At 61.4% G+C, this 57671-nt stretch carries 40 protein-coding genes and 1 tRNA gene (2 of these 41 cut by a window edge); 30 read left to right on the forward strand and 11 right to left on the reverse strand.

Translation table 11 applies throughout. The features are described from left to right. Window positions 1–626 carry the end of a PLP-dependent aminotransferase family protein gene (locus tag K3819_RS14785; RefSeq protein ID WP_221397314.1) on the forward strand. It extends 805 nt beyond the left edge of the window, so the window shows 626 of its 1431 coding nt (coding positions 806–1431); its start codon lies off the left edge, out of view; its stop codon occupies window positions 624–626. Between the two features lie 76 nt (window positions 627–702). Continuing rightward, the gene (gene pgm / locus K3819_RS14790; RefSeq protein ID WP_085610259.1) at window positions 703–2349 is read left to right on the forward strand and encodes a phosphoglucomutase (alpha-D-glucose-1,6-bisphosphate-dependent); all 1647 of its coding nucleotides are present in this window, start codon (window positions 703–705) and stop codon (window positions 2347–2349) included. 61 nt (window positions 2350–2410) lie between these two features. Here the strand turns inward: pgm and K3819_RS14795 are convergent, their stop codons facing one another. After that, a complete protein-coding gene (locus K3819_RS14795) occupies window positions 2411–3106 on the reverse strand; it encodes a pirin family protein (RefSeq protein ID WP_085610260.1) in 696 nt (231 codons plus the stop codon). Between the two features lie 278 nt (window positions 3107–3384). On the opposite strand from K3819_RS14795, the gene K3819_RS14800 reads away from it, so the two are divergent. Further along, window positions 3385–5859: a UvrD-helicase domain-containing protein gene (locus K3819_RS14800; RefSeq protein WP_221397315.1), complete on the forward strand. Its 2475-nt coding sequence runs from the start codon at window positions 3385–3387 to the stop codon at window positions 5857–5859. Window positions 5860–5917: 58 nt separating this feature from the next. Here the strand turns inward: K3819_RS14800 and K3819_RS14805 are convergent, their stop codons facing one another. Then, window positions 5918–6190, reverse strand: a complete 273-nt coding sequence (locus tag K3819_RS14805) for a DUF1652 domain-containing protein (protein WP_085610669.1) — start codon at window positions 6188–6190, stop codon at window positions 5918–5920. A 263-nt stretch (window positions 6191–6453) separates the two neighbouring features. Between K3819_RS14805 and K3819_RS14810 the strand changes: the two genes are divergently transcribed. The 14 genes from K3819_RS14810 to K3819_RS14875 all read left to right on the forward strand — a co-directional run bounded on the left by K3819_RS14810 (window position 6454) and on the right by K3819_RS14875 (window position 27779). Continuing rightward, window positions 6454–7269: an AraC family transcriptional regulator gene (locus K3819_RS14810; RefSeq protein WP_221397316.1), complete on the forward strand. Its 816-nt coding sequence runs from the start codon at window positions 6454–6456 to the stop codon at window positions 7267–7269. A 51-nt stretch (window positions 7270–7320) separates the two neighbouring features. Continuing rightward, a complete protein-coding gene (locus tag K3819_RS14815) occupies window positions 7321–8727 on the forward strand; it encodes an FAD-binding oxidoreductase (RefSeq protein WP_221397317.1) in 1407 nt (468 codons plus the stop codon). Between the two features lie 29 nt (window positions 8728–8756). Continuing rightward, entirely contained in the window at window positions 8757–9101 is a 345-nt protein-coding gene (locus K3819_RS14820; RefSeq protein WP_221397318.1) for a cupin domain-containing protein, read from the forward strand. 56 nt (window positions 9102–9157) lie between these two features. Then, the gene (locus tag K3819_RS14825; protein ID WP_221397319.1) at window positions 9158–10243 is read left to right on the forward strand and encodes a polyamine ABC transporter substrate-binding protein; all 1086 of its coding nucleotides are present in this window, start codon (window positions 9158–9160) and stop codon (window positions 10241–10243) included. Between the two features lie 388 nt (window positions 10244–10631). Next, window positions 10632–12098 (forward strand): serralysin family metalloprotease, encoded by a 1467-nt coding sequence (locus tag K3819_RS14830; protein WP_221397320.1) that lies wholly within the window; start codon window positions 10632–10634, stop codon window positions 12096–12098. 93 nt (window positions 12099–12191) lie between these two features. After that, window positions 12192–12620, forward strand: coding sequence for an AprI/Inh family metalloprotease inhibitor (locus K3819_RS14835; RefSeq protein ID WP_158090081.1), 429 nt, complete (start codon window positions 12192–12194; stop codon window positions 12618–12620). Between the two features lie 205 nt (window positions 12621–12825). Further along, window positions 12826–14613, forward strand: a complete 1788-nt coding sequence (locus K3819_RS14840; RefSeq protein ID WP_064596529.1) for a type I secretion system permease/ATPase — start codon at window positions 12826–12828, stop codon at window positions 14611–14613. Then, window positions 14610–15959: an HlyD family type I secretion periplasmic adaptor subunit gene (locus K3819_RS14845; protein ID WP_221397321.1), complete on the forward strand. Its 1350-nt coding sequence runs from the start codon at window positions 14610–14612 to the stop codon at window positions 15957–15959. Before K3819_RS14840 ends, K3819_RS14845 begins: the two co-directional genes overlap by 4 nt. Window positions 15960–15961: 2 nt before the next feature. Further along, the gene (locus tag K3819_RS14850; RefSeq protein ID WP_221397322.1) at window positions 15962–17329 is read left to right on the forward strand and encodes a TolC family outer membrane protein; all 1368 of its coding nucleotides are present in this window, start codon (window positions 15962–15964) and stop codon (window positions 17327–17329) included. A gap of 57 nt (window positions 17330–17386) precedes the next feature. Beyond that, window positions 17387–20362: an autotransporter serine protease gene (locus tag K3819_RS14855; RefSeq protein ID WP_221397323.1), complete on the forward strand. Its 2976-nt coding sequence runs from the start codon at window positions 17387–17389 to the stop codon at window positions 20360–20362. A 96-nt stretch (window positions 20363–20458) separates the two neighbouring features. Then, the gene (locus tag K3819_RS14860; protein WP_221397324.1) at window positions 20459–23545 is read left to right on the forward strand and encodes an autotransporter serine protease; all 3087 of its coding nucleotides are present in this window, start codon (window positions 20459–20461) and stop codon (window positions 23543–23545) included. 57 nt (window positions 23546–23602) lie between these two features. Then, window positions 23603–25291, forward strand: coding sequence for a polyurethanase (locus tag K3819_RS14865; RefSeq protein WP_221397325.1), 1689 nt, complete (start codon window positions 23603–23605; stop codon window positions 25289–25291). 100 nt (window positions 25292–25391) lie between these two features. Beyond that, the gene (locus K3819_RS14870) at window positions 25392–27245 is read left to right on the forward strand and encodes a polyurethanase (protein WP_221397326.1); all 1854 of its coding nucleotides are present in this window, start codon (window positions 25392–25394) and stop codon (window positions 27243–27245) included. Window positions 27246–27404: 159 nt separating this feature from the next. After that, a complete protein-coding gene (locus K3819_RS14875; protein WP_064596542.1) occupies window positions 27405–27779 on the forward strand; it encodes a hypothetical protein in 375 nt (124 codons plus the stop codon). A 59-nt stretch (window positions 27780–27838) separates the two neighbouring features. Here K3819_RS14875 and K3819_RS14880 read toward each other — a convergent pair whose 3' ends face one another. Beyond that, window positions 27839–28063, reverse strand: coding sequence for a YgdI/YgdR family lipoprotein (locus K3819_RS14880; RefSeq protein ID WP_011334101.1), 225 nt, complete (start codon window positions 28061–28063; stop codon window positions 27839–27841). 197 nt (window positions 28064–28260) lie between these two features. On the opposite strand from K3819_RS14880, the gene K3819_RS14885 reads away from it, so the two are divergent. From K3819_RS14885 to K3819_RS14900, 4 genes are read left to right on the forward strand one after another with little or no spacing between them, the layout of a single operon-like run. After that, window positions 28261–29913 carry a VRR-NUC domain-containing protein gene (locus K3819_RS14885; RefSeq protein ID WP_221397327.1) on the forward strand — a complete coding sequence of 551 codons (1653 nt, stop codon included), beginning with the start codon at window positions 28261–28263 and terminating at the stop codon, window positions 29911–29913. Then, window positions 29910–32228 carry an ATP-dependent DNA helicase gene (locus K3819_RS14890; protein ID WP_221397328.1) on the forward strand — a complete coding sequence of 773 codons (2319 nt, stop codon included), beginning with the start codon at window positions 29910–29912 and terminating at the stop codon, window positions 32226–32228. Before K3819_RS14885 ends, K3819_RS14890 begins: the two co-directional genes overlap by 4 nt. Before the next feature lie 10 nt (window positions 32229–32238). Continuing rightward, on the forward strand, window positions 32239–34179 hold the full coding sequence (locus K3819_RS14895) for a PAS domain-containing sensor histidine kinase (protein WP_221397329.1): 1941 nt from the start codon (window positions 32239–32241) through the stop codon (window positions 34177–34179). A 54-nt stretch (window positions 34180–34233) separates the two neighbouring features. Continuing rightward, complete coding sequence (locus K3819_RS14900) at window positions 34234–34770, forward strand: hypothetical protein (protein WP_221397330.1); 537 nt, start codon at window positions 34234–34236, stop codon at window positions 34768–34770. Window positions 34771–34781: 11 nt separating this feature from the next. Here the strand turns inward: K3819_RS14900 and K3819_RS14905 are convergent, their stop codons facing one another. The 4 genes from K3819_RS14905 to K3819_RS14920 form a co-directional block, all read right to left on the reverse strand. After that, window positions 34782–36158: a sodium:proton antiporter gene (locus K3819_RS14905; RefSeq protein ID WP_221397331.1), complete on the reverse strand. Its 1377-nt coding sequence runs from the start codon at window positions 36156–36158 to the stop codon at window positions 34782–34784. A 48-nt stretch (window positions 36159–36206) separates the two neighbouring features. After that, window positions 36207–36818: a Yip1 family protein gene (locus K3819_RS14910; RefSeq protein ID WP_085610274.1), complete on the reverse strand. Its 612-nt coding sequence runs from the start codon at window positions 36816–36818 to the stop codon at window positions 36207–36209. A gap of 90 nt (window positions 36819–36908) precedes the next feature. After that, on the reverse strand, window positions 36909–37766 hold the full coding sequence (locus tag K3819_RS14915) for an SDR family oxidoreductase (RefSeq protein WP_221397332.1): 858 nt from the start codon (window positions 37764–37766) through the stop codon (window positions 36909–36911). Between the two features lie 95 nt (window positions 37767–37861). Next, complete coding sequence (locus K3819_RS14920; protein ID WP_221397333.1) at window positions 37862–39010, reverse strand: MalY/PatB family protein; 1149 nt, start codon at window positions 39008–39010, stop codon at window positions 37862–37864. 322 nt (window positions 39011–39332) lie between these two features. On the opposite strand from K3819_RS14920, the gene fdnG reads away from it, so the two are divergent. The 7 genes from fdnG (at window position 39333) to K3819_RS14955 (ending at window position 48394) form a co-directional block, all read left to right on the forward strand. Beyond that, the gene (fdnG, locus tag K3819_RS14925; RefSeq protein ID WP_221397334.1) at window positions 39333–42398 is read left to right on the forward strand and encodes a formate dehydrogenase-N subunit alpha; all 3066 of its coding nucleotides are present in this window, start codon (window positions 39333–39335) and stop codon (window positions 42396–42398) included. Between the two features lie 14 nt (window positions 42399–42412). Further along, entirely contained in the window at window positions 42413–43348 is a 936-nt protein-coding gene (gene fdxH / locus K3819_RS14930; protein ID WP_221397335.1) for a formate dehydrogenase subunit beta, read from the forward strand. After that, window positions 43345–43998: a formate dehydrogenase subunit gamma gene (locus K3819_RS14935; protein WP_085654089.1), complete on the forward strand. Its 654-nt coding sequence runs from the start codon at window positions 43345–43347 to the stop codon at window positions 43996–43998. The genes fdxH and K3819_RS14935 overlap by 4 nt, the downstream gene beginning before the upstream one ends. Before the next feature lie 3 nt (window positions 43999–44001). Then, the gene (gene fdhE / locus K3819_RS14940) at window positions 44002–44928 is read left to right on the forward strand and encodes a formate dehydrogenase accessory protein FdhE (RefSeq protein WP_221397336.1); all 927 of its coding nucleotides are present in this window, start codon (window positions 44002–44004) and stop codon (window positions 44926–44928) included. A gap of 47 nt (window positions 44929–44975) precedes the next feature. Continuing rightward, complete coding sequence (gene selA / locus K3819_RS14945; protein ID WP_221397337.1) at window positions 44976–46385, forward strand: L-seryl-tRNA(Sec) selenium transferase; 1410 nt, start codon at window positions 44976–44978, stop codon at window positions 46383–46385. Then, entirely contained in the window at window positions 46382–48292 is a 1911-nt protein-coding gene (gene selB, locus K3819_RS14950) for a selenocysteine-specific translation elongation factor (RefSeq protein ID WP_221399699.1), read from the forward strand. The genes selA and selB overlap by 4 nt, the downstream gene beginning before the upstream one ends. A 6-nt stretch (window positions 48293–48298) precedes the next feature. Further along, window positions 48299–48394, forward strand: a tRNA-Sec gene (locus tag K3819_RS14955). Window positions 48395–48400: 6 nt separating this feature from the next. Here K3819_RS14955 and K3819_RS14960 read toward each other — a convergent pair. Beyond that, window positions 48401–49696, reverse strand: coding sequence for an OprD family porin (locus tag K3819_RS14960; RefSeq protein ID WP_409348298.1), 1296 nt, complete (start codon window positions 49694–49696; stop codon window positions 48401–48403). A 207-nt stretch (window positions 49697–49903) separates the two neighbouring features. Between K3819_RS14960 and K3819_RS14965 the strand changes: the two genes are divergently transcribed. Next, window positions 49904–52099: an OsmC domain/YcaO domain-containing protein gene (locus K3819_RS14965; RefSeq protein ID WP_221397338.1), complete on the forward strand. Its 2196-nt coding sequence runs from the start codon at window positions 49904–49906 to the stop codon at window positions 52097–52099. Between the two features lie 67 nt (window positions 52100–52166). On the opposite strand, the gene K3819_RS14970 is transcribed toward K3819_RS14965, so the two are convergent. Together K3819_RS14970 and K3819_RS14975 are read right to left on the reverse strand one after the other, a co-directional pair. After that, a complete protein-coding gene (locus K3819_RS14970) occupies window positions 52167–53465 on the reverse strand; it encodes a carbohydrate porin (protein WP_221397339.1) in 1299 nt (432 codons plus the stop codon). Window positions 53466–53549: 84 nt separating this feature from the next. Beyond that, a complete protein-coding gene (locus tag K3819_RS14975; RefSeq protein WP_221397340.1) occupies window positions 53550–55955 on the reverse strand; it encodes a glucose/quinate/shikimate family membrane-bound PQQ-dependent dehydrogenase in 2406 nt (801 codons plus the stop codon). A 284-nt stretch (window positions 55956–56239) separates the two neighbouring features. On the opposite strand from K3819_RS14975, the gene K3819_RS14980 reads away from it, so the two are divergent. Beyond that, window positions 56240–57211, forward strand: coding sequence for a LysR family transcriptional regulator (locus K3819_RS14980; RefSeq protein WP_221397341.1), 972 nt, complete (start codon window positions 56240–56242; stop codon window positions 57209–57211). Window positions 57212–57283: 72 nt separating this feature from the next. On the opposite strand, the gene K3819_RS14985 is transcribed toward K3819_RS14980, so the two are convergent. Beyond that, window positions 57284–57671 carry the final stretch of a major royal jelly family protein gene (locus K3819_RS14985; protein WP_260328921.1) on the reverse strand. The gene runs 764 nt beyond the window's last position, so only the last 388 of its 1152 coding nucleotides appear in the window; the start codon falls outside the window, past its right edge; it ends in the stop codon at window positions 57284–57286.

Consider the following 57671-nt stretch of genomic DNA (forward strand, 5'->3'; position numbering starts at 1 on the left):
ATGGCACCTGGGTTCTGGAGAACGACTGTCATGGCGAGTTGCTGGACGACGATGACGGTGAGCCACTGCGCGAGCTGGTGGATCCCGACCGGCTGTTGATCTTTTCCATGTTCGAAAAAATCATCGGGGTTGAAGCCCCCTATGGGTTTGTCCTGTCGCGACAATGGCGCGCCGATTTACAGCGTCACTTCCTGTTGCGTTCGTTTCGCCTTTCACCGATCCGGCAAAAGGCCATCGCCCGACTCTATGGAAGCGGGCGGGTCGACCAGCACTTGCCGGTGCTCAAGCGCATACTCAGGGAGCGTCGGACGCGATGGATCGAGCTGATACATGAACGCCTCGGCGACATTGTGCAGATCATCGAACCCCGGGGCGGTGCAACGATCTGGCTGCATTCTGCGCGCCCGATCACCATGGATGCCGTGTTTCAGCGGCTACTTAAACAACACGTGCTGATTGCACCCGGAGAGCTGTTCAGCCTCCAGGGGCTGCACGCGCAGAACCTGCGTCTGAGTGTGACCGGCAGCGCCGAACTCGAGTTGTTAAGACTTGTCGGATTGCTTGGGGATGCGTTACGACTGGCTCCGCGGGCGGATGTTCGAAAACACCCGGTCTGTGTGCAATAGACCCCATCGCACTCCGGACAAACTGCCAGTAAACTCCCTTGTAATTTCTTGAACCACTCTATTTCAGAGGTTTTGCATGACACTCAGTCCTTTTGCGGGCAAACCGGCACCGGCAGAATTGTTGGTCGACATCCCGCGACTGGTTACGGCGTATTACACCGGTCAACCCGACGCCTCGGTTTCCACCCAGCGCGTGGCGTTCGGCACCTCCGGGCACCGGGGCAGTTCCTTTGATTTGAGTTTCAACGAGTGGCACGTTCTGGCCATCAGCCAGGCGATCTGCCTGTATCGCGAAGCCCAGGGCATCACCGGGCCGCTGTTCGTCGGCATCGATACCCACGCGCTGTCGACTCCGGCAGGGGCCAGCGCCCTGGAAGTACTGGCCGCCAACGGTGTGACCGTGATGATCGCCGAAGGTGATGAATACACGCCGACCCCGGCGGTTTCTCACGCCATTCTTTGCTACAACCGTGGTCGCACCACGGGTCTTGCCGACGGCATCGTCATCACCCCGTCGCACAACCCGCCTCAAAGCGGTGGCTACAAGTACAACCCAACCAACGGTGGCCCGGCCGACACCCACATCACCAAGTGGATCGAAGCCAAGGCCAACGAACTGCTGGCCAATAAACTGGCCGGCGTCAAACGCATCAGCTACGAGCAGGCGCTCAAAGCCAGCACCACCCATCGCCACGACTACGTGAACACCTACGTGGCCGATCTGATCAACGTCATCGACTTTGATGCCATTCGCGGCGCCAAACTGCGCTTGGGCGTCGATCCGCTGGGCGGAGCAGGGGTGCGCTACTGGTCGGCGATTGCCGAGCACTATCGTCTGGACCTGGACGTGGTGAACAAGGAAGTCGATTCGACGTTCCGTTTCATGACCGTCGACTGGGACGGGCAGATTCGCATGGACCCATCGTCCAGCCATGCCATGCAAGGTCTGATCGGTCTGAAAGAGCGCTTTGACGTGGCCTTCGCCTGTGATCCGGATCATGACCGCCATGGCATCGTCACACCGTCCGGCGGTTTGCTGGCACCGAACAACTACCTGGCCGTGTCGATCGACTACCTGTTCCAGAACCGTCCACAATGGCGCGCCGATGCAGCCGTGGGTAAAACCGTGGTCAGCAGCGGTCTGATCGATCGCGTGGCCAAGCGACTGGGCCGTCGTCTCTACGAAGTGCCGGTCGGTTTCAAATGGTTCGCTGACGGTCTGTTCGACGGTTCGCTGGGGTTTGGCGGCGAAGAAAGCGCTGGCGCCTCGTTCCTGCGCAAGGACGGCGGTGTCTGGAGCACCGACAAAGACGGCCTGATTCCAGCCCTGCTGGCCGCTGAAATGACTGCCCGCACCGGCCGCGACCCAAGCCAGGCCTACCGTGCACTGACCGAGGAGCTGGGCGAGCCGTTCTCGGTGCGAGTCGATGCCAAGGCCAACCCGGAGCAGAAGGCCCTGCTGAGCAAGCTGTCGCCGGAGCAGGTCACCTCGACCGAACTGGCGGGTGAGAAGATCCAGAGCATTCTCAGCAAGGCTCCGGGTAACGATCAGGCCATTGGCGGTCTGAAAGTGATGACCGAAAACGGCTGGTTCGCTGCGCGTCCGTCGGGTACTGAAGACATCTACAAGATCTACGCCGAAAGCTTCATCGGCGACGACCACCTCAAGCAACTGGTGGCCGAAGCGCAAACCCTGGTAGACGGTGCGATCAGCACCCAGTAAATCCAGACAACGGAAAAGGGCGACCCTGAGGTCGCCCTTTTTTTGCCCCGCGATTCGCCTATCAGGCCAGATCCACCAACACGATCTCGCTGTCTTCCAGCGCCGTGACGGTCAGCACTTGTTCATCAGCCACCGCCACACCGTCTCGAGCTTGTGCGCGCAAGCCGTTGACTTCAATGACGCCCGTCGCCGGAACCAGATACGCGCGACGTCCTGCATCGAGGCGATATTCAGCGGTTTCCCCGGCCTTGATATTGGCCGCCACCAGGCGTGCGTCGGCGCGGATGCGCAGGCTCTGATCGTCGCCAGTCTTGCCGCTGGCGAGGGTTACGAAACCTTCGCGGTCGCCTTTCGGGAACGGTTTGGCGCCCCATGACGGTGGTGCGCCGGTTTCGGTCGGCAGAATCCAGATCTGGAAAATCTTGGTGTCCGTGGCTTCCAGGTTGTATTCGCTGTGGGCGATCCCGGTGCCGGCGCTCATCACTTGCACGTCGCCAGCCTCGGTGCGGCCCTTGTTGCCCAGGTTGTCCTGGTGGCTGATCGCACCTTCACGCACATAAGTGATGATTTCCATGTCGCGGTGCGGGTGGGTAGGGAAGCCCGTGCCGGCGGCAATGATGTCGTCATTCCATACACGCAGGTTGCCCCAGCTCATGCGTTGCGGATCGTAGTACTCGGCGAACGAAAAATGGTGATGGGCATCCAACCAGCCGTGATGGGCGCCGCCCAGCGAGCTGAAAGGTCTGAGTTCAAGCATGATCGTCTCCTCAAAAGGTTCGTCATGGGGCGTGATGCCTGAGCCACGAAGCGAGACCGGTGATTGATGGCAGCCATCATCTATCAGTCAACCATCGAGAAAAAGCGTAAAAACTGCGGCATTCCAATCGAATCAATTGATATTTAAAAAGCTCGAAACCGTCTCATCTCACCTTCAATTCATCGCCTAAACCAATGACCTGTAAGCATTTCACTAGAACAAAAAAGCAAATGCAGACACCATAGCCCTCAACAGCCTCACATCCGGAGTCCGTCAGCGTGGCGCAACACACCCCCGATCTTCCTCCCGAACTTCGTCCCTTGGCCGAGATGCCCTGGTTCAAACGCCTGGCGGCGCGTTTCCTTGGCCACGGTCTGACGCAACTACGCGCCCAACACCGTGCCTCGTGGCTGCACGGTCAGGCTGACGGCTTTCGCAGCGGACATACCGCCGGCGTGGATTACGGGTACAAGGAAGGCAAGGCTGACGGGCTGGAAGAGGGGCGCCAGGTCTTGTTGATCCGCGACAGCCGCAATACCGAGCATCGCCCGCCGGGCATCGACAATCACCTGTTCGACGACTGGCGCCTGCCGCTCAGCGCAGAACTGAAGAAGCGCATGAAAGCCGACGTCGCGCGTCTGCTGCCTGCGCACGCCCAGCCGAGCGCGGCGCAATGGAAGATGATTTTCAGCGATACGCCGTCAACATCAGTGATTGCCGGGGCCGGAGCCGGCAAGTCGACCACGCTGGTGTTGCGGATCCTGCTGCTGACTCACTACCTGGGCTTCGAGCTCGATTCGATGACCGTGGTGACCTTCACCCGCGAGTCGCGCAAGGATTTCATCAGCAAACTGATCGAACTGTTTGCGTTATGGGACCGGGTACTCAGTCAGAAAGCTGCGAAGGATCTGGTGCGCACTTTCCACTCGCGGATCTTGCCGATGGTTCGCAGTCTGCCCGGATTCGAGCGCTTGCAGGCATTCGAAAACCTCAGCCACCGCGCGCCGGGTGCAGATGAAGACGTCGACAGCAATCCGTTCGATCTGCGTATCAACGACGCGCAGCGTCAGCAGCTCAACGCCTGTTACCACCGTCTCTACAAAGAAGATCCGCGCTTTGCGCAACTGATCCAGCCGCTGTCCCGGCACGCCTTGCAGCTTAAAGAGCTGGAACGCGATCACCCGGACGTGCAAAAACGCGTCGCTGTGACAGAACTGGCGGCCCGTCGCGATGAAGAGCTGTGCGACATGATCGAAGACATGTGGCTGCGTGCGGGCGCCTGGCCGATCAAGGGCATCGAACCGAGCCGCCAGACATTCGAAATCAACGGCGCATCGTTCCATTGCCATGGTTACATTCCGAGCCTGGATGCCTGGGTCGTGTTGGGTTTCGATCCTCGGGAAAACTCGCAGGTTTGCCGTCCCAACGCCAAGCTGACGGTTCGTGCAGAGTGGGCAGTCAAGCGCACCCTGTTTCAAGCTTTCTGCCGTAAGCCGTTGATATGGCTTGATAGTTACGAATCATCCAGACGTGTATTGGCCACGCTGGCGGGCGATGCCAGCGCCGGCCCGGGCTTCGATTACAAGGTCAAAGGCGAGCTGGCATCCGCGCCGTTGCTCGATTGTTTTGTCGCTGCCGCAGGCTTCATCGAGAACCTGGGCCTGGATGTTCCGGACGCCGTTGGCCGCATGAATTTCGCCAAGGACGATCCGGACCGGTTTTTCTTCGAAGCTTTAAGCCTGTTCTGGCGAGCGCTGGAAGATCACTTGCTGGATCAGAAGCCGCCGGTCATGACCTACAACCGGATGTTTGCCCTGTTCAGCGAGCACTCACCGGAAAACTTCAAATTGCTCAGCGATGAACTGCTGCGGCCAATGTCGCACCTGATGATCGATGAGTTTCAGGATGTCTCACCGCAAATCGTCTCGTGGATTCGTGCCAGCCTCTCGGAAATCCGCAGTCGTGGCCCGGCCATGCACGTCGGACGAGGTGCGCAGCGATCGTCGCTGCTTTGCGTGGGCGATGACTGGCAATCGATCTATGGCTGGCGCGGCAGTTCGCCGAGCTATTTCATGGAGTTCAACAAGGAATTCCCGTCGCCGAGCACGACGCGGGTGATGCTCAGCGACAACTATCGCAGCCATCAGCACATCATCGACGCGGCAGAACACATCGTCCGGGCAGCGCCGGCGATCCCGGGCAAGAAGGCCAAGGCCAGCGGCGAGGAGAGGCCGTTGCAGCCAGTCAACGTGCTGGAACGCGACGATCAGGCACTCGGCCAGCGCCTGGCGGAACACTACCGAAAGGGCGATTCAATCCTGATGCTCTATCGAAAAAGCAGCGATAAGTTACTGATAGAACAGCATATTCAGTCAGTAGTTAATGTTGATTCGAGCTTGCCGTACGAGTCCCGTCGCCTGAAACAACTGACGTATCACAGCGCAAAAGGTCTGCAGGCCGACGCGGTTTTCCTGCTGGGTGACTGCCAGCATCTGACCAGCTCACCGTACAAGAATCAGGTGTACCGCATGGCCGGACTGGGCAAGGCCGGCGACAGCGAACCGTACGACAGCGCGCAAAAAGACGAAATCCTGCGCCTGGCTTACGTCGGCATCACTCGCGCGGTCAGCCATTGCTACTGGTATGTCGAGCCTCAAGACACTCAGGCGGTCAACATGCCTCGGGCTTCGGACCGGATTGCCAAAGGCAAACCGTTCTTCGTCGATCATCGTCCGGAAAAGAAAATGGCCTGAATCCAATGCCCATGAAAAAGCCCGCACAAGGCGGGCTTTTTTATTCTAAATCAGCCAGTTACGCGTAACTCTTGAGAGATTCCGGAGGAATGAAAGCCTCCAGTTCGTCCTCGACGGCTTCGATTATTCGCTCCACATCCGCCGCGTTCATCACCGTGGCACAGGGGATGCCGGCGATGGCAATCAAGGTTTCGCCGCTGGCCCGATCGAACAGGCGAGCGACCAGACTGCCAGGCGCATCCATGGTCGCCTCGAAACCCATGGGATGAAAATGCCAGCGCATCAGCTGGCAGGCATTGGGGAACGTGACTTTGCTTGACCCTTTGATCATGTGTTGCCCGCCTTCTTCATCGAGCGCTTCCGTTTGCTCATGGTAGGTGGGAAGAGCCTTCATTGGCTCAACCGGTGACTGCCTTTAAAAGTAGCATCTGAATGTGAAATTCCTGTGAGAATTTTCAGTTCATTTAGCGATCGCGAGGATTCTTTTGATGTAAGTCACGATCCACCCCAATCGTCGCCAAAATGCCATCACCACCGGTTGTTGAAGCAGCGCCGGAAGTTGGGCAAGCTCGGTTCTTTTTCCAAGAGTCTCTTATGCACTCCGATGATGACGGCCCGGATCAGAGCCAGGCTACGGCCGAGACGGTCATGCGCTATCACCTGTGCTGGAAACACCGGGACCTGGATGGCGTGATGGCGCTGTACCACCCGGACATCCAGTACAACGATTTTTTCCAGAACCGCGTGCTCGGCCTCGACGAGTTGCGCGAGTACGTTCGGGTCAGCATGCCCCGCGAGTCCGACGAAGCGCTGGAGCATTGCGACCGCATCCGTATCGACGGCAGCACCGCCTTCATTCAATACGAAGTGACGTTACGCGGCGGTAACGGACTGGTGTCGTTTCGTTCCAGTGAAGCGATCACGGTCAAGGACGGGCGGATCTGGCGGGTCAACGAATATGCATCGTTGGTGCGTGAGCAGGCTGAAAGTCCGACGACAACCCGCCAGCGTCCGGCGGTGAGTCGCCTGGGCCTGTCGCCGCGCCAGTTGAGCTTCATGGCCGATGACCTGCAGCAGTATTTTCAGCGTCAGCAGCCTTATCTCGACCCCGAACTCGACCTGCAACGGGTGGCGAAGGAGTGCGGGTACAGCCGCAACCAGATTTCGTACCTGTTGAATCAGGTGCTGGGGCAGAGCTTCTACCGTTACGTCAATCAGGCGCGTCTGCAACATCTATTGCAGTCGCTGGACAACGCTACGCCGCCACTGCGCATCGACGAACTGGCGTTTGCCGCCGGGTTCAATTCACTGTCGGCTTTCTATAGCTGCTTTCGCCAGCACACAGGGCAGTCGCCAAAAGCTTATGCGAAGCAAATTTCTTTGCGGACACGCGCGCAAGACAATCTCTGAGTCCAGCCACTAGGATCGACGCCATCGAAACCTGGATTGGCGGAGTCTTGCATGCCGGCGTGGCGCACTATCAGTTTGTGGATGGACCAACTCGACGAGCCGCTGACCGCGCGCCCGTCGCTTGCGCAGGACCTGGATGTCGACGTGGCGATCATCGGCGCCGGTTACACCGGACTGTGGACTGCGTACTACCTGAAACAACAGGCGCCGAGCCTGAACATTGCCATCATCGAAGCGCAAACCGCCGGGTTCGGCGCGTCCGGTCGCAACGGCGGCTGGTTGATGGGCAATCTGCTGGGCGAGGATCGTTTGCTGGCGGGCCTGTCACCACAACAACGCCGCGCTTCGTTCGACCTGTTGCACAGCATTCCCGATGAAGTAGAAATCGTCCTGGAACGCGAAGGCATCGACTGCGACTACCGTAAGGGCGGAGTGCTGTATTGCGCCGCGCGCTATCCCGAGCAGGAAGCCAGTCTTCGCGACTACCTGAAAAAGCTCCACGCCCAAGGCCTGACCGACGACGATTACCGTTGGCTCAGCCCGGAGCAACTGGCGCAGCAGCTGCGCATTGCCAAACCCTACGGCGCCATCTTCGCCCCGCATGTGGCGACCATTCACCCGGCGAAACTGGTGCGCGGTCTGGCGCGAGCCGTCGAAGGCCTGGGGGTGAAGATTTACGAAAACAGCCCGGTGACCCATTGGCAGGCCGGCAGCCTGCGGACCGACAACGCCAGTGTGCGCAGTCGCTGGATCGTTCCGGCCATCGAAGGCTATTCCGTCACGCTGCCACCGCTGGGTCGTTATCAATTGCCGGTGCAAAGCCTGATCGTCGCCACCGAGCCGTTGCCCGCTGCGACCTGGGATGCAATCGGCCTCAGTCGGGGCCAGGCTTTCAGCGAGTTCAGCCGTCAGGTCACTTACGGCCAGCGTAGCGCCGACAACCGCCTGATCTTCGGCGCCCGTGGCGGTTATCAATTCGCCGGCCAACTGCGGCATAACTTCGACCTGACCCGCGATGAAGTCGAACTGCGGCGCTACCTGTTCGGCGAACTGTTCCCACAACTGAAAAACGTACAGATCACCCACGCCTGGGGCGGCAACCTCGGCATGTCCCGGCATTTCAAACCGCACATGCTCTGCGATCGGGCCAACGGCATCGCGCTGTCCGGCGGCTATGGCGGGGAGGGTGTCGGCGCTTCCAATCTGGGCGGGCGGACGCTTGCGGATCTGATTCTCGAGCGCGACACCGAGCTGACGCATCAACCATGGGTGCTGCCCGATGGCGGGATCCACGCATTGCGCGCCTGGGAGCCGGAACCGTGCCGCTGGCTCGGCTACAACGCGATCATCAAAAGCTTCGTCCACGAAGACCAGACCCTGGCCAACCCGGCGACTGCGCCCTGGCGGCGCAAGCTTGCCCGCCAGGTGGCCGGGTTCATGGAAGGTTTCATGCACTGAACGTTGTTTACTACCAGACAGGTAACGCCATGAGCATCACCCAATTCAAGAACACCGCCACGTTGCAACTGGAAGATTCAAACCCCGTGGCCGTGCCGCTCGGCACGCCGGTAGCGATTGCCTCGACCACCAGCGTCGAGCGCGACGACGGCGTCGAAACCGGCGTCTGGGAATGCACCCCAGGTCGCTGGCGCCGGCAGATCACTGCTCAAGAGTTCTGCCATTTCATTTCCGGTCGCTGCACGTTCACCCCGGACGACGGCGGCGAAACCCTGCACATACAAGGTGGCGACGCACTGATGTTGCCGGCCAATACGCTCGGGATCTGGGACATCGAGGAAACCGTACGCAAGACCTATGTCCTGATTTTCTGACGTTTTGATCCTTTTGATTGCCTGCCAACAACAATAGCCAATACAGGAATCGATCCATGATCCGAAAGACCCTCGCGCTCGCACCTTTGATGCTCGCCGTTTCCCTTGCTCAGGCCGCGGATACGGTCAAGGTTTACAACTGGTCCGACTACATCGCGCCGGACACCGCCAAGAACTTCGAAAAGGCCAGCGGCATCGGCGTTACCTATGACGTCTACGACAGCAACGAAACCCTCGACGGCAAGCTGATGACCGGCAAATCCGGTTACGACGTGGTGTTTCCCTCCAACCACTTCATGGCGCGGCAGATCGAGGGCGGGGCGCTGAAGAAGCTCGACAAGAGCCAGCTGCCCAACTGGAAGAACCTCAACCCGGTATTGCTCAAAGCCCTGCAGACCAACGATCCGGGCAACGAACACGGCTTTCCGTACCTGTGGGGCAGCACCGGCATCGGCTACAACATCGCCAAGGTCAAGGCCGTGCTGGGTGACAACGCGCCGGTGGACTCCTGGGATCTGATTTTCAAACCCGAATACATGGAAAAACTGCAGAAATGCGGTGTGGCAATCCTCGACAACGGCCCGGAACTGTTGCCGGCAGCGCTCAACTACCTGGGGTTGCCGCATCACAGCAAGAACCCCGAGGACTACAAGAAAGCTGAAGCGCTGCTGATGAAAGTGCGGCCGTATGTCAGCTACTTCCATTCCTCGAAGTACACCAGCGACCTGGCCAATGGCGACATTTGCGTGGCTGTCGGTTTCTCCGGCGACATCCTGCAAGCGGAAAACCGCGCCAAAGAGGCGAAGAACGGCATCGACATCGGCTACGAAATTCCCAAGGAAGGTGCCGCCATCTGGTTCGACATGGTCGCCATGCCCGCCGACGCACCGGACGAGAAGGCCGGTTACGCGTTCATGAACTACCTGCTGCGCCCGGACGTGATGGCTGGCATCAGTAACTACGTGCACTACGCCAATGGTAACGAGCAGGCGGACAGCCTGATCGATCCGGCGATCAAGAACGACACCAAGGTTTATCCGAGTCCGGAGATGATGGGCAAGCTGTTTGCGCTGGAGGCGATGCCGTTGAACATTGACCGGATCCGGACGCGGGTGTGGAACAAGATTCGGACCGGTAGCTGAAGGAAAAAAGGCGAGGGCGGCACAGCCCTCGCCTGACTATGTTCTGTTGGATCAACTTGATATCAAACCACTGGCATTGCATCGGTAAAGTGCAGCAAAGTGAGACGCTGCTAACAAAAAACAACTTACTGATATTTAATATTTAAATAAGAAATCGTCAGACAATTAGGCAGCCTCACCACACTTTCAAACTTCTTTTGGCAGCACGTGCTTTGTTTACGGGAGTTTCCCGGAACAGTTCAATTTGATCTCGAAAAAATGCTAGACGACAGATTTCAAATTGTGTCAGGTTTCTTACGCCTTCATTGGGCGAGTGATAGGACAATCTCGCCAGAGGTTGTCGCTATCGGACAAAAACTGTTCCATTGCTAAACAAGGAAGTGTGTTTATGTCGAAAGTAAAAGCTAACGCTATTGATACCGCCGAACAGGCTTTTGAGCTGAACGCGGCGCCGCAACCTCTGGCAGCGACCAGCACGGCGTATAACCAGATCAATGGCTTCAGCCACCAGTACGATCGTGGCGGTAACCTCACGGTCAATGGCAAACCCTCCTTTTCCGTCGACCAGGCCGCAACCCAGTTGCTGCGCGACGGCGCTGCCTACCAGGACAAGGATGGCAGCGGCAAGATCGAACTTACCTACACGTTCCTGACTTCGGTATCGTCCAGCACGATGAACAAGCACGGGATCACCGGGTTCAGTCAGTTCAGTGCTCAACAGAAAGCCCAGGCCGTGCTCGCCATGCAATCCTGGGCCGACGTGGCCAACGTCACCTTCACCGAGAAAGCGTCGGGCGGTGATGGCCACATGACCTTCGCCAACTACAGCGGTGGCGTGGACGGCGCAGCAGCGTTCGCCTACCTGCCGGGCACCGGTCCGGGTTACGACGGCACTTCGTGGTACTTGATCAACAGCGGTTACACGCAGAACAAGACCCCGGACCTGAACAACTACGGCCGTCAGACCCTGACCCACGAAATCGGCCACACCCTTGGCCTGGCGCACCCGGGCGACTACAACGCCGGCAACGGCAACCCGACCTACAATGACGCGACCTACGGTCAAGACACCCGCGGCTACAGCGTCATGAGCTACTGGAGCGAAAGCAACACCAGCCAGAACTTCAGCAAGGGCGGCGTGGAAGCCTATTCCTCCGGTCCGCTGATGGATGACATCGCAGCGATCCAGAAGCTCTACGGCGCCAACATGACCACCCGAACCGGTGACACCACCTACGGCTTCAACTCCAACGCCGGTCGCGATTTCCTCAGCGCCTCGTCGTCGGCCGACAAGCTGGTGTTCTCGGTGTGGGATGCGGGCGGCAAGGACACCTTCGACTTCTCGGGCTTCACCCAGAACCAGAAGATCAACCTCAATGAAGCCTCGTTCTCCGACGTTGGCGGCCTGGTGGGCAACGTGTCCATCGCCAAGGGCGTCACCATCGAGAACGCCATCGGCGGTTCGGGCAACGACCTGCTGATCGGCAACAGCGCGGCCAACGAGCTCAAGGGCGGTGCCGGTAACGACATCATCTGGGGTGGCGGGGGTGCCGACAAGCTGTGGGGCGGCGCGGGTTCGGACACCTTTGTGTTCGCGGCCAGCTCCGACTCCAAGCCGGGTGCGATCGATCAGATCCTCGATTTCGTCAGTGGCCTGGACAAAATCGACCTGACCGGTATCACCAAGGGTGCCGGCCTGCACTTCGTCAGCGCCTTCACCGGCGCGGCGGGTGATGCGGTTCTGACGTCGTCGGGCGGCAACAGCCTGCTGTCGGTGGACTTCTCCGGGCACGGCGTGGCTGATTTCCAGGTCAGCACCGTTGGCCAGGCGGCTCTCAGCGACATCGTGGCGTGATGTAACACGGGAAAGCGGTGCGTGATGCGCCGCTTTCTTTACTTGCATCGCCATGGCCGGTAAGCAAGGCTACGTGCCGGAGTGAAATTTCCTATGATCCAATTCGCTTTTACCCGCAATGCGGCGGCGTACTTGTTGCCGATGCTGATGATGATTTCCGGAGAAACAACCATGGCAAGCAGCCTGAGACTCGAAGACCCATCGCTATTTGCCGGGCAGTGGCAAGCGACCCTGAGTGCCCGCAGTGACAGCGCCGAAGCACAAGCGATGCAGGACAAACCGTCGAATACCTGCCAGATCGATCTCGAAGCCAACCGGACCTTGGGCAAAGGTGCCGATTGCCTGAGCGCGTGGTTGCAGGACGCTGCCATCGGCTGGTTCCCCGATCCTGACGGTCTGTCGATCACTGGCAAGGAAGGCTCAAGAATCCAGTTTTTCAGCCGACAACGTGATGGGCTTTATCTGAGCACTTTGAAGTCGGGCCTGGTGATTACACTCAAGCGTGCTGTACAGCAACCTTGATGACCAAAACCGACTGACCGTTTAAATATAAAGCACCCCGTTACAGTTATAAGCCGCAGTGCAATAACACGGAGGCCGGTTTTAATCGGGGAAGTTGTTATTGAAGTGTAAGCAAATGCTGGCGGTGTATGTCTCGCTCTCATGGCGAGCAATCAATTTGAAGTCTCGCCAAGCAGGGCGGGAAATACCATTTCAGGAATAATCAATGAAGATGGCGAAGGCCCAAGCCACCGCTCCCTTATTCAAGGCATTGGGTGACTATAAAAGCATTCTGATCAGCGTTGGATGCTTTACCGCACTGATTAACGTGCTGATGCTGGTGCCTTCCATATATATGCTCCAGGTCTACGACCGGGTGCTGTCTTCGCAGAACGAAACTACCCTGGCGATGCTGTCGCTGATGGTCGTCGGTTTCTTCGCGTTTATCGGCCTGCTGGAAGTGGTGCGCAGCTTTATCGTGATCCGCATCGGCAGCCAGTTGGAGCGCCGCTTCAACCTGCGGGTCTATCAGGCAGCTTTCGAACGTAACCTGTTCAAGGGCGAGGGCAACGCCGGGCAGTCCCTGGGCGACCTGACCCACATTCGCCAATTCGTCACCGGGCCTGCGCTGTTCGCGTTCTTCGATGCGCCGTGGTTCCCGGTTTATCTGTTTGTGATTTACCTGTTCAACGTCTGGCTCGGCGTGCTGGCCACAGCGGGAGCGTTGCTGCTGATCGCGCTGGCGTGCCTGAACGAATACATGACCAAGAAGCCGCTGGGCGAAGCCGCCGGTTATTCGCAGAAATCCAGCCAGTTGGCCACCAGCCACTTGCACAACGCCGAAACCATTCAAGCCATGGGCATGCTCGGCGCCTTGCGCAAGCGCTGGTTCCAGGTGCACTCGCGCTTCCTCGGCCTGCAGAATCAGGCCAGCGACACTGGCGCGGTGATCAGCTCGCTGAGCAAAACCTTGCGTCTGTGCCTGCAATCGCTGGTGCTGGGCCTCGGCGCACTGCTGGTGATCAAGGGTGACATGACCGCCGGGATGATGATCGCCGGCTCCATTCTGATGGGCCGGGTACTGAGCCCGATCGACCAGTTGATCGCCGTGTGGAAGCAGTGGAGCGGGGCGAAGCTGGCTTATCGTCGCCTCGATGCGTTGCTGCAAGCTTTCCCGCCGAGCGATGACGCCATGGCGCTGCCGGCGCCGAAAGGCCAGATCACCTTTGAACAAGTCAGCGCCGGCCCTCCGGGTCAACGCTCCGCGACCCTGCACATGGTCAACTTCAACCTGGCGGCCGGTGAAGTGCTGGGCGTGCTCGGTGCCTCCGGTTCCGGAAAATCGACCCTGGCGCGTGTGCTGGTCGGCGTATGGCCGGCCCTTGGTGGCACGGTACGTCTGGACGGCGCCGACATCCACCGTTGGAACCGCGATCAGCTCGGCCCATACATCGGCTATCTGCCGCAGGACATCGAGCTGTTCAGCGGCAGCATCGCCGAGAACATTGCGCGCTTCAGTGAAGCTGACCCGCAAAAGGTCGTGGCTGCCGCGCAACAGGCCGGCGTGCACGAACTGATCCTGCGCATGCCACAAGGCTACGACACGCAATTGGGCGAGGACGGCAGCGGTTTGTCCGGCGGCCAGAAACAGCGTGTGGCACTGGCCCGTGCGCTGTACGGCAACCCGAGCCTGGTAGTGCTGGATGAGCCGAATTCCAACCTCGACACCGTCGGCGAAGCCGCGTTGTCCAGCGCGATCGTGCAGCTCAAGGCCCAGGGCACCACCGTGGTACTGGTCACCCACCGTTCTTCGGTACTGGCTCAGGCCGACAAGCTGCTGGTACTCAACGACGGCCGTCTGCAGGCCTTCGGCCCGAGCCATGATGTGCTCAAGGCACTGTCCGGTAACCAGCCCGGCAACCCGCCACAACCAAACGAAAAACCTGCGCAAGCACCGGCCGGGCTCAGCATGAGCCGACAGTATCAGCCGACGACAAGGAATTCGGGTGTATGAGCAGCGCGAGCATGAACACGCAAAACGAAGCAAACATGGAACACGCGTACATCACCGAACGCCCGGAGCGCGATGCGAAGTTCTTCGCCCGCATGGGCTGGATTCTGGCGCTGGTCGGCGCTGGCAGTTTCTTCACCTGGGCGGCATTGGCGCCGCTGGATCAGGGCATTCCGGTGCAGGGCACCGTGGTGGTGTCGGGCAAGCGCAAGGCCGTGCAGTCGATGAGCAGCGGCGTGGTCAGCCGGATTCTGGTGCGTGAAGGCGAAATCGTGAAGCAGGGCCAGCCCTTGTTCCGCCTCGACCAGACCCAGGTTGCCGCCGACGTGCAGTCACTTCAGGCGCAATACCGCATGGCCTGGGCCAGCCTGGCGCGCTGGCAGGCCGAGCGTGACAACCTCAAACAAGTGACGTTTCCGGCAGAACTGAGCGACAACGCCGATCCGCGCCTGGCGCTGGTGCTGGAAGGTCAGCGGCAATTGTTCAGCAGCCGTCGCGAAGCGTTTGCCCGCGAACAGGCCGCCCTGCGCGCGAGCATCGAGGGCGCCACCGCGCAGCTGGCGGGCATGCGCCGCGCCCGAACTGACCTCAACGCTCAAGCCGATTCGCTGCAACAGCAGTTGAGCAACCTGCAACCGCTGGCCGACAACGGCTACATCCCGCGCAACCGCTTGATGGAATACCAGCGTCAGCTGTCCCAGGTTCAGCAGCAACTGGCCGAAAACACCGGCGAAAGTGGCCGAGTGGAGCAGGGCATCCTTGAGTCCCGCCTGAAGCTGCAACAACACGGTGAGGAATACCAGAAGGAGGTCCGCACCCAGCTGGCCGACGCGCAACTGAAAAGCGTCACCCTGTCCGAGCAACTGACCTCCGCCGGTTTCGACCTGCAACACAGCGAAATCCTCGCCACCGCTGATGGCGTGGCCGTCAACCTCGGTGTGCACACCGAAGGCGCCGTGGTGCGTCAGGGCGAAACCCTGCTGGAAATTGTTCCGCAAGGCACGCGCCTGGAAGTCGAAGGGCACCTGCCGATCAACCTGATCGACAAAGTCGGCACCCACTTGCCGGTCGACATCCTGTTCACCGCGTTCAACCAGAGCAAGACCCCACGGGTGCCCGGCGAAGTCAGCCTGATTTCTGCCGACCAGATGGTCGACGAGAAAACCGGCGTGCCGTACTACGTGTTGCGCAGCAGCGTCAGCGATCAGGCCATGGAAAAACTCAACGGCCTGGTGATCAAACCCGGCATGCCGGCGGAAATGTTCGTGCGCACTGGCGAACGTTCGCTCCTCAACTACCTGTTCAAGCCGCTGCTCGACCGCGCCGGTTCCGCGTTGACCGAAGAATAAGGATGTTCGGCTGTATGAATAAGCTTTCCATGCTGGCGGCAGCGTTCGCGCTGCTCGCGGGCAACAGTGCAGTGGCGGCCATGGGGCCGTTCGAGATCTACGAACAGGCGTTGCGCAATGACCCGGTGTTCCTCGGCGCGATCAAGGAGCGCGATGCAGGCCTCGAAAACCGCGCCATCGGCCGCGCCGGTCTGTTGCCGAAACTGGGTTACAACTACAACAAGGGTCGCAACTCGTCGAAGGCCACGTCCCTCGACGAACGCGCGCGCAATCGCACCGATGAGCGTAATTACAACAGCTACGGCTCGAGCCTGACCCTGCAACAACCGTTGCTCGACTACGAAGCCTACGCGGCGTATCGCAAGGGCGTGGCCCAGTCGCTGTTTGCCGACGAGAACTTCCGCGGCAAGAGCCAGGAACTGCTGGTTCGCGTACTGGATAACTACACCAAGGCTTTGTTTGCCCAGGACCAGATCGACATCGCGCTGGCCAAGAAGAAGGCGTACGAGCAGCAGTTCCAGCAGAACGAGCACATGTTCCGCCAAGGCGAGGGCACTCGCACCGATATCCTCGAAGCCGAGTCGCGTTATGAACTGGCAACCGCCGAGGAAATCGAGGCCCGCAACGAGCAGGACGCCGCGCTACGGGAACTGGGCGCATTGGTAGGGGTGCCGACGGTGGACATCAGTGATCTGGCGCCACTGGATCAGAACTTCCAGACATTCGCCCTGATGCCGGCCAACTACGACACCTGGCACGAACTGGCGATCAGCAACAACCCGAACCTGGCGTCCCAGCGTCAGGCGGTGGAAGTGGCGCGTTACGAAGTCGAGCGCAACCGCGCCGGGCACCTGCCGAAAGTCAGCGCTTACGCCACGATGCGCCAGAACGAATCGGAAAGCGGCAACACCTACAACCAGCGCTACGAAACCAACACCATCGGTTTTGAAGTCAGCGTGCCGTTGTACGCCGGTGGTGGTGTGTCGGCCTCGACCCGCCAGGCCAGCCGCACCATGGAACAGGCCGAATACGAACTGGACGGCAAGACCCGCGAGACGCTGATCGAATTGCGTCGTCAGTTCAGCGCCTGCCTGTCCGGGGTCAACAAGCTGCGCGCCTATCAAAAGGCCCTGGCCTCGGCCGAAGCGCTGGTAGTGTCGACCAAGCAAAGCATTCTCGGTGGCGAGCGAACCAACCTCGACGCACTGAACGCCGAGCAACAACTATTTACCACCCGCCGCGACCTGGCCCAGGCACGCTATGACTACCTCATGGCCTGGACCAAGTTGCATTACTACGCGGGCACCTTGAGCGAGCAGGATCTGGCGCGGGTGGATGAGGCCTTCGGACAAGGCCCAAGGACGCAATAACGCCGTAACTTCAACGCAAAAAAGCTTCAACCCAAAACAACAAAAAGAGTGGTGAACATGGACGTATGCATCAAGCCGATCACGGTCGGCACCCTGCTGCTTGTGATGTCTGCAACCCAGGCTCAGGCCCAATACCTCGAAGCCGGCAAACCCGGCGATCCCGCCAGTTGGCGCAGCGCCGAATTCCTGCGTGACTGGGGCCTGGGCCGGATGCAGGCCGATCAGGCCTACGCCGCCGGCATCACCGGCAAGGGTGTGAAGGTCGGCGCGCTGGACTCCGGTTTCGACGCCGCCCATCCCGAGTTCGCCAGCGACCGTTATCACCCGGTACTGGCCAGCGGCAGCTACCTCGACGGCACGCTGTTCAATGTCAACGGCACCCTCAATCCGAACAACGATTCCCACGGCACCCACGTGGTCGGCACCATGGGCGCGTCCCGTGATGGCACCGGCATGCATGGCGTGGCGTACAACGCGCAGATCTACGTTGGCAACACCAACAAGAACGACAGTTTCCTGTTCGGCCCCAACCCCGATCCGCGTTACTTCAAAGCGGTGTACGACGCCCTGGCCGACGCCGGCGTGCGGGCGATCAACAACAGTTGGGGCAGCCAGCCGCCGGATGTCAGCTATCGAACCCTCGCTGATCTGCATGCCGCTTACGCCCAGCACTGGAACAAAGGCACCTGGCTGGATGCGGCGGCGGATGTTTCCCGTCGCGGCGTGATCAATGTGTTCAGCGCCGGCAACAGCGGCTACCCGAATGCCAGCGTGCGTTCGGCGCTGCCGTATTTTCAACCGGATCTGGAAGGCCACTGGCTGGCGGTTTCCGGGCTCGATCAAAGCAATCAGCAGAAGTACAACCAGTGTGGCATTGCCAAGTACTGGTGCATCACCACGCCGGGGGCGAAGATCGACAGCACCATTCCCGACGGCGGTTATGCGATCAAGTCCGGCACCTCGATGGCCGCGCCGCACGCCACCGGCGCACTGGCGCTGGTGATGGAGCGCTATCCGTACATGAACAATCAGCAGGCGCTCGAAGTGTTGCTGACCACCGCCACCCAGCTCGACGGTTCGGTGACCAATGCGCCGACCGAACGGGTCGGCTGGGGCGTGGCCAACCTGTACCGGGCGATGCGTGGGCCGGGGCAATTGCTCGGGGCGTTCGACGCCCATCTGGCGGCCGGGCAGAGCGATGTCTGGAGCAATGACATCAGCGACAAAGCCCTGATCCAGCGCCAGAGCGAAGACCTCGCCGAACACAGCGCCTGGCAGCAAACCCTGCAAAGCAAGGGCTGGCAGAACGGCGTGCCGGCCGGTGCCAGCCAGCAGGATCAGACCGACTACGCCGTGGGCATGGCCCGTGACGCAGCGGCTTCCGCTCGGGTTTATCAAGGCAGCCTGATCAAATCCGGCGACGGGCGACTGATTCTGACCGGTGACAACACGTATCGTGGGCCGACCACGGTCAATGGTGGTCTGCTGACAGTGAACGGCTCGCTGACCTCGGCCGTGACTGTCAATGACGGCGGCACTCTTGGCGGTTCCGGGCGGATCGGTGCACTGACCGCTAACAGCGGTGGCCGTGTCGCACCGGGCAATTCCATCGGCACCTTGAATGTGGCCGGTGACGTGAACTTCGCGCCAGGCTCGACCTACGCCGTGGAGTTGTCTCCCACCAGCAGCGACCGCATCGTCGCCGGCGGCATCGCCTCCATCAACGGCGCCACCGTGAGCCTGTCGCTGGAAAACAGCCCGACACTGCTCAGCACCAGCGAAGCCAGAAGTCTGCTCGGCCAGCAGTACAACATTCTGCAAGCGGCGGGCGGCATTCAGGGTCGGTTCGGTGCAGTGCTGCCGGATTATCTGTTCATCGGTGGCAGCCTGGCCTACAGCGGCAACGGCATCGGCATCGGCATCGGCATCGGCATCGGCCTGAGTGTCGAGCGCAACGCGACATCGTTCGCCAGCGTCGGCCAGACACCGAATCAGCGCTCCGTGGCCACTGCCGTCGAAGGTCTGGGCGCGGGCAATTCCGTTTACGAAAGCCTATTGTTGTCGGCCACCGCCGGTGACGCGCAACAAGCCTTTCAACAGTTGAGCGGTGAAATCTACCCGGCCCTCGGCGCGGTGCTGATCAACGACAGCCGCCAACTGCGCGACGCCATCGGCGAACGCCTGCACGATGCCCAAGCCACGCAAAGCAACGGCTGGATCAAAGCTCTCGGCGCCTGGGGCACAACCGACTCTCGCCACGACACCGCCGGTTACAGCACCTCCATCGGTGGTTTGCTGGCCGGTGTCGACGGTGCCGTCGACGAGCAGACCCGCATCGGCCTGGTCACCGGCTACAGCGACAGTTCGCTGAGCATGGGCTCGGGCACCCATTCCTCGGCCAGGGTCGACAGCTATCACCTCGGCGCCTACGCCGGTCACGACATCGGCGCCTGGCGCCTGAGCACCGGCGCCGCCTACAGCTGGCATCGCGCCGATGTGAAGCGCGACTTGCAGTACGGCAATGTCAGCGCCAAACAGAAAGCCAAGGTCGATGCTGCCACCACTCAGGTATTCGGCGAGGCGGCTTATCGACTGAACCTGCAACCACTGGCCCTTGAGCCGTTCGCCAACCTGGCCTACGTACACCTCGACACCGACGGCTTCACCGAGAAGGGCGACGCCGCCGCGCTGGAAAGCGGCGACGACCAGCGCGACGCGGTGTTGAGCACCCTCGGCGTGCGGGCGATCAAGACCTTTGACCTGCCGTCCGCGCAGAAACTGCAAGTGAGCGGTCATCTGGGCTGGCAGCACAGCCTGACCGACATCGAATCCGAACAGCATTTGCGCTTCGCCAGCGGCAGCGCGCCGTACACCGTTGAAAGCTCGCCACCGGTGCGCGACGCCGCCCTGGTCGGCGTGCAGGCCAGCCTGGCGCTGACCCGCGACGTGCGGGTCAACCTCGATTACACCGGACAACTGGCCAGCCGCGAGAAACAACACGGCGTGGGCCTGAGCCTGAACTGGCAGTTCTAAACACACGGATGATCGTTCCCACGCGGGAGCGTGGGAACGATCAACGATCACTTCAATAGACGGATTTTTCGCAACATCACTAAGGAAGGTCGCTGGATGAAAAACAACAACACCCCCGCGCAATCGGGTGGCTGCTTTCGCCTGAAAACTCTCAACGTCGCCTTGCTCTGCGCACTGGCCACCTGGGGCAACGCAAACGCGGCGCCCTACGTGGAAAGCGGCCGGGCAGGGGATCCGGGCAGTTGGCGCAGCGCCGAATTCCAGGCCGACTGGGGCCTGGGCGCCATTGGTGCCGACCACGCCTACGCCGCCGGTTACACCGGTAAGGGCGTGAAACTGGGGATCTTCGACCAGCCGGTCTACGCCGCGCACCCGGAGTTTTCCGGCAGTAACAAAGTCATCACCCTGGTGACCTCGGGGATCCGCGAATACACCGACCCGTACATTCCGGTCAAAGCCGGGGACGCGTTTCGCTATGACGGTTCGCCCTCGGTCGGCTCCGACGGCAAGCTCGGCGCCCACGGTACTCACGTCGGCGGTATCGCCGCCGGCAGCCGTGACGGCGGGCCGATGCACGGCGTGGCGTTCGGCGCACAGATCATCAGCGCCGACAACGGCGACCCGGGCCCGGAAGACGGCATCGTGCGCGGCAACGACGGCGCGGTGTACAAGGCCGGCTGGGATGCGCTGATCGCCAGCGGCGCGCGGATCATCAACAACAGCTGGGGCATCGGCATCACCGACCGCTTCGACCTCGGCGGCCGTGACCCGGTGTTCCCGCACTTCACCGTCAACGACGCGCAACTGCAGTTCAACGAAATTCGCACACTGCTGGGCACCAAACCCGGCGGCGCCTACGACGGCGCAATTGCCGCCGCACGCAGCGGAATCGTGACGATCTTCGCGGCAGGCAACGACTACAACCTGAACAACCCGGACGCCATCGCCGGCCTCGGTTACTTCGTGCCGGACATCGCGCCGAACTGGATCACCGTCGCCGCCTTGCAGAAGAACCCGGATCTGGCCAGTGCCAACCCGTACATCATGAGTACGTTCTCTTCGCGCTGCGGCTACACCGCGAGTTTCTGCGTGTCGGCACCGGGTACGAAAATCTTCAGTTCGATCATCGAAGGCACCAACGCCGACAACCTGACCACGGGTTACAAGAACTACAACGGCACCTCGATGGCCGCGCCGCACGTGGCCGGTTCCATCGCAGTGCTGATGGAGCGCTTCCCGTACATGACCGGCGATCAGGTCGCCAGCGTTTTGCGCACCACGGCCACCGACCTCGGCGCACCGGGCATCGACGCCCTGTACGGCTGGGGCATGATCAACCTGCGCAAGGGCATCGACGGCCCGGCGATGTTCGTCACCGAGCAGGACATTCCCGAAGAATTCCGCATTCAGGGCGCCTACGGTTCCGGTCAGTTCGTGGCCGATCTGCCGGGCATCGGCGCGATCATTGATGCGGGCAAGCCCACCGAGCGCGTGTGCAACGACATCACCTGCGGGCTCGACACTTGGCGCAACGACATTTCCGGCCATGGCGGTTTGACCAAGCAGGGCATCGGCACCCTGGTGCTGACCGGCAACAACACCTACAGCGGCCCGACCCTGGTCAATCAGGGGCGATTGGCAATCAATGGCTCGCTGCAATCGGCGGTGACGGTCAATGACGGCGGCATCCTCGGCGGTAACGGCCGGATCGGTGCGCTGACCGCCAACAGCGGCGGTACCGTGGCGCCGGGCAATTCCATCGGCACCCTGAACGTGGCCGGTGACGTGACCTTCGCACCGGGTTCGACCTATGCGGTGGAAGTGTCCCCGACCAGCAGCGACCGGATCGTCGCCGGCGGCAAAGCGCTGATCGAAGGCGCAACCGTGACTATGTCGCTGGAAAACAGCCCGACGCTGCTGACCACGGGCGAAGTGAAAAGCCTGCTCGGCACCCAGTTCAACATCTTGCAGGCAGCGGGCGGTATTGAAGGGCAGTTCGGACAAGTGTTGCCCGACTACGCGTTCCTCGGCGGCACCCTGGCTTACTCGGCAAACGGTGTGCAACTGGACGTCGGCCGTAATGGCGCCTCGTTCGCCAGCGTCGGCCTGACCCCGAACCAGCGCGCGGTCGGTGCTGCCGCCGAACGCCTCGGCGCCGGCAATGCGTTGTTCGAAACCCTGTTGCTGTCGCCGTCGGCGGCCGCTGCGCAGGATGCCTTCCAGCAACTGTCCGGCGAGATTCACCCGGCGATCGGCACGCTGCTGATCAACGACAGCCGCTACTTGCGCGATGCGGTGGGCGAACGTCTGCGTGAGCGTGATCTGTTCGACGCCGGCGCGCCGACCGATGACCGCAGCAACGCCTGGCTCAAAGTGCTGGGCGCCTGGGGCAAGAGCGATGGCGGGTCGAAATACGCCGATTCCACCAGCTCCATCGGCGGCCTGCTGGCCGGTGTCGACGGCTTGATCGCTGAAGATACCCGTCTGGGTTTCGTTACTGGCTATAGCGACAGCTCGTTGAGCATGGGCGACGGGACACATTCGTCCGCCTCGGTCGACAGCTATCACTTGGGCGCCTACCTGGGGCATCAGATCGATGCGCTGCGTCTGACCGCCGGTGCGGCCTACAGCTGGCATCGCATTGACGTCAAACGCGACCTGCAATTCGGTGGCGTCAGCGGCAAACAGAAAACCAAGCGCGATGCGACCACCGCGCAACTGTTCACAGAAGCGGCCTACGACCTGGGCCTGCAACCGATGAACCTGGAGCCGTTCGCCAATCTGGCCTACGTGCACCTCAACAGCGACAGCTTCACCGAGAAGGGTGATGCCGCCGCACTGAAGGGCGGCGAAGACAACCGCGACGTGGTGTTGTCGACCCTCGGTGTACGGGCCAAACGCACGTTTGCCCTGTCGGAGAAACACCAGCTGGAACTGGGCGCAAGCCTGGGCTGGCAGCACAACTTGAGCCGCGTGGATGCTGACAGTCACCTGGCGTTCGCCAATGGCAACAGTGCATTCACCGTGCAAAGTGTGTCGATGGATCGAGATGCCGCGGTGGTCGGCGTGCGCGCCGGGCTGGCGCTCAATCGCGATGTCCGGGTCAACCTGGATTACAACGGGCTGATCGGCTCCAACGAAAAGGACCACGGTGTGGGCCTGACGCTGGACTGGCAGTTCTAAGGGGTAGCGGCAGTTCTTTCGAGAACTGCCGTTTTTGAAAGGAAGAGAGAGCACAACATGGGATTGTTCGATTACAAAAATGCCGACGGCAAAGCGCTGTACAGCGACGCCATCGCCCTGACGCTGTATGCCTACACGCCGACCGGGCAGGCCTTGCCCGGCACTGGCTGGAAGCCGATCGGGGCCACGGCGCTGGGCTATCAGGGCAAGTTCGGGGCGCAGGGCACGTTTTTCGGCGAGAAGGACGGCTTCACCAGCGCCGAGGCCGAAGTGCTCGGCAAGTACGACGCCGCGGGCAAGCTGATCGGCATCGGCGTGGCCTTCCGTGGCACCGGTGGATTGGGTTACAGCGATACCTTCGGCGACATGAAAAACAACCTGCTGGCCGCCATCGGCCCGTCGGACTACGCCACTCAGTACGCGAAGAACGCCTTCGACAACCTGCTGAAATCGGTGGCGGCTTTCGCTGTCGCCCACGGCATCGCGGCCAAGGACGTGCTGGTCAGCGGCCACAGCCTCGGCGGCCTCGGAGTCAACAGCGTGGCAGAGTTGAGCGCGAGCAACTGGGGCGGGTTCTTCAAGGACGCCAACTACATTTCGTTCGCTTCGCCGACCCAGAGCAGCACCGGCACCAACGTGCTGAATATCGGCTACGAGAACGACCCGGTGTTCCGCGTGCTCGACGGCACCACGTTCAGTACCGCGTCAATGGGCAAACACGACAAGCCGCACGATTCGACCACCGACAACATCGTCAACTTCAACGACAACTACGCGTCCACCGCGCAGAACCTGGTGCCGTTCAGCATCGCCAATCCGCTGAACTGGTCGGCCCACAGCTCGCTGGGGTATGCCGATGGCCTGAATCGGGTGATTGCGTCGAAGTTCTACGGCCTGACGCACAAGGACTCGACGATCATCGTCTCCAACCTTGAAGAAGCGTCGCGGGGCAAGACCTGGGTCGAGGATCTGGGCCGCAGCGGCGAGCCGCACACCGGCAGCACGTTCATCATCGGCACCGACAGCGGTGACTGGCTCAAGGGCGGAGCGGGCAACGACTTCCTCGAAGGTCTGGGCGGCGATGACCGTTTCCGTGACGACGGCGGCTTCAACATCCTGCTCGGCGGCCAGGGCCTCAACACCTTCGAGCTGCAAAAGCCGCTGCAGAACTTCAGCTTCGCCAATGACGGCGACGGCACGCTGTACGTGCGTGACGCCTACGGCGGGATCAGCATGACCCGCGACATCGGCGCGCTGGTCAGCAAGGAGTCGGGTTCGTGGTGGGGCAGCAAGGAAATCACCTGGACCGTCACCGCCAAAGGCCTGGCCAATGGTGCCGAACTGACCCAGTACAACCATTCGCTCAGCGGCGGCGCCATGGGCGACACCCTCAAAGCCACCGCCGACGGCGACTGGCTGTTCGGCCTGGGCGGCAACGATCACCTGCAAAGCGACAAGGCCCACGTGACCTTCGTCGGTGGTGCCGGCAATGACGTGATGAGCGCGGTGGGTGGCAACAACACCTTCCTGTTCAGCGGCGCCTTCGGTTTTGACGCGATCAATGGCTACCAGGGCAGCGACAAACTGGTGTTCATGGGCGTCGAAGGCGCAGGGCAGGGCTACGACTACAAGCAACACGCGTCGCAGTCTGGAAGCGATACCGTGCTGAAGATTGGCGACTTTGCCGTGACGCTGGTCGGGGTTGGTGTGGCTAACCTGTCGGATTCGAGTTTCGTTTTCGCCTGACAAACGAAGGTTGTACTGAAATGCTCCGGGGCGCCTCGGGAGGGGCGTTCTGGTTGTGAGCTATCTCTGAACAATTCCAACAAAGAGAGAGGCAACAGCAATGGGTGTGTATGACTACAAGAATTTCGGTACGGCGGAATCCAAGGCGCTGTTCAGCGACGCCATGGCCATTACGCTGTATTCCTACCACAACCTCGATAACGGCTTTGCCGTCGGTTATCAGCACAACGGCTTCGGCCTCGGCTTGCCGGTCACGCTGGTGACCGCGTTGATCGGCGGCACGGATTCCCAGGGAGTGATTCCCGGTATTCCGTGGAACCCCGATTCGGAAAAAGCCGCACTCGACGCGGTGAAAAAAGCCGGCTGGACCCCGATCACCGCCGCGCAACTGGGTTACGAGGGCAAGACCGACGCGCGCGGCACCTTTTTCGGCGAAAAGGCCGGTTACACCAGCGCCCAGGTGGAAATCCTCGGCAAATACGACGCTCAGGGCCATCTCACGGAAATCGGCATCGCTTTTCGCGGCACCAGCGGCCCACGGGAAATCCTGATCGGCGACTCCATCGGCGACGTGATCAACGACCTGCTCGCCGCGTTCGGCCCCAATGATTACGCCAGGAACTACGTCGGCGAAGCCTTTGGCAACCTGATGAGTGATGTGGTGGCGTTCGCCAAAGCCAACGGCCTGACCGGCAAGGACGTGCTGGTCAGCGGCCACAGCCTGGGCGGGCTGGCGGTCAACAGCATGGCGGACTTGAGCACCAGCAAATGGGGTGGGTTCTTCCAGGATTCCAACTACATCGCCTACGCCTCGCCGACCCAGAGCAGCACCGACAAGGTGCTCAACGTCGGCTACGAAAACGACCCGGTGTTCCGCGCCCTCGACGGCTCGACCTTCACCGGTGCATCCCTCGGCGTGCACGACGCGCCCAAGGAGTCGGCGACCGACAACATCGTCAGCTTCAACGACCACTACGCCTCGGCGGCGTGGAACGTGCTGCCGTTCTCGATCGTCAACATTCCGACCTGGATCTCGCACCTGCCGACCGCCTATGGCGACGGCATGAACCGGGTGATCGAGTCGAAGTTCTACGACCTGACCAGCAAGGATTCGACGATCATCGTCGCCAACCTGTCGGATCCGGCGCGGGCCAACACCTGGGTGCAGGACCTGAACCGCAACGCCGAAACTCACAAGGGCAGCACCTTCATCATCGGCAGCGACGGCAATGACCTGATCCAGGGCGGCAGTGGCAACGATTACCTGGAGGGCCGCGCCGGCAACGATACGTTCCGCGATGGCGGGGGTTACAACATCCTGCTCGGCGGCTCGGGCAACAACACCCTGGAGTTGCAGAAGTCAGTCAATAGCTTCGACTTCGCCAACGACGGCGCCGGCAACCTGTACATCCGCGATGCCAACGGCGGGATCAGCATCACCCGCGACATCGGCAGCATCGTCACCAAGGAGCCGGGCTTCCTCTGGGGCCTGTTCAAGGACGACGTGACCCACAGCGTCACGGCGACCGGCTTGAAGGTCGGCAACAACGTCACCCAGTACGAATCGAGCGTGAAGGGCACCGGCGCCGCCGACACCCTCAAGGCCAAGGCCAGCGGTGACTGGCTGTTCGGGCTGGACGGCAACGACCATCTGATCGGCGGGGCGGGCAATGACGTGTTCGTCGGCGGCGCCGGCAATGATCTGCTGGAGTCGGGCGGCGGGGCGGATACCTTCCTGTTCAGCGGCGCATTCGGCCAGGATCGCGTGGTGGGTTACACCGCCAACGACAAACTGGTGTTCCTCGGCGTGCAGGGCGTATTGCCCAACGACGACTTCCGCGCCCATGCCACGGCGGTGGGACAGGACACGGTGCTGAAATTCGGTGCTGATTCGGTGACGTTGGTCGGGGTTGCGTTGAACAGCCTGAGTGCCGACGGGATTGTGATCGCCTGACGGCAAGGGTGGGGAGGGAGCGCATTCCCTCCCCATATCAAAAGTGACTCACCAACCATTCCCTGACTCCAATCCCTGCACCAACCGGAAATGCGGCCTAAAGCCATGACGTCGACGTTCGTCATTCTAGGGCTGCCAACGAGTACAGGAGATTCACACGTGAAAGGTTTCAAGGGGTATATCGGTGTTGCGGGGCTTGTGCTGCTGTCGGCCAATGCCTGGGCCGATCTGCCTCACAGCTCGATTCTGAGCCGCTATGGCGTGACACCCGACCAATTACCGGAACCGGCCAAAAGCGAAGACGCCAAACCCGTCGAAGAAAAAAGCCGCTTTCATATCCAGCCTGAACAACCGTTCGTGACGATTCGCATCGGCGAAGACCATGAGCCGGAAATGACCGGAAATCTGAGCATCGACCGCATGGCGCAACAGGAGCGTCAGCGCTGCCAGCGTTTGCAGGAAGAACTGGTTCGCCGCGGCGAGCGTCCCTTCAGTTGCGACGGCTCCCTCCCGGGCATGGCGTTACCACGCTGATGAATGCAAAAAAGGCTGCGATCCCATAGGGTTCGCAGCCTTTTTTGATGTTTTATCCGTCAGTCTTCTTTGCGCACCGTGGCCACTTCGTCGGCACGTACGCGGACTTTGGCGCCGGAAATATCCTTGAACTCGTAGAAGCCGTCCTCGTTTTTGGTATCGGGCATGTCTTCGGTCAGGTACTGGGTGCCGTTCTGCAGGGTGACCACCGTTGGCGTCGAGCAACCGGCCAGCGTCAACAGCGCAGCGACTGCCAGCGGGATACCCAAGGTTTTGATTTTCATAGGACGGCTTCCTCATTCATTTCGACCATTGTCGGTCCTCTAACGCGGTTGGTGCCGTGGCACCCGGAAAAGTTCGATGGCCAAGTGAAAAAAACTGCTTTGCCGATGCCATTGATCCTTTTCCGTTTGCGCCCGCCGGGACAGGCTGGTATCTGTACGCATAACCAGTACTCGCTTGCCATGGCCCCGAAACCACCGTGACTGCCAATCCCCTCGACGACCCGTTCTATTACCTCAACAACTTCCGCCAGGTGCTTGATTGGCTTGAGCTTCGCTATGCCGATGTCATGAGCGAAACGGAACATGCCTTCATTCGCGACTTCAAGGCGCTGCCGCGTCCGTCCCAGGGTTTGCTGGTGCGTATGGTGATGCGCAAGGGTGTACATTTCCGGGCCAGCAAGCTGAATTACACGGAAATCGGCGACATCGCCGAAGCGGCGCAACCACTGCTGGAGCATGGCTGGCTCGATGAACAGGCACCGTTGACGATGGTGGAGCTGTTCGAGGTGTTGCTCAAGGCCGAGATCCTGCAAGCCTTCGCCCCGGCCATCGACCAGCCTAAAAGCAAGAAAGTCGACTGGCTGCCGCTGCTGCACGAACAATTCCCCGAGCCACGCAGTTTCCAGCAATGGTGCCCGACGCTGGCCGACCGGCTGTTCAGCCTGACATTGATGGACCTGTGCGACCGTTTTCGCCTGATGTTTTTCGGCAACCTCTATCAGGACTGGTCAGAGTTCGTGCTCGCCGACCTTGGCATTTTCACCTACGAAAAAGTCGAATTCAGTGCCGATTCCCTTGGCTTGCGCAGCCGTGCCGACGTCGATGCGTGCCTGTTTCTGCATAACTGCCAGCTGTATTTCGAAGCGGGCGAACCACTGGAACCGATCGTCGAACAGGTCGCCGCGTTGCATTTCGACAACCCGTGGCTGCAACGCCGGCGCGGCAAGCTGTTGTTCCAGATCGGCCAATACTGCGAGCGCATCGGCGAATTCTCCCTGGCCCTGAAGATCTATCGCGATTGCGCCTATCCCGGCGCCCGATTGCGGATGATCCGCGTGCTGGAGCGCAGCGCCGAATATGCGCTGGCCCTGGAACTGGCGGTCATTGCCGAGCAGGCACCTGAAACCGCCACCGAACAACAGGGCCTGCAACGGGTGTTGCCGCGTTTGCGGCGCAAGCTCGGCGGGCCACCGATCAAGCGCACGGCGCCCGGCCTGGTGGAGCGGCTGGACCTGCACCTGCCGCGTCTCGATCCGGCGTTGTCGGTGGAGTATCACGTTCAGGCGCATCTGCACGAAGAGACGGGCCCGGTGCATTACGTGGAAAACAGCCTGATCAATTCATTGTTCGGCCTGCTGTGCTGGCCGGCGATCTTCGCGCCGCTGCCCGGCGCGTTCTTTCACCCGTTCCAGCGCGGACCCGTGGATCTGCTCAACGAGGACTTCCAGCCCCGACGTGCGGAGCTGTTCCAGGCCTGTCTGGCCGAACTCGACGATGGCCGTTATGCCGACACCATCCGCGCGCGGTTCAGCGCCAAATGGGGTGTGCAGTCGCCGTTCGTGTTCTGGGGCGCGCTCAATGAAGAACTGCTGGAGCAGGCGCTGGCCTGTCTGCCGGCTGAACACCTCAAGCACTGGTTCAGCCGTCTGCTGCTGGACATCAAGGCCAATCGTGCCGGCATGCCCGACCTGATCCAGTTCTGGCCGCAGCACAGGACCTACCGGATGATCGAAGTCAAAGGCCCCGGCGATCGCCTGCAGGACAACCAGCTGCGCTGGCTGGAGTTCTGCAACACGCATCGGATGCCGGTCGCCGTGTGTTACGTGCAATGGGCGGAGCAGGGCGCTTGAGCTACAGCATCGCGGTGCGGGCGCTGTGCGAATTCACCGCAAAAACCGGTGACCTCGACTTGCGCTTCACGCCGTCGCCGACCGCGCTGGAGGGCATCGCCGGGCATCGCACGGTGGCGTCCCGGCGCAACGACGCCTACCAGAGCGAAGTGGCGCTGGAGGGCGCATTCGGGCCATTGAAGGTCAAGGGCAGGGCGGACGGCTACGACCCGACGCAGAACTGCCTGGAAGAAGTCAAAACCTACCGCGGCGACCTGAGCAAGCAACCGACCAATCACCGTTCGTTGCATTGGGCCCAGGCAAAAATCTACGGCTGGTTGATGTGCTGTCGATTACAGCTTGAGCAGATCAATCTGGCGCTGGTGTATTTCGACATCGTCACGGAAAAGGAAACCTGTCTGGTCGAAGCGTTCAGCGCCGATACGCTGCGGCAGTTCTTCGAACAACAGTGCGGTTTGTTCCTGGCGTGGGCCGAACAGGAAATGGCCCACCGCGAAGCGCGCAACCGGGCGGCGCAGCAGCTGGGTTTTCCTCATGCTGCCTTTCGCCCCGGCCAGCGTCACCTCGCCGAATCGGTGTTCAAGGCCGTCAGCACCGGCCGCTGCCTGATGGCCCAGGCCCCGACCGGGATCGGCAAGACCCTCGGCACCCTGTTTCCGATGCTCAAGGCGTTGGCGCCGCAGCAACTGGACAAGGTGTACTTCCTCACCGCCAAGACGCCCGGACGCAAACTGGCGCTGGATGCAGCGCAAGTGCTGTTCGATCACAGCGAAACCTTGCCCCTGCGGGTGCTGGAAATGGTCGCCCGGGACAAGGCCTGCGAACACCCGGACAAGGCCTGTCATGGCGAATCCTGCCCGTTGGCTCAGGGCTTTTACGACCGTTTGCCCGCCGCCCGTGAGGCTGCCAGCCAATTGCGCCTGCTGGATCAGACCGCGCTGCGAGACGTCGCGGCGCAACACGCGGTGTGTCCGTATTACCTGAGCCAGGAAATGGCCCGCTGGGCCGACGTGGTGGTGGCGGACTACAACTATTACTTCGATTTCAGTGCACTGCTGTTCGGTCTCGCCCAGTTCAATCAATGGAACGTTGCGGTGCTGGTGGACGAGTCGCACAACCTGGTCGAGCGCGGGCGGCAGATGTACAGCGCCACCCTCGATCAGGCGACATTGGGCAGCGTGCGCAAAACCGCGCCCGAGGTCTTGAAGAAGTCGTTGCAACGGGTCAACCGTGAATGGAACGCCCTGCACAATGACCAGTTGGCGCCGTATCAGGCCTACGACAAGGCGCCGGAAAAACTGCTGCAGGCGCTCTCGTCCTGCACGGCGAGCATCGGCGACTACCTCAACGATCACCCGCAAGGGCTCGACAGCGGATTGCAGAACTTCTACTTCGAGATGCTGCAGTTCGGTCGGGTGGCGGAACTGTTCGACGCGCATTACCTGTTCGACATCAGCAAACGCGATCTCGAACGCAAACGCCCGTTATCGCAACTGTGCCTGCGCAACGTGGTGCCGGCGGCGTTCATCGGCCCGCGCCTGACGGCGGCGCGCAGCAGCGTGCTGTTTTCCGCCACCCTCAGCCCGCGCCACTATTACGCCGACTTGCTGGGCACCCCGGCCGACACGGTCTGGATCGATGTCGAGTCGCCGTTCAGCGCCGAACAATTGCAGGTGCAGATCGTCAGCCGGATTTCCACGCGTTTCACGCATCGGCAAGCGTCGCTGGAACCGATTGTCGAGCTGATCGCCCGCCAGTTCAGTGAACGTCCGGGCAACTACCTGGCGTTCTTCAGCAGCTTCGATTACCTGCAACAGGTTGCGCAGTTGCTCGCCGAGCGGCACCCACACATCACCCGCTGGCAGCAATCCCGCGGCATGACCGAAGGCGCGCGGCAGGATTTTCTCGACCAATTCACCGCCGACAGCCAAGGCGTGGGCTTCGCTGTGCTCGGCGGCGCCTTCGGCGAAGGCATCGATCTGCCCGGCGCGCGGCTGATCGGCGCGTTCATCGCCACCCTCGGGCTGGCCCAGCTCAACCCGGTCAATGAACAGATGAAGCGCCGTATGGCGGCGATCTTCGGTGCCGGTTACGACTACACCTATCTTTTCCCAGGCGTGCAGAAAGTGGTGCAGGCTGCCGGGCGGGTGATCCGTACCCAGCAGGATCGCGGCGTGGTGATGCTGATCGATGATCGCTTTGCCGAAAGTCGTATCCGGCAGTTGCTGCCGCGCTGGTGGCACCTCGCTCACACAGAAGACGCTGTCCATTCCCCCGGTTTGACGCATACTCCTGTCATTGAGAATTTGCTTTGAGCCAAGCCTGATGAGCGATAACAAGAAGTCCGCTGCAATCGAAGACATGCGTTTTCGTTTGCTGATCGATGCGGTGGTCGATTACGCGATCTACATGATCGACCCCGAAGGCATCATCACCAGCTGGAATTCCGGCGCCAAACGCTTCAAGGGGTACGAAGAAGCCGAGATCCTTGGCGAGCACTTTTCAAGGTTCTACACCGACGAAGATCGCGCCAACGGTATGCCGCAGCGGGCGCTGGACACGGCGATCCGCGAAGGCCGGTTCGAGGGTGAGGGCTGGCGGGTACGCAAGGACGGCACGCACTTCTGGTGCCACGTGGTGATCGATCCAATTTTCAGCCCGAGCGGGCAACTGCTCGGGTTTGCCAAGATCACCCGCGACCTGACTGACCGCAAGATGGCCGAAGAAACCCTCAAGCAGAGCGAACAGCAGTTTCGCCTGCTGGTGCAGGGCGTTAGCGACTACGCGATCTACATGCTCAGCCCGGACGGCCGCGTGTCCAACTGGAACCCTGGTGCGCAGCGGATCAAGGGCTACAGGCCGGAAGAGGTCATCGGCCAGCACTTTTCGATGTTCTACACCCCTGAAGATTGTGAGATCGGCGAACCCCAGCGCGCTCTGGAAACCGCCGCGCGCGAGGGCCGTTTCGAGAACAAGAGCTGGCGTCTGCGCAAGGACGGTACGCGATTCCTGGCGCATGTGGTGGTCGATGCGATTCGCGGTGAAACCGGAACGCTGCTTGGTTTCGCCAAGATCACCCGTGATGTGACCGAAGCCACAGAGGCCCAGCACGCACTGGAGAAAACCCGTGAAGCGCTGTTTCAGGCGCAGAAAGTGCAGGCCATCGGTCAACTCAGCGGCGGCATTGCCCACGACTTCAACAATCTGCTGACGGTGATCCTCGGTAATCTGGAGATCGTGCGCAAACGTGTAGGCGACGACCCGAAGGTCAGCCGCCTGCTGGAGAACGCCACTCAGGGAGCATTGCGCGGCGTATCGCTGACCCAACGCATGCTGGCCTTCGCCCGGCGTCAGGAGCTCAAGACCGAACCTGTCGACATTGCGAAGCTGGTGCAGGGCATTACCGGGCTGCTACGCAGTTCGCTGGGGCCGGGGATCCGCATCGAAACGCAGTTTCCCGAAGACCTGCAAGCGGTGCTGGCCGACAGCAATCAGCTCGAACTGGCGGTGCTCAACCTCGCCACCAACGCCCGCGACGCCATGCCCGAGGGCGGCAGCGTCACCATCAGCGCGGAACCTGAAGTGGTCATCGAACAAAACGATTCGACGCTCGCGGCCGGGCGCTATGTCTGTCTGCGGGTGACCGATACCGGGGAAGGCATGGACGCTGATACGCTGGCGTCGGCAACCGATCCGTTTTTCACCACCAAGGGTTTGGGCAAGGGCACCGGCCTGGGATTGTCGATGGTCCATGGCTTCATCGAACAACTGGGCGGCCGGTTCATTCTGAAAAGTATCAAGGGGCAGGGCACCACTGCTGAGCTCTGGTTACCGGTCGCCCTCGACGGAGTCGCGACCCAATCGTCTGGCACGATGGTGTCCACCGTTACAGTGCCGCGCCTCAGCGTGCTGGTGGTGGATGATGACAGTCTGGTGCGTACCAGCACTGTCCTGCTGCTGGAAGACCTTGGCCATCGGGTGATCAGCGCCTCCTCTGGTACCCACGCGCTCGAGCTGTTTGACCAGGGAGAGGTCATCGACCTGATGATCACTGACATGGCCATGCCGCATATGAGCGGCGCGCAACTGGCTCATGCCGTGCGTTTGCTCAAGCCGGATCTGCCGATCATTCTCGCCACCGGCTTTGCCGAACGCCTCGAAGGCTTCGCAGCGGGGTTTCCACGGCTGTCGAAACCGTTCAATCAGATGAATCTTGTAACGATTATTGCCCAGACGATGAAACGAACCGGGGCTGAATCCGGCTGAACTTGTCCGCGACGGGGCGGCTCCAAACGCTTTGCCTTTCGGAGCGTTCGTACCGTGCCTCGCATACTGACCCAACCGACCGCCGAAGAAACCCTTAGTGAACACAACGCGAAGATGTTCGGTTCACCCAAGGAACGGCTGGATTTCTACCGTCGGGAAATCCAGTACGAAACCAGCATCCTGGCCAACCGCACCGACGCCTACCTGGCCGCGCAATCGTTTCTGGTAATTGCCTTCGCGTCCTGCATGGCCAACCTCAACCCGGAATGGGGCAAGTTGTTCACCCTGGTGGTGCCACCGTTCCTGGCCTTGCTCGGCCTGCTCAGTTCGCTCAATGCCTGGCCGGGGATTCGCGCCGCCTACGACATCATCGATCATTGGCACTACAAGCAAAGTGAATTGCTGCGCAGCGAACCGCTGATGGGCCTGGCTTATGACGAATCGCCGTTATTCAGCGAAATGGAGTCGAGCCACAAGGGGTATCGCAAGTCATTGTTGTTTTCCATTCGTACTCCGTGGATTTTCGCCACATTCTGGATGTTGCTCGGCAGCTATGCCTTCTATATTCAGGTAACCAATCCGGGAGGATGAATGACACCCCGCTACCGAGCCCGGTCATCATGGCCGGGCTTTTTTCGCCCGTTTCGGTTCTTGCGCCGCTCATAGCTGGCGAGGATCGGCTGGGTGCTGACGCCGTGCAGCAGAATGCTCAGCGCCACCACCGACAGGGTCAGGTCGGTACACAGCGTCGCCACGCTGTCGCCCAACCCATGGTTCAGCGCATAGAAGAGATAGAACAGACTGCCGATCCCACGAATACCGAACCAGCCAATCAATAACCGTTGGCGCCCCGCGAGCAGCGATCCCCACGGCATCAACCCCACGCAGACCGGGCGGATGACACAGAACAGCACGCCGCCGACCAACAGCGCCCGCCAATCCCAGTGACTGACCAGCACCACGCCCAGCAGGGTAACCAGAAACACTTCCATCGCCCGTTCCACCAAACCGCCGAACGCGAGCATGTCGCCCATCATGATGCCGGCTGCCACCTGACTGTCTTCCAGCCGCTCGGTATCGCCGTGCACCGCCTGCTGCGGCTCGACGTTCTGATGACCGACCACCGGTTGCACCATGTGTTCGGCGGGCGGTTGGTGGGCGCCGGTGGATTTGACTTCCTCCTGTCGCAAGCCGAGGCCGGCGGCGAATACCGACAGAAAGCCGTAGCCACCAATGGATTCAGCCACCACATACGCCAGCGCAATCAACGCCAGGGCCAGATAGTCGTTCGGGCTCAGGGTGCTGTCATCGTTGCGGATACGCAGCGACAAGGTGAGTCGGCCGATGCCACGGCCCATCCAGTAGCCGCAAAGCAACCCGGCCGGAACCGCCCACAAAAGGCTGCGCAGTACCCAGTCGGGCCACTCGGCGGCAAACCCTTCACCGTGCAGCAGCAACAGCCCGAGGATCACGAAGGGAAATGCAACGCCGTCGTTGAGCCCGGCCTCGCCGGACAGGCCGAAACGCACGCTGTCGACGTCCCGCGCATCGTTGACCTGCACCAGCGCCGCGAGCACCGGGTCGGTCGGAGCCAGAATCGCTCCGATCAACAGCGAAGGGCCCCAATTCAGATCCAGGCCAAAATGCAGCAACAGGCAGACGCCAATGATCGTCAGCACCATCACCGGGCCCGCCAGGCCGAATGCAATCCGCCAGCGCTTGTCGCGCAACGGCAAGCGCAACTTCAAACCGCAGACGAACAGGGAAAACAGCACCGCGACTTCGGTCAGGTGCTCCATCCACAACGAGGCTTCGTCCAGCGGCAGTTTCAGCAGATCAAGCCCCGCAGGCCCGATGCCGACGCCCAGCAGCAGACAAACAGCCGAGGTCGTGACCGGCATCCAGCGCAGGTACGACGACGTCAGCGCCAGGGTCAGCAGCACGGCACCGAGCACCGCCACCCAGATGATGAAGCTCATGACGCGCGGCCCGTAAGGTCAGTTCGATGCCGCCCCGACATGATCGGCCTAACCTGCAGTCGTGCGCAGGTATTCCGGCGTCAGCACGTTGAACCACAGCAGGATCATCGACACCAACAGCGTCACCAGCACCAGCAGCGCGACCCCCCAGACACTGGCCGAGTACAACAGGCCCTGTTCCTTGCGCTCGTGCATGAAGGTCGGCAGGCCGACGAACAACAGGAATGTCGAATAGATCGATGCAGCGCCGAGCACCAGCACCGCCAGCCAACGGCTGGGGTACAGGCCGGCGAGACCGGCGATGAAAAACGGGGTGACGGTGTACGCCGCGAAACCGATGCACTGGTTGAGTGTCGGCCGGGCATCGAAGGTACGCGACATCCAGCGGATGAAACCGCCAATGATCGCCACGCCGACCACGATGGTGATATAGAGCAGGACACTCAGCTGCAAGGCGCTGGCACTGCTGAGCCTCACGGTTTCACCCACTGCCAGGCTCCAGCCGACATACGTGGTGCCAATGAACAGGCACACCGCCGGGACGAGGGCCAGCAACAGCAGGTGAGCAAGGTAATGACGCGGGTGGGCCTCTTCTTCGCGGCGGATGTCGGTCCAGGCAAAGTTCGGCTGGGTGAAGAGCTTGATAATAGGCGCAGACATGACGACCTCCTGATCTCTTGCAACCCGAACGGGCCATGAAGGTATGGAGAGGTCGCCGTGTCCAGCGGTTCACTTTTTCTGGCAGGCGGTTCAGAGCATCGGTTTGCCGCCGGTCACGCCGTAGCGCTGGCCGGTGATGTAGCTGGCTTCATCAGACGCCAGCAGCACGTAGATCGGCGCGACCTCCACTGGCTGGCCGGGACGCCCGAGTGGTGTTTGCTCGCCAAAGTGCTGCACTTCCTCATCGGGCATGGTCGAGACAATCAGCGGCGTCCAGATCGGTCCCGGCGCCACGCAATTCACGCGGATTTCCCGCGGGCCGAGCATTTGCGCCAGTCCGCCAGTGAAATTGGCGATGGCGCCTTTGGTGGTGGCGTAGGCGAGCAGGGTGGGCTTGGGCATGTCCGAGTTGATCGAACTGGTGTTGATGATGGAGGAGCCAGGTCCCATGTGTTTGATGGCGGCCTGACACAGGCGGAAGATCGCGGTGATGTTGACGTCGAAGGTCATCACCCATTCATCGTCAGGAATCTCCTCGAAGGTTTCATGGGTCATCTGGAAGGCCGCGTTGTTGACCAGCACGTCGATGCGGCCGAAGCGCTCGACGGTCTTGTCCACCAACGCCTGGCACTGGGCTTTCTGGGCAATGTCTCCAGGCAGCAGCAGGCACTGGCGGCCGGCCTGTTCGACCCAGCGCGCGGTTTCCTTGGCGTCTTCGTGTTCATTTAAATAGGCGACCGCTACATCGGCACCTTCGCGGGCAAAGGCGATCGCCACCGCCCGACCGATGCCACTGTCGGCACCGGTGATCAAGGCAATCTTGCCGGCCAGCCGACCGGAGCCGGTGTAGCTCTGTTCGCCGCAATCAGAATACGGCTCCATCTTGCGCTGCGAACCGGGAACCGGCTGCGCCTGTTTCGGGAACGGGGGTTTTGGATAGTCGGTCATCGTCAATCTCCGGGTCTCATGGCAAGTAGGCCGGTTGACCCGACCCGCTTGCGCTGAGTTCGATCGGATTGACGCTTGGATTTGCCCTGACTTGATTACCGGGACTTGAGGGCTCGCTCCATCCGCGCAATACCTTCTTCCAGCATCGAACGCGGGCAACCGAAGTTCAGGCGCACGAATTGCTGGCTGTGGTCGCCAAAGTCCAGCCCCGGGCTGAGGCCGACCCGGGCGTGGTCCAGGAAGAACTTCTGCGGGTCGTCCAGATCCAGCGCCGAGCAGTCGAGCCAGGCCAGGTACGTGCCTTGCGGCACATTGAGGGTCACCCCGGGCAAGCGGTTGCGCACGGCGTCCACCAGCCAGTCACGGTTGGCTTGCAGGTACTGCTTCAGCGCCTCAAGCCACGGACCGGCTTCGCTGTAGGCCACGCGGGTGGCTTCCATGCCCAGCGGGTTGACGCTGTCGACCATGCCGCAGCGGGCGTGGTTGACGCGTTCGCGCAGGGCCGCGTCCTGGATAATTATGAACGACGTCTTGAGGCCGGCAATGTTGTAGGCCTTGCTCGCCGACATCAGGGTGATGGTGCGGCGGGATATTTCCGGGCTCAGGGACGCGGTCGGAATGTGCACGCGGCCGTCGTAGCACAGCTCGGCGTGGATCTCGTCGGAGATGATCCAGGCGTCCTGCGCCACGCAGATGTCCGCTACCGCTTGCAATTCTTCACGGCCAAAGACCTTGCCGATCGGGTTGTGCGGGTTACTCAGAAGCAGGGCGCCGCCACCGTTCAGGGATTCACGCAGTGCGTCCAGCGGGGTGGCGTAGCTGCCGTCGGCCTGGGCGTTGAATTCCAGCTCGACCTTGTTCAGGCCCCAATGGCCCGGTGCATGACGCAACGGCGGGTAGTTCGGGGTTTGCACCACGACGTTCTGCTGCGGTTGCACCAGCGCCTTGAGCGCCATGTTGAAACCCGATTCCACGCCCGGCAGGAAGATCAACTCCTGCGGTTTGACCCGCCAGGCGAACTTGTTCCAGAGGTCGGCGACGATGGCCTCGCGCAGGTTGTCCTGGGCCACGCTGTAGCCCACCAACGGGTGCAGCAGACGTTGTTGCAGCGCCTCGATGACCACCGGCGGGGCGGCGAAATCCATGTCAGCGACCCACATCGGCAACACGTCGGCCGGGTAGCGGCTCCACTTGGTGCTGCCGGTGTCGTGGCGGTCGAATACCTGATCAAAATCGAAAGTCATGCGCGGTCTCTGAAGGCGGAGATGGGTCGTGCCCGCCATGATAAGCCCATGCCCTTGAAGGAGCACACAAAACCTGTGGGAGCGAGCTTGCTCGCGAATGCGTCTGGTCAGGCAGCATCAATGTTGAATGACACACCGCTTTTCGCGAGCAAGCTCGCTCCCACAGGGAGGTGATGCTCCGACAAACGGCCGACGGTCGGTTTTCACACAGGTCGCAGAGGCTTTGTCTACAGTGAAAAAGTCGGCACTCGTGTGCCGCAACCGTGATTGTCCAGAACAAACCCGGCACCAGTACCGGGTTCCACCTGATCAGGAGTGCACGATGGATCTCAGCCGTCGTCAGTTCTTCAAGGTCGCCGGTATCGGCCTTGCAGGCTCTAGCCTGGGCGCGTTGGGCATGGCCCCGACGCAGGCCTTCGCCGAGCAGGTGCGCCACTTCAAGCTTGCCCACACCCATGAAACCCGCAACACCTGCCCGTATTGCTCGGTCGGTTGCGGTTTGATCATGTACAGCCAGGGCGACGCCGCGAAGAACGTTGCGCAAAACATCATCCATATCGAGGGCGACGCCGACCACCCGGTCAACCGCGGCACCCTGTGCCCCAAAGGCGCCGGCCTGCTGGATTTCATTCACAGCCCCGGCCGCTTGCAGTACCCGCAAGTGCGCAAGCCCGGCAGCAGCGAATGGACCCGGATCACCTGGGACGAAGCCCTCGACCGCGTCGCCGACCTGATGAAGGCCGACCGCGATGCCAATTTCGTCGAGCAGAACGCCCAGGGCCAAACGGTCAATCGCTGGCTGACCACCGGATTCCTCGCGGCGTCGGCGGCGTCCAACGAAGCGGGTTACATCACCCACAAGGTGGTTCGCAGTCTCGGCATGCTGGGGTTCGATAACCAGGCGCGTGTCTGACACGGCCCGACGGTGGCAAGTCTTGCCCCGACGTACGGCCGTGGAGCCATGACCAACACCTGGACCGATATCGCCAATGCGAATCTGATCCTGGTGATGGGCGGCAACGCAGCAGAAGCCCACCCTTGTGGCTTCAAATGGGTGACCGAAGCCAAGGCGCATAACGCCGCGCGGCTGATTGTGGTCGATCCGAGGTTTACCCGGACCGCATCCGTGGCCGACTACTACGCGCCGATTCGCACCGGCAGCGACATCGCGTTCATGGGCGGGCTGATCAATTACCTGCTGACCGAGGACAAGATCCAGCACGAATACGTGCGCAACTACACCGACGTATCGTTCATCGTCAGAGCCGGATTCGGCTTCGAGGACGGGCTGTTCACCGGTTACGACGCGGCCAAGCGCAGCTACACCGACAAATCCACCTGGGGTTACGAGCTGGGTGACGACGGCTTCGTCAAAGTCGATCCGACCCTGCAGGACCCGCGCTGCGTCTACCAATTGATGAAGCAGCATTACAGCCGCTACAACATCGACCTGGCGAGCCAGATCTGCGGCATGCCGGTCGATGCAATGAAAAAGATCTGGGAGGAAATCGCCACTTGCTCGGCACCGGGCAAGACCATGACGATTCTTTATGCACTGGGCTGGACCCAGCACTCGATCGGCTCGCAGATCATCCGCAGCGCAGCGATAGTGCAACTGTTGCTGGGCAACGTCGGCATGCCCGGCGGCGGGGTCAACGCTTTGCGCGGGCACTCGAACATTCAGGGCCTGACCGACCTTGGTCTGCTGTCCAACGCGCTGCCGGGTTACCTGACCTTGCCGACCGACGCCGAGCAGGATTACGCGGCCTTCATCCATAAACGCACGCAAGTCCCGCTGCGGCCGGGGCAATTGTCCTACTGGCAGAACTACAGCAAATTCCACGTCAGCCTGATGAAAGCCTGGTACGGCGCCAATGCCACCGCCGAGAATCAGTGGGCCTACCACTACCTGCCGAAACTCGACATCCCCAACTACGACATCCTCAAGGTGTTCGATCTGATGGGGCAGGGCAAGGTCAATGGCTACATGTGCCAGGGCTTCAACCCGATTGCCGCGTTGCCGGACAAGAACCGGGTGATGGCGGCACTGGCCAAGCTCAAATGGCTGGTGGTGATGGACCCGCTGGCCACCGAAACCTCGCAGTTCTGGGAACACGTCGGGCCGTTCAACGATGTGAAGAGCGCCGACATCCAGACCGAAGTCATCCGCCTGCCAACGACGTGCTTTGCCGAAGAGGACGGCTCGCTGGTCAACAGCAGCCGCTGGCTGCAATGGCACTGGAAAGGTGCCGACGGCCCCGGCGAGGCGCGTACCGATGTGCAAATCATGAGTGCGCTGTTCCTGCGTCTGCGTGAGCGATATCAGGCGGAGGGCGGCAAATTCGCCGACCCGCTGTTGAAACTGTCGTGGCCGTACAAGATCGCCGAAGAACCCTCGCCGGAAGAGATCGCCAAAGAGGTCAACGGTTACGCCACCACTGATTTCACCGACGCCACGGGTGCGGCGATCAAGGGCAATTCGCAACTGGCCGGGTTCGCCCAGCTCAAAGATGACGGCAGCACCGCGTCCGGCTGCTGGATTTTCTGCGGCAGCTGGACCGAAGCCGGCAACCAGATGGCCCGCCGCGACAACAACGACCCTTACGGCATGCATCAGCATCAAGGCTGGGCGTGGGCCTGGCCGGCCAACCGACGGATTCTGTACAACCGCGCTTCGGCGGATGTCGCCGGCAAACCCTGGGATCCGAAAAAACGCCTGGTCTGGTGGAACGGCAAAGCCTGGGGCGGCACTGATGTTCCGGACTACAAGGCCGACGTGCCGCCGGAAGCCGGGATGAGCCCGTTCATCATGAATCCCGAAGGCGTGGCGCGGTTCTTCGCCGTCGACAAGATGAACGAAGGGCCATTCCCCGAGCACTACGAGCCGTTCGAAACGCCGATCGGCATCAACCCGCTGCACCCGGAAAACAAGAAAGCCACCAGCAACCCGGCGGCGCGGATCTTCGATTCGGTATGGGACAGCCTTGGCGTCGCCAAGGATTACCCGTACGCCGCCACCAGCTACCGGTTGACCGAGCACTTCCACTTCTGGAGCAAGCACTGCAAGTTGAACGCGATTGCCCAACCGGAGCAGTTCGTGGAGATCGGCGAAGTACTGGCCAAAGAGAAGGGCATCGTTGCCGGCGACCGGGTACGCGTAAGCAGCAAGCGCGGGTTCATTGAAGCGGTGGCGGTGGTGACCAAAAGGATCCGGCCGTTGCAGGTCAACAACCAGGTGGTGCACCAGATCGGCATTCCGCTTCACTGGGGCTTCACCGGCCTGACGCGCCACGGTTACCTGACCAACACCCTGGTGCCGTTCCTCGGCGATGGCAATACACAGACCCCGGAATCCAAGTCATTCCTGGTCAACGTGGAGAAGCTCTGATGGAGAATCTTTAGATGGCCAGCCAAGACATCATTGCCCGCTCGGCCACCACCACTCCGGCGCCTTCGATACGCGGCCAGGAACAGGTGGCCAAGTTGATCGACACCACCAAATGCATCGGCTGCAAGGCCTGTCAGGTCGCGTGCTCGGAATGGAACGAGCTGCGTGACGAAGTCGGCCACAACCACGGCACCTACGACAACCCGCAGGACCTGAGCGCCGATTCATGGACGCTGATGCGCTTCACCGAGCACGAAACCGACGCCGGCAACCTCGAATGGCTGATCCGCAAGGACGGCTGCATGCACTGCGCCGAACCCGGATGCCTGGCGGCGTGCCCCAGCCCCGGCGCGATCATCAAGCACGCCAACGGCATCGTCGATTTCGATCAGGATCACTGCATCGGCTGCGGTTATTGCATCACCGGTTGCCCGTTCAACATTCCGCGCATTTCGCAGAAGGATCACAAGGCCTACAAATGCACGCTGTGTTCGGACCGGGTGGCGGTGGGTCTGGAACCGGCCTGCGTGAAAACCTGCCCGACCGGCGCCATCGTGTTCGGCACCAAGGACGACATGAAAACCCATGCCGCCGAACGCATCGTCGACCTGAAAAGCCGTGGCTTCGACAACGCCGGTCTGTATGACCCGCAAGGCGTCGGCGGCACCCACGTCATGTACGTGCTGCACCACGCCGATACCCCGAAAATCTACGCCGGCCTGCCGGACAACCCCGCGATCAGTCCGCTGGTGGGTTTGTGGAAAGGCATCAGCAAGCCGTTGGGTCTGCTGGCCATGGGCGCGGCGGTGCTGGCCGGGTTCTTCCATTACGTGCGGATCGGCCCGAACCGGGTCGAGGAAGATGAACATCCCGATCCGCCCGACACCTCGGTGCACGTCGTCGATCCGGCGGTGCACACCTTCGACCCACGCGGGGAGGGCCGGCCATGAGCAACAAGACGATCCTGCGCTACACCGCCAACCAGCGCACCAATCACTGGCTGGTGGCGATTCTGTTCTTCATGGCCGGGTTGTCGGGGCTGGCGCTGTTTCATCCGTCAATGTTCTGGCTGACCCACCTGTTCGGCGGCGGGCCGTGGACGCGAATCCTGCACCCGTTCATGGGCGTGCTGATGTTCGTGTTCTTCCTGGGCCTGGTGTTTCGCTTCTGGCGCTCGAACTTCTTCATCGACAACGACTGGAAATGGCTGCGGCGCATCGACCGGGTGCTGGTCAACGACGAGGAGACCGTGCCGGCGGTGGGCAAATACAACGCCGGGCAAAAGCTGCTGTTCTGGACTTTACTGCTGTGCATGCTCGGATTGCTGTTCACGGGACTGGTGATCTGGCGCGCGTATTTCAGTCATTACTTCGGCATCACCACGATTCGCTGGGCCATGCTGCTGCACGCTCTGGCGGGGTTTGTGCTGATCCTGAGCATCATCGTTCACATCTACGCCGGGATCTGGATCAAGGGTTCGGTGGACGCGATGATGCACGGCTGGGTCAGTCGCGCCTGGGCCAGGAAACACCATGCACTCTGGTATCGCGAGGTGGAGAGCAAAGATCCGCCAGAGCGACCGGTCACGAAAAAGGGCTGACAGTTGCCAACCATCCTCGAACCCGGAGAAATCGAAGCGGCGGCCAGTTCGCCGCCGTTTCTGCATTTGCCGCCACCCAACCTGTTCATGCTGCGAGCCCAGCGTCTGGAGCGTTTGGCCGAAGGTCATCCGCTGGCCGATTACCTGCACCTGATCGCTGGATTGTGCCGCGTCCAGCAGCAGATCCTCGATGATCCGCCCTCGACCGCGCCGCTTGATGAACAGCGGCTGGAGGTCTGCCGGCAACACGGCATGCCGCCGTTTGCCGCCGACACCTTGATTCGCGAGGACACTTGGCAGCTGTATCTCGAGGCCTTGCTCCAGCGTTATGTCGCCCCCGAGCAATCGGCCGTGATCGAAGCCGTGACCACGCTGCGCATCGCCAGCCCCGGCCAGTGGCGCGCCTGGGCCGTGGCGCTGGTCAGCGGCCAGTATTCGCTGGTGCCGGCGGCGCTGGTGCCGTTTCTCGGGGCGGCGCTGCAAGCGGCGTGGAGTCACTGGCTGCTCAGCGCACCGAACCTGCAACTGACACCCGGCGACAGCCTCAGCCAGTGCCGGGCCTGTGGCTCGCCGGCCATGGCCGGGGTGATCCGCCATCGCGGCAAGCACAACGGCCTGCGTTATCTGGTGTGTTCGCTGTGCGCCTGCGAATGGCATGTGGTACGGGTCAAGTGCGTGTATTGCGAACAGAGCAAAGGCTTGGAATACCTGAGCCTTGAGGATGACCGCCACGCCGCCAATCAGGCGCCGCTGCGCGCCGAAGTCTGTCCGGGCTGCAACAGCTATCTGAAGTTGCTGTATCTGGAAAACGACGGCGAAGGCGAGGCACTGTCGGCGGATCTGGGCAGTCTGTTGCTCGACATGCGCCTGGCTCAGGACGGCTATCAGCGGCTGGCGCCGAATCTGCTGTTGGCGCCAGGAGACGAATGAGGCAAGGGTCTACACTCAGGCGCATCGGCTTTTTTCCGGAGTGCCTGATGTCCGTCAGTGTCTGTGCCTTGCGTTTGCCTTCCCTCGACAGCCTGTTACGCCATCCCGCGTGCCAGCCATTGGCCGAGCGTTACGGGCGCGAGGCCCTGGTGACGGGGTTTCGCCAGTTACTGGATGACTTGCGCGAAGCCGTGGTGGCGGGGCAACTGACCGCCGTAGAAATCAGCCCTGAAGCGCTGGCCGGAAGGGTTTCTGAACGCCTGGCCCTGAAGCAGCGCAGCCAGGTGCGCCGGGTGTTCAACCTGACTGGCACCGTGCTGCACACCAACCTCGGGCGCGCTTTGTTGCCCGAAGAAGCCATTGAAGCGGTGCAACTCGCGGCGCGCTATCCGTTGAATCTGGAATTCGATCTGGCCAGCGGCAAGCGCGGTGACCGCGACGACCTGATCGAAGGCCTGATCCGCGAACTGACTGGCGCCGAAGCCGTGACCGTGGTCAACAACAATGCCGCCGCCGTGCTGCTGGCCCTCAACAGCCTCGGCGCGCGCAAGGAAGGCATCATTTCCCGTGGCGAGTTGATCGAGATCGGCGGCGCGTTCCGCATCCCCGACATCATGAGCCGCGCCGGCGTGCGCCTGCACGAGGTCGGCACCACCAATCGCACCCATGCCCGCGATTACGAAGCGGCGATCGGCCCACGCAGCGGCCTGATCATGCGCGTGCACGCGAGCAACTACAGCATCGAAGGCTTCACTGCCCGGGTGCCAACCTCCGAACTGGCCGCGTTGGCCCATCGGCATGATCTGCCGCTGCTGGAAGATCTTGGCAGCGGCAGCCTGCTGGACCTGACCCGCTGGGGCCTGCCGGCGGAACCGACGGTGCGTCAAGCGTTGCTTGATGGCGCCGACATCGTCACCTTCAGCGGCGACAAACTGCTCGGCGGGCCGCAGGCGGGGGTGATCGTCGGGCGCAAGGACTTGATCGCGAAGATCAAGAAGAACCCGCTGAAACGCGCGTTGCGGGTCGACAAACTGACCCTGGCCGCACTCGAAGCAGTACTCGGGCTCTATCGCGACCCGGATCGGCTGGCCGAGCGCTTGCCGAGCCTGCGCCTGCTGACCCGCCCGCAAGCCGAGATTCTGGCCCAGGCCGCACGCTTGCAACCGGCCTTGTCCGAGTTGTTGGGCGAGGGCTGGACCGTCACGGCGATGCCAGCGCTGGGCATGATCGGCAGCGGCAGCCAACCGGTGGCGCGCCTGCCAAGCGCGGCGCTGTGCCTGCGCCCGCTGGTGTCGAAGCGCCTGCGCGGACGTTACCTGCTGAGTCTGGAAGCCGCGTTGCGCGCCTTGCCGATCCCGGTACTCGGGCGCATCGATGACGATGCATTGTGGCTGGATCTGCGGCAACTCGACGATGAACCGGCGTGGCAGGCACAACTCGGGCAGTTGCAAACGTGATCGTTGGCACGGCGGGGCACATCGACCACGGCAAGACGTCACTGCTCGAAGCGCTGACCGGGCAAACCGGCGACCGCCGCCCGCAGGAGCGCGAGCGCGGGATGACCATCGACCTCGGTTATCTGTACGCCGAACTGGCGCCCGGCGCCGGGCTGACCGGTTTCATCGACGTGCCGGGCCACGAGAAATTCACCCACAACATGCTGGCCGGAGCCCAAGGCATCGATCTGGTGTTGCTGGTGGTGGCGGCGGATGACGGCGTGATGCCGCAGACCCGCGAGCATCTGGCGATTGTCGAGCTGCTGGGCATTCCACGGGCGCTGGTGGCGATCACCAAGTGTGATCGGGTCGAGGCGGGCCGGGTGGAAGAGGTTCGCCGACAGGTTGAAAGCCTGCTGACGCCCGGGCCCTATGCCGAAGCACCGTTGCTGACGGTTTCCAGCGTGACGGGCGAGGGCGTCGACGCGCTGCGCGAGGCGTTGCTGGAGATAGACGCAGAGGAGCGCAGTCGCGAAGGCGGTTTTCGCCTGGCCATCGACCGGGCGTTCAGTGTCGCCGGCGCCGGTATTGTGGTGACGGGGACGGCGCTTTCGGGCTCGGTCGTCGTGGGTGACAAGCTCAGCCTCGGCCCGGCGGGCAAAACCGTGCGGGTCAGGGGCCTGCACGCGCAGAATCAGACCGCCGAACAAGCCTTCGCCGGCCAGCGCGTGGCGCTGAATATCAGCGCGGACCGCCTGGAACTCGGGCAGATCCATCGCGGCCAATGGTTGCTTGCCGAATGGCTGCACGCGCCGACCCAGCGGCTGGACATCGAATTCCGGCTGCTGCCGGGCGAGCGGGTTTTCGAGCATTTCCAGCCGGTGCACCTGCATCTGGGCACTCAGAACGTGATCGCCCGAGTCGCCTTGCTGGAGGGTTCAAGCCTGGCGCCTGGCGAGCGCATGTTTGCGCAACTGCTGACGAACGTCCCGGTGCACGGCGTCCACGGTGATCCCTTGATCCTGCGTGATGCCAGCGCCCAGCGAACGCTCGGCGGTGGGCGCGTGCTCGATCCCTTCGCCCCGGCCCGCCAACGGCGCAGTCCGGAACGGCTGGCACAACTGCGGGCACTGGCGATCAGCTCCGAACTGGAACAGGCCTTGCCTACGTTGCTGGAATACAGCGCAAGCGGCCTCGACCCGCAACGCCTGGAGCGACAGTTCAATCGCCCGCGTGACGGCTGGACGCTGCCGGACAACGTCCGCCTGATCGAAACCCGTCAGGGCCCGGTGCTGTTCAATGCGCAGCGCTGGGGCATGCTCAAGTTCAGGCTGCTGGAGCAACTGGCGCGTTTTCATGAGCTGGAGCCCGATCAGATGGGTCCGGACCGCGACCGTCTGCGGCGTTTCAGCAGTTTGAGCCTCGAACGCGCGAGCTTCATCAGCCTGCTGGAAGAGTTGCTCGGCGCCGGCTCACTGGTCGCCAGCGGCCCGTGGCTGCATTTGCCCGACCATCAGGTGCGCCTGAGCGCCGACGACGAAACCCTGTGGCAGGCGTTGCAGCCGTTGTTTGAACAGGCCGGCTTCGATCCACCGTGGGTACGTGACGTGGCGAAAGTCGTCGGTCAGGACGACGCAATCGTGCGTTTGCTGCTGCGCAAACTGGCGCGCCTTGGCGTGATGCATCAAGTGGTGCGCGACCTGTTTGTCACCGACATCACTCTGCGGCAAATGGTGGCGGTGCTGCTGCGCCTGGCCGAAGAAAATCCGCAGATCGAAGTCACGGCCTTCCGCGATGCGCTAGGCTTGGGACGCAAGCGCAGTATTCAGATCCTCGAATACTTCGATCGGCTGGGCCTGACCCGGCGCGTCGGCGAAGGCCGGCAAATCCGCTGCGACAGTGCGCTGGCCAACCCCGGCGCGGACTGAGTTCAAGGAAGGCAATCGCGCCCGGTGGCGCGGCCGGGCTTCAAACCCGGTTGGGGACGGCATCCGTTCCCGGGCAGGTTCGACTCCGGCTGCCTTCCGCCAATTCCCTCAAAAGCCCAGCGGGTACTGAATCACCACGTAGATCCGGTCAATGTCATCACCCGCCTGAGCGCTGTTGGCCCGGTGCGAAACGTGGGACAGCTGCACCGACAGATCCTTGGCCGCGCCGGACTGGACGATGTAACGCAGATCGATGTCGCGTTCCCAGTGTTTGCCGCCGTCCCCTTGCTGAGGCTGATATTCACCGGAATCCGCGTCGAACGGGTTATAGGCGCCGCCCTTGGGCGCGTGGGTGCCGTCGATGTGGCTGCCGGAAACGTAGCGGGTCATGAAATTCAGCCCCGAAATGCCGAAGGCGCCGAGATCGAGGTCGTAACGCGCTTGCCAGGAGCGCTCGTGGGCACCGTTGAAGTCGGCGTATTTGATCGAGTTGGCCAGGTAGATCGAGTCGCCACCAACGAAATCGAAGGGCGTGTCGCCATTGATGCGTTGCCAGCCGAGCATGACCGCGTGGGCGCCAACGGTGTATTTGCCCGATAGGCTGAACGCGGTGTTGTCGATGTCGCCGGCCAGTGCCTGCCCGGTGTCGCGGGTGTGGTAGACGTTGGCGTCGAGCAACAGACCGGACTGTTTGAAATGCAGGTTGGCGTAGTACTGGCGCCAGGTGTCGCTCAGATCGGACGCATACAGCGCGCCGCCCACCGGGCTGTCGCTGAACAGGTCGGTGCCGACAAAACTGATGCTTTCGCCTTGGGTGCTGGCGCCATAGCCCTGAAAGTCGCCTTTGCCGGAAGAACTGTCCTGGTTCTTGAACGCCGTGAAACGCCCGGCGACAAGGCGCGCGTTTTCGATCTCGTGGCTGTCGAGCAGCAACCCCGTGGCGTATTCCGGTTGCAGGCGTTTGTCCGAGGTGTCGAACACCGGCGTTTCCACGGTCATTTCACCGAAGGCGAGGGTGGTTTTCGAAGTCTTCAACTTCAGCGCACCACCGGCGCTGGAGTATTCGCTTTCGCTACGGCCATCACTGTCCACCGGCAAAAGTCCGGTGCCGGAATGCCCCTTGCCGCCATCGAGTTTCAGCCCATAAAAGGCGTGGGCATCGAGACCACCCCCGACGGTTCCCTCAGTGAAACCGGATGCGAAAGTGCCGATAAACCCTTGAGCCCATTCCTGTTTGTAGTTTTTTCCGGCAGGCGAGGGCGAGCGGTAATCGTTGCTCAAGTAGAAATTGCGACTGAGCACTTCGGTCTTGGCGTCGTCGAGAAATCCGCTGGCGCACGCGGTGTCGGCGAGCCCGCCAATCATTAAGGCGAGCGCGAGGCGCGGCTTGGATAAAACCATCATGTGTCAGCAACCAGGATTGGCGGAAGGTGACGCCATGGTCACGCGGATCGGCTGCCGGCGATTGAGCGCATGTGCTGAGTTGAATGTGTGAACAAGCGTCATGTTCCGCCGGCCGGCTCAGGATTGATTGCTCAAAGCACAAGACTTCACGCTCAAAAGCCGGATAATGGCGGCCAATTTGTTTAGCTCGCTATTCTGGTAATCCGCATGGAAATCAAGGTCAATTTTCTCGACAACCTCCGACTCGAAGCCAAGTTCGATGACTTCACGGTGGTGGCCGACCAACCGATCCGTTACAAGGGCGATGGCTCTGCACCGGGTCCGTTCGACTATTTCCTGGCGTCGTCGGCCTTGTGCGCGGCTTACTTCGTAAAGTTGTACTGCAGCACCCGCAACATCCCGACCGAAAACATTCGTCTGTCGCAGAACAACATCGTCGATCCGGAAAACCGCTACAACCAGATCTTCAAGATCCAGGTCGAACTGCCGGCAGACATCTCGGAGAAGGATCGCCAGGGCATCCTGCGCTCCATCGACCGCTGCACGGTGAAGAAGGTGGTGCAGGCCGGGCCGGAGTTCGTAATCGAGGAAGTCGAGAACCTCGACGCCGATGCCCAGGCCTTGCTGATGCCGGCGTCCACCTCAGGCGCGGGCACCTGCATTGCCGGCAAGGACCTGCCGCTGGAACAGACCATCGCCAACATGTCGGGGATTCTGGCCGACCTGGGCATGAAGATCGAAATCGCTTCGTGGCGCAACATCGTGCCCAACGTCTGGTCGCTGCACATCCGCGATGCGCAGTCGCCAATGTGCTTCACCAATGGCAAGGGTGCGACCAAAGAAGGCGCGCTGGCCTCGGCGCTGGGCGAGTTCATCGAGCGGCTCAACTGCAACTTCTTCTATAACGATCAGTTCTGGGGCGAAGAGATCGCCAATGCCGAATTCGTGCATTACCCGGACGAGCGCTGGTTCAAGCCGGGTGCCAAGGATGAGTTGCCTGCGGAAATCCTCGACGACTATTGCCTGGGCATTTACAACCGCGACGGCGAACTGCGCGGCTCGCACCTGTACGACACCAACTCCGGCAACACCCAGCGCGGCATCTGCTCGCTGCCGTTCGTGCGTCAGTCCGACGGTGAAGTGGTGTATTTCCCGTCCAACCTGATCGAGAACCTGTTTCTCAGCAACGGCATGAGCGCCGGCAACACCCTGGCCGAAGCGCAGGTGCAGTGCCTGTCGGAAATCTTCGAGCGGGCAGTCAAACGCGAAATCCTCGAAGGCGAAATGGCCCTTCCGGATGTACCGCACGAGGTGCTGGCGAAATACCCAGGCATCCTCGCCGGTATCCAGGCACTGGAAGAGCAGGGCTTCCCGGTGCTGGTCAAGGATGCATCGCTGGGCGGTGAATTCCCGGTGATGTGCGTGACGCTGATGAACCCGCGCACCGGCGGCGTGTTCGCCTCGTTCGGCGCGCACCCGAGCTTTGAAGTGGCGCTGGAGCGCAGCCTCACCGAATTGCTGCAGGGCCGCAGCTTTGAAGGCCTCAACGATCTGCCGCAGCCGACTTTCTCGGGCCAGGCCGTGACCGAGCCGAACAACTTCGTCGAGCACTTCATCGATTCCAGCGGCGTGGTGTCGTGGCGCTTCTTCAGTGCCAAGGCCGACTTCGAATTCGTCGAGTGGGACTTCTCCGGCAACGGCGAAAACTCCAACGCCGAAGAGGCCGCAACGCTGTTCGGCATCCTCGAAGACATGGGCAAGGAAGTCTACATGGCGGTCTACGAGCACATCGGCGCCAAGGCTTGCCGCATTCTGGTGCCGGACTATTCGGAGATCTATCCGGTAGAAGACCTGATCTGGGACAACACCAACAAAGCGCTGCAATTCCGTGCCGACATCCTCAACCTGCACAACCTGAGCAAGGTCGGTCTGCGCAACCTGGTCAAAGGCCTGGAACACAGCGAGCTGGATGATTACACCGACATCACCACGCTGATCGGCATCGAGTTCGACGACAACACTCCATGGGGCAAGTTGACCATCCTTGAACTGCGCTTGCAGATCTACCTCGCCTTGCAGAAGTACGAGCAGGCCAAGGATCTGGTCGAGGCCTTCCTGCAATACAACGACAACACCGTCGAGCGCGGCTTGTTCTATCAAGCGGTCAACGTCGTGCTGGAAATGGAGCTGGACGAGGATCTGCAGCTGGAAGATTACGAAGCCAACTTCCGCCGCATGTTCGGCGACGAGCGCATGGATGCGGCGATCGGCTCGGTCAACGGCAGCGTGCGCTTCTACGGCCTGACGCCGACCAGCATGAAACTGGAAGGGCTGGATCGGCACCTGCGCCTGATCGAGAGCTACAAGAAACTGCACGCAGCGCGGGCCAGCTTCGCGGGTTGATTCGGTTGGCGGCACGCACAAAAAAAGCACCTTCGGGTGCTTTTTTTGTGGTCGGCAAATGGTGGTGTCAGAGCGCGGCTTTCACCTGCAATCCAAACACCAACGCATTGTCGATGTCCTGGCCGGAGAACGCGCCTGGCTCAATGATGTATTGCACATTCGGGCGCAGCGTCAGCCAAGGCGTGGCCTGATAGCCGTAGCCGAGTTCGATCAATTGTTCGGCGCTGTCCAGATTGGGGAACGCGGCGCCATTGGCCATTGCGGCGTCCTGCTGCACATCGCGGCTGCGTGGGTTCGGCACTGCGCGGCCGTAACCCAGCGCCACGGTGTCACGCGGGCGGCCTTCGAACGGTTTGTACAACACCAGGCCCGTACCGTACCACTTGCTGAACGGCGAGGCCGCTTCGCTGGCCGCCGAGTATTGGCCGAAGGCGTGCAGGCTGCGGCCTTCGGAGACGTCCGAAGCCCACACGGCCTGGTCGATCAGGACGTAATGACCGCCGCGCCCGGACACTTCCTTGTCACTGCCGATGCGTTTGACGTCGGAGCTGTCGTAGTAATAACCGAGCTTGTACTCGCCGGGCAGTTTGCCGGCCTGCTTGTAGACCAGTTCGATCGGCACCACGGTGCCGGTGATGTGTTTCGGGCCCAAGTGCCAGGCACGGCTGGAGTTGCCGTTGCTTTCCGGATCGACATTGAACGCGGCCACCCGCAGTTGCCAGGCCGGGGAGAGGTCGTATTTCACCCGCACACCCAAGTGGGCGTTGGGGTAGTTGGTCCAGCCACTGCCACCGGACATGTTCAGCGGATGGCCGCAGAAACCGGCGTTCATGAAGTTGCAGAGGATGCCGCTGTCGAGGCCGCCGAGGTCGTTGCCCATGGCCATGTAGCCGAGTTTGACGTTCAGTGCCGGGGTAAACAGGCTGCGCTCGTAGCTCAGTTCGGTGAGGCGGGTGTAAAGACCACCGTAGTTTTCCTGGATCGGCAGACGGTTGCCGACAAGATCTTCAGAAGCACTGTTGCCGCGACGGTCGTTGATGGTCAGCTGAATCTTGCCGGCGTTGTCCACGCCGTACAGTTTGCTCAGGTCGAACTGCGCGCCGAGCTTGATGTTCTGCGAGTAACGCGCCGAGCGATGCAGGCCGCCGTCGGCGTTGTAGGCGGTTTCGCCGGTGTAATCACCGGTGAACTTGATGCCGTCTTCGTCGAACTGGTGGCGCAGGCCGCCCCAGTCGCCGGTCAGGGTGCTGCGGGTAAATATGTTCGAATCGGTATCGGCAAGGGCGGGCAGGGCAGCGCCGCAGGTGAGACCGAACAGCATGCCGGTGAAAACCCCGGCGTGAGAAAAGCGAACAGCCAATGACATTGCGCAAATCCAGAGCGAAGGACATGAAACAACGCGGCACCCGAAGGTGCCGCGCACAAGTGAAACGAAGTCGAACGCGACGGTTTACGGCAGGGCGTAAGCCATTACGTAGTCACCGCGATCAGTCGACTGGCGAGCGCCACCGGCGGTGATGACCACGTATTGCTTGCCGGTTTTCGGCGACACATAGGTCATCGGGCCACCCTGACTGCCGACCGGCAGACGCGCTTTCCAGACTTCTTCACCGTTGCCGCTGTTGAACGCGCGCAGGTAGAAGTCCTGGGTGCCGGCGATGAAGATCAGGCCGCCCTGGGTCGACAGCGTGCCGCCGAGGGTTGGCAGACCGATCTTGATCGGCAGGTGCATGCGGATGCCCAGCGGGCCGGTGTCTTCAACAGTGCCGACCGGCACTTGCCAGGCGACTTTCTGGGTTTTCATGTCGATGGCGGTCAGCGTACCGAACGGCGGGGCCTGGCACGGAATGCCGGCGACCGACAGGAAGCGGTTCTTGTTCACCGCGTAAGGCGTGCCTTTCAGCGGAACGGCGCCCATACCGGTGTTCAGCGCTTCGCCACCGGAAGAGGCCTGAGCCTTGTTCTGCGACGGAATCATCTGAATCCACAGGCCCAGACGCATGTCGTTGACGAAGATGAAACCGTGCACCGGGTCAGTGGAGATGCTGCCCCAGTTCATGCCGCCCAGCGAACCCGGGAAGCTCAGGGACTTGTCAGTGCCCGGCGCGGTGTACAAGCCATCGTAACGCATCGACTTGAAATCGATCCGGCACAGCAGCTGGTCGTACGGGGTGGCGCCCCACATGTCCGATTCGGTCAGGTGCTGGGCACCGATCTGCGGCATACCCACCGATTTCGGCTGGGTCGGCGAGTACGGCTCGTTGGGGATATTGGCGGCCTTGACCGGCACTTCCTTTACATCGGTCAACGGTTTGCCAGTGGCGCGGTCGAGCACGTAAATCTGCCCGGCCTTGGTGCCGATGACCACCGCCGGCACGGTTTTACCGTCCTTGGTGAAGTCGATCAGGCTTGGCTGCATCGGCAGGTCGAAGTCCCAGAGGTCGTTGTGGACGGTCTGGAATACCCACTTTTCTTCGCCGCTGTTGGCGTCCAGCGCCAGGACGGAGGCACCGTAGGTGTGATCGAGTTTGCTGCGCTCGACACCATAGATGTCGGTGGACGAACTGCCCATCGGCAGGAATACGGTGTTGGTCGCCGGGTCATAGGACATCGGCGCCCAGCTGTTCGGCGTGCTGCGCACGTAGGTGCTGCCGTCTGCTGGTGCCTTGCGATCGGTTGGATTGCCCGGGTCGAATGCCCAGCGCATGGCACCGGTCATGACGTCGAAACCACGGATCACGCCGCCCGGCATGTCGGTCTGCACGTTGTCGGCCACACGACCGCCAACCACCACGGTGGTGCCGGCCATCAGCGGCGCCGAGGACAGTTGATAGTAGCTGTCCGGCACATCACCCAGACCGGCCTTCAGATCCACTTGGCCGTTGTTGCCGAAACCCCGGCAGAACTCGCCGGTGTCAGCGTCGACCGCGATCAGGCGAGCGTCGATGGTGTTGGTCAGCAAGCGACGCGTGCAGTTGGCGACCGGAGCGGTCGGGGTTTCAGTCACTGGCGCGCTGGCCGGTTTGGCGACGGCGGCGCTGGCGTCGAAATACGCCATGCCACGGCAACGCTGCCAGACTTTGGACTGAGCGTTGATCGCGTTTTTCCAGAGTTCTTTACCGGTGTCGGCATCCAGTGCGATCAGGTTGTTGTGCGGGGTGCAGATGAAGACTTTATTGCCGATCTGCAGCGGAGTCAGCTGGTCTTCGGCACCGTTGCCATCGCTCTCGGCGATGTCGCCGGTGTGGTAGGTCCACGCGACTTTCAGCTTGTCGACGTTGCTGCGATTGATCTGGTCAAGCGCGGCGAAGCGGCTGCCGCCTTCGGTATTACCGTAGTGCGCCCAGTCTTTCTGCGCCTTTTCCGGCTCGACCGGCGTCAGGCCCGGACCGGTGCCGGTAGGGGCGACGGTCGGGTGCGCAACGAACATGTTGCCGGCAGCCACGGCCAGTCCAACCGCCAGAACAGCCGCAACGCCGTAAGCGCCACGACCTGCAACGTCACCATTGGCGCGTTTGAGCAGCGGATAGACCAGCGCAACCACCAGCCCCACCGCGCTGAACATGAACAGGCGCGAGAACACCGGCCAGAACACCAGCCCTGCGTCGATCACGGCCCAAATGGCGGTCCCCACCAGAAACGCCGCGAACAGCCAGGCACCGGCAGGCTTGCGCCGCGCGATCAGCAGACCGGAAACGGCCATTACCAGACCACCCACCAGGAAGTACCAGGAGCCTCCCAGGCTGACCAATTTCACACCGCCAGCAGCCAGTGCCAGGCCGAGCAGGGCGATGATCACGCCCAGCCCGACCAGAATGAATGTTGATATGCCCGAGAGGCGTTGACTCTGCTTCACGTTGAATGTCCCGTTGAAATGAGGCGAGCATTATATAGTTAGGTAACTACCTAGTTAAATCACTAAATCAGCATGAAGTGTAGTTTGCTGCTCAGCGGAGCGTTGGATCGGGGGACGGTTTGCGCCTGTTAGGCTGCGAGCGATACTGAAAAGCGGTTGAAAGTCGCTTTTCTGTCAGGGGAAGTGGGATTTGTGACAGGCATGGCTCGCGCAGTGATCACGCCGGTGCCTGGGCTGATTAGACTAATGGCTAACAGCGCCGGCGCCTGAGCCGCGGCTGGGCAATGATCATTTTTCCCATTACGCTGAAAAACTTCGTCCGCCCCCTACAGAATTTCGTGATCGTGAAGAAAATAGTCCGCGTAGATGACCTTCAGGTATTCGTCACCACGGCTGCGGCCGGCAGTTTCTCCGCCGCCGCCCGATTGCTGGACATTTCTCCAGCCTTGGCCAGCGGAGCGGTTCAGCGTCTTGAAGGCAGTCTTGGAGCAAGGTTGTTCGTTCGCTCGACCCGGCGCTTGAGATTATCGGACGATGGCGAACGCTACCTTTCCCATGCCCGGCAGGCACTCGAAGCGCTCGAAAATGGCGAGATCGCACTAAGTGAAGGTCGCGATGAAATCGCCGGCACGATTCGCTTGTCCATACCGTCGGATATCGGCCGAAACGTGCTGTTGCGATGGCTCGACGAGTTTCAGCAACTGCATCCGAAGGTGCTGTTGCAGTTACGGGTCAGCGATCAGATTGCCGACCTGGTCGGCGAACAACTGGATGCCAGTATCCGCTATGGTTTGCTGGCCGATTCCAGCCTCGTCTCTCTGGCCCTGGCGCCGTCGAACAGAAGAACGGTCTGCGCCTCGCCGGACTATCTGGCTCGCCATGGCCGGCCAGCCACACCTGAAGAATTGGGCAACCATAACTGCCTTCGGTTTGTGATGGGGGAGCAGACTTACGAACGCTGGAGCTTTCATTCGGCGGACGGTGTCAGGACCGTTCAGGTGACGGGCGACCGGGTCAGTGATGATCCCGATATCGTCCGTCGCTGGGCAGTTGCCGGTTTCGGAATCGTCTACAGGTCGAAAATCGATGTGCTGGATGACTTGCGCAGCGGTCGACTGGTGGAGCTTTTCCCGGCAGACGTCGGACAGCCGGCACCGCTCCAACTCGTGTGCCCCCATCGGACCTCGCTCACACCTGCCGTACAGGCCTTGAGGGCTTTCCTGGCGCAACGCTTCGAACGTTACGTAGCTCATTGAGAACCTGACGAGGCTGCAGGTGCCGCGTCAGGTTCAGGCCTTTGAGCCATACCTCATTGCTCTGACGTTTCTCTAGTACGTCGCTGCAGGCCTGGCGCCGATCTTGACGCGCATCAGGCTGTACGGTTTGACACGTTTGTCCTGACCGTCATTAAAACCTGCCGAGCGATGAAGCTGGTTGGCGGTGAAATACAGATAGCCGTCCGGGCCGATCGACAACGTATCGGGCCAAAGCACTCGTGAGTCTTCGACCAGCGTTTGCCAGCGACCGTCCGGCAGGCGTTTGCGAATCGCGTTGTGCTCGTAGTCACCGGCGTACACGGCACCGTCGGCATCGGCTTCAAGACCGTCGGAAGCACCTTTTTCACCGAGGTCGACGACGGCTTTTTCCAGTTCGGCATCGCTCACCCCCGGATCACGCAGCAGGGCAGTCGGCACGGCGTACAGATGCCTGCTCGAT

Origin of the sequence: Pseudomonas sp. 3-2, assembly GCF_019710535.1 — a bacterium.
Classification (GTDB): Bacteria; Pseudomonadota; Gammaproteobacteria; order Pseudomonadales; family Pseudomonadaceae; genus Aquipseudomonas; species Aquipseudomonas pharyngis.

Excerpts from the sequence above, each read along its gene's own strand:
- K3819_RS14915 (WP_221397332.1), bottom strand. The coding sequence starts at position 37,766 with ATGACCGACTATCCAAAACCCCCGTTCCCGAAACAGGCGCAGCCGGTT.
- K3819_RS14935 (WP_085654089.1), top strand. The coding sequence starts at position 43,345 with ATGAGCAACAAGACGATCCTGCGCTACACCGCCAACCAGCGCACCAAT.
- pgm (WP_085610259.1), top strand. The coding sequence starts at position 703 with ATGACACTCAGTCCTTTTGCGGGCAAACCGGCACCGGCAGAATTGTTG.
- K3819_RS14810 (WP_221397316.1), top strand. The coding sequence starts at position 6,454 with ATGCACTCCGATGATGACGGCCCGGATCAGAGCCAGGCTACGGCCGAG.
- K3819_RS14830 (WP_221397320.1), top strand. The coding sequence starts at position 10,632 with ATGTCGAAAGTAAAAGCTAACGCTATTGATACCGCCGAACAGGCTTTT.
- K3819_RS14795 (WP_085610260.1), bottom strand. The coding sequence starts at position 3,106 with ATGCTTGAACTCAGACCTTTCAGCTCGCTGGGCGGCGCCCATCACGGC.
- K3819_RS14965 (WP_221397338.1), top strand. The coding sequence starts at position 49,904 with ATGGAAATCAAGGTCAATTTTCTCGACAACCTCCGACTCGAAGCCAAG.
- selA (WP_221397337.1), top strand. The coding sequence starts at position 44,976 with ATGTCCGTCAGTGTCTGTGCCTTGCGTTTGCCTTCCCTCGACAGCCTG.
- K3819_RS14805 (WP_085610669.1), bottom strand. The coding sequence starts at position 6,190 with ATGATCAAAGGGTCAAGCAAAGTCACGTTCCCCAATGCCTGCCAGCTG.
- K3819_RS14825 (WP_221397319.1), top strand. The coding sequence starts at position 9,158 with ATGATCCGAAAGACCCTCGCGCTCGCACCTTTGATGCTCGCCGTTTCC.
- K3819_RS14835 (WP_158090081.1), top strand. The coding sequence starts at position 12,192 with ATGATCCAATTCGCTTTTACCCGCAATGCGGCGGCGTACTTGTTGCCG.
- K3819_RS14840 (WP_064596529.1), top strand. The coding sequence starts at position 12,826 with ATGAAGATGGCGAAGGCCCAAGCCACCGCTCCCTTATTCAAGGCATTG.
- fdxH (WP_221397335.1), top strand. The coding sequence starts at position 42,413 with ATGGCCAGCCAAGACATCATTGCCCGCTCGGCCACCACCACTCCGGCG.
- K3819_RS14845 (WP_221397321.1), top strand. The coding sequence starts at position 14,610 with ATGAGCAGCGCGAGCATGAACACGCAAAACGAAGCAAACATGGAACAC.
- K3819_RS14860 (WP_221397324.1), top strand. The coding sequence starts at position 20,459 with ATGAAAAACAACAACACCCCCGCGCAATCGGGTGGCTGCTTTCGCCTG.
- K3819_RS14880 (WP_011334101.1), bottom strand. The coding sequence starts at position 28,063 with ATGAAAATCAAAACCTTGGGTATCCCGCTGGCAGTCGCTGCGCTGTTG.
- K3819_RS14910 (WP_085610274.1), bottom strand. The coding sequence starts at position 36,818 with ATGTCTGCGCCTATTATCAAGCTCTTCACCCAGCCGAACTTTGCCTGG.
- K3819_RS14865 (WP_221397325.1), top strand. The coding sequence starts at position 23,603 with ATGGGATTGTTCGATTACAAAAATGCCGACGGCAAAGCGCTGTACAGC.
- K3819_RS14895 (WP_221397329.1), top strand. The coding sequence starts at position 32,239 with ATGAGCGATAACAAGAAGTCCGCTGCAATCGAAGACATGCGTTTTCGT.
- K3819_RS14970 (WP_221397339.1), bottom strand. The coding sequence starts at position 53,465 with ATGTCATTGGCTGTTCGCTTTTCTCACGCCGGGGTTTTCACCGGCATG.
- K3819_RS14905 (WP_221397331.1), bottom strand. The coding sequence starts at position 36,158 with ATGAGCTTCATCATCTGGGTGGCGGTGCTCGGTGCCGTGCTGCTGACC.
- K3819_RS14870 (WP_221397326.1), top strand. The coding sequence starts at position 25,392 with ATGGGTGTGTATGACTACAAGAATTTCGGTACGGCGGAATCCAAGGCG.
- K3819_RS14920 (WP_221397333.1), bottom strand. The coding sequence starts at position 39,010 with ATGACTTTCGATTTTGATCAGGTATTCGACCGCCACGACACCGGCAGC.
- K3819_RS14820 (WP_221397318.1), top strand. The coding sequence starts at position 8,757 with ATGAGCATCACCCAATTCAAGAACACCGCCACGTTGCAACTGGAAGAT.
- K3819_RS14980 (WP_221397341.1), top strand. The coding sequence starts at position 56,240 with ATGATCATTTTTCCCATTACGCTGAAAAACTTCGTCCGCCCCCTACAG.
- K3819_RS14855 (WP_221397323.1), top strand. The coding sequence starts at position 17,387 with ATGGACGTATGCATCAAGCCGATCACGGTCGGCACCCTGCTGCTTGTG.
- K3819_RS14850 (WP_221397322.1), top strand. The coding sequence starts at position 15,962 with ATGTTCGGCTGTATGAATAAGCTTTCCATGCTGGCGGCAGCGTTCGCG.
- K3819_RS14815 (WP_221397317.1), top strand. The coding sequence starts at position 7,321 with ATGCCGGCGTGGCGCACTATCAGTTTGTGGATGGACCAACTCGACGAG.
- K3819_RS14960 (WP_409348298.1), bottom strand. The coding sequence starts at position 49,696 with ATGATGGTTTTATCCAAGCCGCGCCTCGCGCTCGCCTTAATGATTGGC.